The organism is Achromobacter deleyi, from assembly GCF_016127315.1.
GTDB lineage: Bacteria > Pseudomonadota > Gammaproteobacteria > Burkholderiales > Burkholderiaceae_B > Achromobacter > Achromobacter insuavis_A.
On the sequence record NZ_CP065997.1, the window covers coordinates 4,678,317 to 4,735,061 of the forward strand.

Genomic DNA, 56,745 nt, shown 5'->3' on the forward strand with positions numbered 1-56,745 from the left:
GCGACGAGACCTCGGTGGGCGTGGCCTGCGCCCTTGGCCATGGCGCCAGCGATGGCATGCATTGCCTGCTCGAGGTCCATGCGGTGGCCGCGGTCCGTGATGTGCTGGCGCGGCTCGGGCGGGATGACGTCGAGCTGTTCGGCCGCCAGGCCGGCGACGCGCATCTCGACGAGATCGAGCGGCGCCTGCCGACGCTGGCGGCGGCGGGCGCGACCTTCATCCTGACGGGCCGGGCCTCGACCATCCAGCGCCAGCGGCGGGCGTTGAAGGCGCTGGGCGTGGCCTCGGGACGCATCATGGCCAAGGCTTACTGGGCGCCGGGCAAGACGGGGCTGGACTGACGCGGCGGCGTCACCGGACTTGCCTATACTTTGCTTTTTGGCGGTTCGATATGGCGTTGTTGCGTTTCCTGCTGCTGACCTTGGCGCTGTCGTTGGCCGCGCCCGCCGCGGCGCTTGCCGGCACGGCGGACAAGCCCGTGCGCGTCGCCGTGTATCGCGGGCCGGCCTCCTGCGACCACTGCGCGACGGCGGCGCGGCGCGCGATCGAGAAGACCGACGCGCGTTATCAGGTCGACTTTGTCGGCCCCGATGAGCCGATCGACATCTCCGACGCCAGCCTGGCGCGCTACGACGTGTATGTGCAGCCGGGCGGCGGGCAGGACATCCCGGCGGCGCTGGACAGCCTGGGCCAGGCGCGGGTGGACGCGATCCGGCGCTTTGTCGCGCGCGGCGGGCGCTATCTCGGGTTGTGCATGGGCGCCTATCTGGCCGACGCGTCCAACCTGGGCCTGATCGCGCAGGACCTGGATTCGGAAGTTGGACGTCCCGGCTTTCCGGTCAAGACCATCGAGGACGCGGCCGTCGCCGTGCGCTGGGCGGGGACGCCAGACAGTGTCTTCTTCCAGGATGGCCCCTATCTGCGGCCGCAACCCGGCGATGCGCGCTTTCACGCCATCGCCAGCTACGAGAACGGCGACCTGGCCGCGGCCCGTTATTCGTTCGAGCGTGGTCTGGTAGTGCTGAGCGGCCCGCATCCGGAAGCCGCGAAATCCTGGTTCGTGGACGCGGGCATCCCGTTGGACGAGATGCCCGAGCGCGACCTGTTCAAGGACCTGCTGGACCAGCTCGACCTGTAGGGCCGCTGCGTGTCAGGCGCCGTCATCCGAGCGGCGCAGCACGAAGCCGTCGGGGCGCACCAGCACCGTACCGGTGTCCGCCAGGCCCGTCAGGCCACGCCAATCGTCATCGACGAACACGAAGTCGCGGCCCGCGGCCAGCACGCGGGGCGTGGCCGGATCGAGGCTGGCGCCGTTCGAAGCCGCCACCGGGGCCGCCGGACCCGCCAGCAGGACGAAGCTGTCGCCGAACAGGTCGAGCGTGGAGAGCCGTTCGGCGCCGCGCAGGATCCAGGCGTGCGGGAAACGCGTCCCGGTCTGGGCCCGCAGCATATCGACAGCGGCCGGCGGTTCCGCATGCGCCGGTGCGCCGGCTTGCGGATAGCGGTGCCGCAGGATCAGGGCGGCCGGGTCGATCAGGTCGGGGAAGAGGTCTCGATTGCGATCGGTCTGGATGCCGAAGCGGGCGTCGAAATCGGTGCGCAGCAGCGCCTGGCGGCCATTGCGCAACGCCAGCGGACGCCGCTCGGCGTCATAGCTGTCCAGCAGCGTCGGCGCGGCTTCGCCGCGGGCGACGGCGGCGAGTTTCCAGGCCAGGTTGTGGGCGTCGGCAATGCCGGTGGTGGCGTTGAAGCCGCCCCAGGGCGGCATCAGGTGGGCCGCATCGCCGCACAGGAAGGCGCGTCCCGAGCGGTAGGCGTTGGCGACGGATACGCCGGTGTTCCAGGCGCCATGCTGCAGGATCCGGACCTCGAGATCGTCCAGCCCGATCGCCGCGCGCACCAATCCCGGCAGGGCGCCGTCGGCGGGTGGGCCCCGGGCCGGATCGTATTCCAGGTGGAACGACCATCTGTCGGTGTTGTTCATCGCCAGGAACAGGCCGCGCACCGTGTCGTTGGCGATTTCGCATTGGCTGAAGGTGCGGCCTTCGACGACGCGGGCCAGGTCGGCCGCGAAGAAGATGTTGACCAGATGCTGGGGCGCGGGCGTTTCGGTCCGGCCGATGCCCAGTTGCCGGCGGATGGCGCTGCGGCCGCCGTCGGCGCCGATCAGCCAGTTCGCCTCGATCGCCGATTCATGGCCGTCCGGGCCGCGCACGCGGGCGCCGACGCTGGCGCCAGAAGCGTCGAACGCCACCAGTTCATGGCCAAAGCGCACGTCGCCGCCACGCGCTTGCAGGGCCTGGCGCAGCACGGGTTCGATCCAGGTCTGCGGGCAGGCGACGAAGCCGGTGGGCGAGGCGCCGGCCGCGGCCATTTTCGCGCGCATGGCTGGGATGTCGATGATGGCCTGCGCATCCACCAGGGTGGCGCCGCGGCGCGCGCCGCCGAACGCGCCTTGCTTCCAGGCGCCGTCGGCCGCCGCGCGCACGGCGTCCTCCAGGCCGACCTGGCGGAACAGTTCCATGGTGCGGGTGTGGATGCCGCGGGCGCGGGGCAGGGGCGAGACGCCCTGTTGCTTTTCGACGAGGATGAACGGCACGCCCAGCCGTTGCAGGAACAGGCCGGCGCTGAGGCCGACCAGCCCGCCGCCCACGATCAGGACGGCGGTGCGCGAGGGGGAAGCACGCATGGAACACCTTTCTTGGGTAAAATCTATCACTGATAATTTAATCTATCACTGCTAGATAAATCAACCATGGCGAAAATCCGCAGGGAACAGGTGGTGGAGGTGGCGCTAGATCTGCTGGACGAGGTGGGCCTGGATGGCCTCTCGACCCGGCGGCTGGCGCAGCAGCTGGGGGTCGAGTCGGCGACGCTCTACTGGCACTTCCGCGACAAGTCGGTGCTGCTGGGCGAGATGGCGTCGGCCGTGCTGGCGCGGCATCACACGCTGGCGGTGCCTGCCGACGCACTGCAGTGGCCCGCCTGGTTCGCCGACAACATGCGCAGCTTGCGCCGCGCCTTGCTGGCCTATCGGGATGGCGCGCGCCTGCACGCTGGCACGGTGCCGGGGCCGGGCGATCGGGCGGGCATCGAGCGCAAGGTCGCCTACCTGGTCGGCGCCGGCTTCACCCGGGAGCAGGCGGGCATGGCCTTGTTCGCCGCCGGGCAGTACACGCTGGGCTGCGTGCTCGAGGAACAGGCGCGCAGCGTGGTCACGGCGGGCGAGGGCGAGGTGACCGATGCGGGCGCGCCGGCCGGCGCCCTGGATGCCGAGGCGGCCTTCGAATTCGGACTCGGCGTGATCGTCGACGGCCTGCGCGGCCGGTTGGGCGCTGCCGGCTAAGGCGCGGCCGGCTAAGGCGCTGCCGGCTAAGGCACGGCCGGCCCGGTCGCGTTTGTGCGACCCCCGCCGTCAGTGCTACATTCGCCCCGTCGAAAAAGGCAGGCTTGGTTCGGGTAGGCCCAAGCCCTTCCGCTTGCGGAAGTTCTTATCCTTGCTTCTTTGCAATGAGATACCTCGACGTTCCCGGCGCTTTGGCGTCTCGGGTTCGTCCGAGTGTGTTCGTTGTTCGACGGCTCCGGCGAATCCTGTTCGGAGCAATCCCATGATTCATGATGTGTTGATCGCTGGCGCCGGTCCGGTGGGCCTGTGGCTTGCCTGCGAGCTGCGCCTGGCGGGCGTCGGCGTGCTTGTGCTGGAGCAGGCGCAGGACCCGGATTCGCCGTTGAAGCACGCGCCGTTCGGCCTGCGCGGGCTGTCGGTGCCCACGGTGGAAGCGCTGTACCGGCGCGGCCTGCTGGACGCCGTCGCGCAGGCGGCGGGGCCAGGCCCCGCGCCGGGTCGGCAGGGCGGTCATTTCGCTGGCATCGCCTTCGATCCCGCCGACGTCGATCGCGCGCGCTGGCCCTATCGGCTGCCCAACCCGGCCGATGCCACGTTGCCGGTCACCATGGCCTCGCTGGAAACCGTGTTGGCGGCGCGCGCCCGCAGCCTCGGCGCGGGGATCCTGCGCGGCCGGCGGGTCCATGACCTGGTGCAATCGGACGAAGGCGTCAGCGTGCAAGCGGGCGGCGAGACGTTCCGCGGCCGCTGGCTGGTCGGCTGCGACGGCGGCCGCAGCCAGGTGCGCAAGCTCGCGGGCATGGCGTTCGAGGGCACCGAGCCCGAGTTCACCGGTTATTCGATCCAGGTCGACATCGCCGAGGCGGACGGGCTGGGCCCCGGCCGTCACTACACGCCCGCGGGGATGTATTTCCAATCCCGGCCCGGCACCATCGCGATGGCCTGGTTCGATGGCGGCGCCAGCCATCGGACGCGGCCGCTCACGCTCGAGCACGTGCAGGCGGTGCTGCGCCAGGTCTCCGGCACCGGCGTGACGTTGCGGGCGCTGCATCAGGTCGCGACCTGGACGGATCGCGCGCGCCAGGCGCCGTCCTACCGGCAGGGTCGCGTACTGTTGGCCGGAGACGCCGCGCACGTGCATTCGCCGCTGGGCGGCCAGGGCCTCAATCTGGGCCTGGGCGACGCGATGAACCTGGGCTGGAAACTGGCCGCCACGATTCGCGGCGATGCGCCGGCTGGGTTGCTCGACAGCTATACGATCGAACGGCATCCGCTGGGCGCGCAGGGGCTGGCGTGGTCGCGCGCGCAGGTCGCCTTGATGCGGCCGGAGCCGGCGTCGCGCGCGCTCGCGGCGATCATGCGCGACCTGCTCGCCACCCGCGATGGCGCGACCCATTTCGCCGAACGCCTGTGGGGCGTGACGCAACGCTGCGCGCTCGACGGGCATCCGCTGGCCGGCCGCAGCGCGCCGGACTTCTCCTGGCCCGACGGCACGCGGCTCGGCGCGCGCATGCATGACGGCGCGGGATGGCTGCTGGATTTCACGGCAAGCGCAACGTTGCGGGCGACGGCCGCGCGCTGGCGCGGCCGGATTCGCTATGTGGCGGGCGCACCCACGGAATCGCTGGGCTTGCGCGCGGTGCTGGTGCGGCCCGATGGCGTGGTGGCCTGGGCGGCAGAAGATGAGTCCGATTTCGTCGAGCTGGCCGCGTGCGCTGGACGATGGTTCGGCAGGCCCGACGACGCATCATCGCGCGGTGACGACGATACGCAGTGATGCAACGCGGGGCGCGTGGGCCCTGCGCCGCGGCCTGGCGGCCTGGTTGACAACGCTCGGCGAGGCCAGATAATCGAGACCGGTTTTCATTATTCGTTGTAGGTTGTCTTCGCATGCATGCATTCGTGGCCGTGATCGGGCAAGGGTCTTCAATCATCGAGACGCGGTCCGCCGATGCGCCGCGCAAGTCCGGCAAGGCCGCGCGCGCGGGCTGTTTCCCGCGTTTCCTTTTCTGGAGCATGCAATGAAGAAGACCCTATCCCTCGCGATCGCGGCGCTGTCCCTGACCGCCACCGCGCAAGCCCACCAGGTCTGGATCGAACAGCCGGCCGGCAAGCCTCCCGTCATCCGCTTCGGCGAATTCGCCGAGAACCTGCGCGAGGCGTCGCCGGGCTACCTGGACAGCTTCGGCAAGATGTCGGCGACCTTGATCACCGCCAAGGGCGAGGCGCCGTTGACGGTGACCAAGGCGGCCGATGGTTTCACGCTGTCGGGCAAGGTGGACAAGAAGGACGGCCTGGTGGCCGAAAGCCCCATGAGCGCGCTGCGCAAGTTCAAGCAGGGCGGCGGCGAAGCCCTCGAGACCTGGTTCCAGATGAGCGCGCGTTATGTGCCCACCACCGCCGCCGCGGTGGCGCCCAAGCTGGTCATGGATATCGTGCCGACCGGTCAGGCGGGTGAATTCCAGGTGGTGCTCAAGGGCCAGCCGCTGCCCAAGGCCAAGCTGGTCGCGATGGTGGACTCCGGCTGGGAACAGACCGCCTACACCGATGCGCAGGGCAAGGCCCGCTTCGTCCTGCCCTGGAAAACGCAATACGTGCTGCGCGCCATGCATATCGACCGCACGCCGGGCGAGCGCCCGGCCGCCAATGGCCCCGAGCACTACGACGCCATCGGCTACGTGTCGACCTTGACCTTCGTGAAGCCGGATGGCGTCGCGCCGCTGCCGGCCGCGCCGGTGCGCCCGCCCAACAAGCTGCCTGCCGCCGCGCCCTCTGCTCCCGCCGCGCCCTCTGCTCCCGCCGCGACCGCTCCGGCCGCGACCGCGCCGGCCAAGTAAGCCCGCCCGTTCGGCCGCCCGGCGGCGTCGCTCGCCCCGGCGGGCGGCCGAACGGAACGGGGGATGTGACAGCCGGCATCTCGCCGGCTTTTTTTGACAGGACAGGAATGAATATCGGGGAATTGGCCAAACGCACCGGACTGACCCCGTCGCGGATCCGCTTCTACGAAAGCGCCGGCCTGCTCAAGGCGGCGGCGCGTTGGCTCGATGGCCATTGCACGTATGCGCCCGAGGCGCTGCTGGCGGTGGCGCTCATCACCTCGGCGCAGCAGGTCGGCTTCAGCCTTGACGAAATCCGGCCGCTGCTGCCATCGGGGCAGGAGACCTGGGATCACGCCAGGCTGTTGGCGGGGCTGCGGCACAAAGTGGCCGAGATCGAGTCGCTGGAGGCGCGGCTGGCCCACAGCAAGGTGCAACTGATGGCGTTGATGCGGGACGCGGGCACGCGTCCCGATGGCACCGGCCGCGAAGTCAGCGCGCAGCGCGTGCTGGCGCGCGTGATGGGCCGGCGCGCGTAGCATTCGCGCGGCGCTCAAGCGTCCGCGGGCCCGCCGTGGCGCGATAATCCCGCGGTGGCCTGGGCGAAGCGCGCCACCAGGAAATCCAGCAGCCGCCGCACCCGCGGCGCCATGTAGCGGGTGCCGTGGAAGACGGCATGCACGCCGGCCTCGTCCACGCGGTACTCGGGCAGCACGGCAACCAGGCGTCCCGCTTGCAGGTCGTCGATGGCATCCCAGATGGTCTTGCGGGCGATGCCGCGGCCGGCCAGCGCCCAGCGGCGCGCCAAGGCGCCGTCGTTGGTCTCCCAGGCTTGCTCCAATGGCACCGTGTAGCTTTCCGGATGGCCGTCCCGGGCGAAATGGAAGGTGTTCAACGGGCCGGCCGTGGTGACCAGCACGATGAAGGCGTGCCGCGCCAGATCGGCGGGCGTGCGCGGCACGCCGTGTCGCGCCAGATAGTCGGGCGCGGCGCACAGCACGCGCCAGTTGGGCGCCAGTTGGCGGGCGACGAGCGTGCCGTCCTGCGGGCGGCCAAAGCGGATCGCCAGGTCGATGTCGTCCTGCAGCAGGTTCGACAGCGAGTCCGAGAGCGTCAGCGCGATTTTCAGGTCGGGATGCGCGGCGCTGAATTCGTCCAGCCATTGGCTCAGCAGGTTGCGGCCGAAGTCGGCCGAGGCCGATATCCGCAGTTTGCCGCGCACGGCGTTCTGACCGGCCAGCAGGGCAGCCTCGGCATCGTCCACGGCGCGCAGCGCGATCTCGCAATGCGCCAGGTACAGGCGGCCTTCCTCGGTCAGCTGCAGATGGCGGGTGCTGCGATGGAACAGGCGCGTGTGCAACGCGGCCTCCAGCTTGAGCAGCCGCGCGCTGGCGGCGGCTGCCGAGAGGCCCAGCTTGCGGCCGGCCGCGGACAGGCTGCCGAGCGCCGCCGCTTCCGCGAATAAGCGCATGTCGCCCAGTTTGTCGGTTGCCATTTCAAATCCAGATTTGAAAGTAATTCAAATTCGTCGCCAATTATCAAACAAAACCGTAAGACGCACACTGGCGCTTCTTCAATCGGGCTGGGCCCATGCAAGGAGTGCGAAAGATGAGCGGGATTTCCGGGATGGCGGCGGACGGCGGCGGGGCGAGCGCAGCGCCGCGCGCGTTGCCAGTGGCCGCATTGCTGGCGCTGACGATGTGCAGCTTCATCGCCACCGCCAATGAAACCGTGGCCGCCGGCCTGTTGCCGCAGATCGCGAGTGAATTCGGCGTGTCGCAAGGGTGGGCGGGGCAATGGGTGACCGCGTGCGCGTTGGGATCGGGGCTGGCGGCCATGCCCTTGACCATCGCGTTGCGCGGCTGGCGGCGGCGCGCCGCGCTGTTGCTGGCGGTGGCGGGGTTCTGTGGCGGCAACGCGGTCACCGCGCTGTCGCCGTACTTTGGCCTGACGCTGGCGGCGCGGCTGCTGGCGGGCATCGCCACCGGGCTGGCCTGGAGCCTGCTGGCTGGCTATGCGCGGCGCATGGTGGCGACGACCTCGCAGGGGCGCGCGGTGGCCGTGGCGATGATGGGCATTCCGCTGGCGCTGGCGTTCGGCGTGCCGTTGGGCGCGTGGCTGGGCGAGCTGGCGGGGTGGCGCGCGGTGTTCGGCGGGCTGTCCGGGTTGAGCCTGGCGCTGGCCGCGTGGGTAGTGCGCCGGGTGCCCGATTATCCGGGCCAGGCCGCCGGCCATCGCGTGCCGTTGCGGCAGGTCTGGGCGACGCCCGGCGTGCGGCCGGTGCTGGGCGTGATCCTGCTGTGGATCCTGGCGCACTACACCTTGTACACCTACATCGCGCCGTTCATGGCCTCGCTGGGACGAGCCGCGCATGTCGACGCGGCGCTGCTGGTGTTTGGCGTGGCCGCGCTGTGCGGCATCTGGATCACCGGCGCGCTGGTGGATCGCGGCCTGCGGGCCCTGGTGCTGGCCAGCCTGGGCGCGTTTGCGCTGGTGGCGTTGGCATTGGGCTGGGGTGTGGTGCACGTGGCGGCCATCTACGTTCCCATCGCGGTGTGGGGCCTGAGTTTCGGCGGAGCGCCGACACTGCTGCAGACGGCGCTGGCCGATGCCGCGGGCGAAGGCGCCGACGTGGCGCAGTCGATGCTGGTGACGGTGTTCAACCTGGCCTTCGCCGCGGGCGGGGCCCTGGGCGGCGTGCTGCTGGAAACGGCGGGCGCGGCGGCGTTGCCGCGCGGCATCCTGGGGCTGTTGTTGCTCGCCATGGGCATCGCCTGGCAGGCCCGCGGCCATGGATTTCGGGCCGGCCGGCGATTGGCGGGGGCATGAGCCAGGCCGCGCGCGGCGACAGCCGCCGGGTCAGTCCGCGGGCGTCAGCGCGGCGAAGGTCTCGCGCACGCAATCGGCCATGCGCCGTGCCAGCGTGTTGACCGGGTAATGCTCGGACGTGACGGCGTAGCTGTGGAACTCCACGTTTTCCGAGAACGGGATTTCGCATAGCTCGGCGACGCCGAGCGCGCGCGGCACCACCGGGTTGACGATGGACACGCCCAGCCCCTTGCCGACCATGCTGCAGATGGTGGTGGCGTAGGGCGTTTCGATCGACAGCACGCGGGTGTCGTCGGGGAAGTGGCGGTCGATGGCGGCGCGGTTGAAGCTGCCGGCCGGCAGCGAGATGAAGTCCTGGTCGCGGAAGTCGGCGGGCGTCAGCGCGGCCTTGGCCGCCAGCGGATGCGCGCGCGGCACGATGCCGACGCCCTGGGCGGTGTTGATGCGTTCGTAGCGCAGCCCCGGCAGGTCGGTGTGCAGCGAGCAGAAGCCGATGTCGCACACGCCCGTGGTCAGCCACTTGGCGACCACGTCGGAGCCGCCCGTGTTGACCACCACCGGGATGTCCGAGTGCTTCTGGCGGAACAGCAGGATCGCGTCCGGCAGGACGCATTGGGTGATCGAGCCGACCGCGCCGACCCGCAGCAGGCCGGTGCCGCGCCGGCGGATCGAGCTGGCGCTGTCGTTGAGCGACTCCAGGCCGATGAAGGCGCGTTCGACGTCGGCGTAGAAGGCCTCGGCCTCGGGGGTGGGAATGATGCGGGTGCCGACGCGCTGGAACAGCACGAATCCCAGCGCCTTCTCCAGTAACGCGATCCAGCGGCTGACGTTGGGCTGCGAGGTATGCAGCAGGCCGGCCGCGGTGGTCATGGAGCGCGTCATCATGACGGCGCGGAAGGCCTCGACTTGTTTGAAGTTCATGCGTGGGACGGTCTGGAGACGAGCGGATAAATCATATCATTTCTGTATGAGAAGTCGTAAGAATCTGATTTGACGTATGAATCGGCCCAGCGGGAGACTACGGTTTTCCTTGTTTCCTTCCGGACCGATATGGAATCCAAAGTCAGTGCCCGTCTCAAGCAACCCCTGGCCAAGGAGGTGCTCGAGCATCTTTTCCTGCCGCGCCTGAACCGCGAGTTCTTCGCCAATTTCGACATGCTCACGCAGATCAACCTGGCGCATCTGCTGATGCTGCGCGAGCGCGGCATCCTCGATCACGACGCCGCGCGGCGGCTGGCGCGGGCGTTGCTGCAAATGCAGGCCGATGGCCCGCACGCGGTGGAACTGGACCCGGCGCGCGAAGAGGCCTATTTCAACTACGAGGCCCACCTGATCAAGGCGGTGGGGCAGGAGCTGGGCGGCCGCCTGCATACCGCCCGCAGCCGCAACGACATCGGCGCGACCATCGACCGCATGCGGGCGCGCGATTTCACGGCGCGCATCGGCAGCGCGCTGATCGGCGTGTCGCGCGCCGCGCTGGCGCAGGCCGAGCGCTATGCCGATTGCGTGATGCCGGGCTACACCCACATGCAGGCGGCGCAGCCGATCACCTACGGCTATTACCTGTCGGCGCTGGTGGATGCGTGGTCGCGCGACATCGGCCGGCTGGCGCACGTGCTGGAGACGGCGGACGCCTCGCCGCTGGGCGCCTGCGCACTGGCCGGCACCTCGTTCCCGATCGATCGCGACAGCACCAGCGCCATGCTGGGCTTCAGCGGCCCGCTGGCCAATGCGCTGGACAGCGTGGCGTCGCGCGATTTCGCGCTGGAACTGAGCGCGACGCTGTCGATCATGATGGTCACCTGCAGCCGCATGGTGCAGGACTTCTACATCTGGTCGACGCCGGAGTTCGGCTATCTGTCGTTCCCGGACAGCATCGCCAGCACCTCCAGCATCATGCCGCAGAAGAAGAATCCGGCGGTGCTGGAATACCTGCGCGGCAAGACCGGCCACCTGATCGGCCTGACCAGCGCGGCGCTGTCGACGGTGAAGTCGACCCACTTCACCCACTCGGGCGACAGCAGCCGCGAAAGCACCCGAACCTGCTGGGAAGCCTGCGAGGAAGCGCTGAAGGCACTGGAGCTGGTGCAACTGCTGGTGGAGCAGGTCGCGCCGAACCGCGAACGCATGGCGGCGCGCGCGGCGGATGATTTCTCGACCGTGACCGACCTGGCGGACCTGCTGGTGCGCAAGGCCGACGCCTCGTTCCGCGACGCGCACCACATCATCGGCGCGGTGGTGCGGCAGGCGCTGGAGCAGGGCTTGCCGGCGCGCGCGATCCCGCCGGCGATGATCGCGGCGGCGGCCGAGCAACAGCTGGGCCGGCCGGTGGCGCTGGCGGCCGATGACATCGCCGCCTGCCTCGACCCGGTGCGCAACGTGGCCGCGCGGCTGTCGCCGGGCGGCCCGGCGCCGCAATCGGTGCGGGCGCACCTGTGCGAACAGCATGCGGTCCTCGACGCGCGCCAGGCGTCCATCGATGCCGCCCGGCAACGCGTCGCCGACGCCCGCGAGACGCTGCAACGGCGCGCCCACGCGCTGGTTCATCAGGAAAACGGCATGGCCGCCGCCTGAGGCGCCGCCGTATAAATCAAACCAAGGGGAATTCCATCATGTTCAAAGCACTACCCAAACTCGCCGTGGCGCTGGCCGCGGCCCTGAGCATCATTCCGGCGACCCAGGCGGCGTCGGCCTATCCCAACAAGCCGATCACGCTGGTGGTGCCGTTCGCGCCGGGCGGCACCGTCAATCTGATGGGACGCCTGCTGGCCAACCGCATGTCCGAGGCTTTGGGACAGACGGTGATCGTCGAGAACAAGCCGGGCGGCGGCGGCAGCATCGGCGCCAACTTCGTGGCCAAGGCGGCGCCGGACGGCTACACACTGCTGCTGGCGACGATGGGGCAGCAGTCGATCCTGCCCCTGATATCGAAAAACCTGCCCTACAACGCCGACAAGGACTTCGCCCCGGTGGCGCTGTTCTCGACGGTGCCGAACGTGCTGGCGGTGTCCAGGGACGCGCCGGCCAAGACGGTGGGCGAGCTGGTGGCGTACGGCAAGGCCAATCCGGGCAAGCTGAACATGGCCTCGGCGGGCATCGGCTCGGTGAACCACCTGACCGGCGAACTGTTCATGTTCCGTTCGGGCGCCCGCTTCGAGCACGTGCCATACCGGGGCGCGGGGCCGGCCACGTCGGACCTGCTGTCGGGCCAGGTGCAGGTGCTGTTCGCCAACCTGCCGAACGTGCTGGCGTACGTCAAATCGGGGCAGGTGCGGGTGCTGGCGGTGGCCAGCGACAAACGCAGCGAGTCGATCCCCGACATCCCGACGCTGGCCGAGGCCGGCGTCAAGGATGCGGTCGTCGAATCCTGGTACGGCGTGATGGCGCCGAGCGGCACGGACCCGCAGGTCATCCGCAAGCTGCAGGACACGGTGATCGCCATCGCCAACGACAAGGCGCTGGTGGGGCAACTGGCGGAGCAGGGCGCGGTGCCGTTCCCCGGCGGCAGCGAAGACCTGGCCAAGCTGTCGGCCGAGGAAACGCGGCGCTGGAAGCAGATCATCGATAGCGCCAGGATCCAGCTGGATTGAGGCGGGGCGCCTGGGCGCCGCGTGGCACGGCCGGTTGCGCGCAACCGGCCGTTTTGCTGTCTACAGCGCCATCACCATTTCATGCCAGGCCATGCCGCCATGGTCGGAGGGCGACGGCCGCACGTACTGGTAGCCGAGCTTGCGGTACAGCGCGACGTGGCGCTCCTTGCACATCAGGTGGATGGTCTGCTTGCCGAGTCCGCGGGCCTGCTCGACGAAGGCATTCATCAGCCGCGTGGAATATCCCTTGCCCTGGTGGGCGGGATCCACCACCACCGACATGATCACCACGTTGGGGGCGTCCGGATCGTGGCCGACCAGTTCCTTGAAGGCCTCGTCGGCCATCACCACCTCGTGGGCGCAGCCGCTGTTGATGAAGCCGACGATGACGCCGTCCTCCTCCAGCAGCAGGAAGCCCTGCGGATATTGGGCGATGCGGGTGGCGATCTTGGCGTGGGTGGCGGCTTCGTCGCCTTCGTAGGCGGTGCTTTCGATCTCGAAGCAGCGGTCGGTGTCGGCGGGGGTGGGGGCGCGGAAAGTCAGGGAAGGCATGGGCGTGGCAGGAAGGCGGACCGCTCGGGATGACGGCAAAGCGGGTATGGTAGCGGCTCTATAAAATGCATGTACTGCATTGCTTTCAATATGGAGTGCATGACATGCATGAAGCGCTGCGCCGCCTCGATATGAATCTGCTGCTGGTGTTCGACGCGCTGGTGCGGCTGGGCAGCGTGGCCGCCGCCGCCGAGGAACTGGCCATGAGCCCGTCCGCCTGTAGCCACGCGCTGACGCGGCTGCGCGGCGCGCTGTCGGATCCGCTGTTCGTGCGCTACGGCAGCGGCATGCAGCCCACGGCGCGCGCCCAGGCGATGGCGCCCGTCATCGGCCAGGCGTTGCAGGCGCTGGGCGGCAGCCTGGAAGGCGCGCGGCCGTTCGCGCCGGGCGACAGCACCCAGGCCTTTGTGTTCGCGGCCACCGACTACACCGCCTACGCGGTGCTGCCGGCGCTGGCGGCGCGGCTGCGGACCCTGGCGCCGCGGTTGCGTGTGCGGGCCGTGTATTCGACGCGCCAGGATTCCTTCGACGACCTCGCCGCCGGACGCGCGCATTTCGCGCTGGGGTTCGACGAGGGGCAGGCGGCGTTGCCGGAGGGCGTGCAGGCGCGCGACGGGTTCACCGATGACTACGTGGTGGTGGCCCGGCGCGATCATCCCGAGATTCGCGGCAGCCTGTCGCTGGCGCAATACCTGGCGGCCAGCCATCTGGCGGTCAGGCCCTGGCGCGATGCGCGCGGCGTGATCGACGGCGCGCTGGAACGGCAGGGGCTGCGCCGGCAGGTGACGATGGAGCTGCCCAGCCTGCTGGCGGCGCCTTTCATCGTGGCCGGTTCCGACCTGCTGGCGACGTTGCCGCAACGGGTGGCGCGGCGCCTGGGGCCGGCGGCGCACCTGGCGGTCTATCCCGCGCCGTTCGCGGCGCCGGCCTATACGCTGAAGGTGTTGTTCCATGCGCGCCACGCGGGTATTCCCGGGCATGAGTGGATGCTGGAGCAGGTGCTGGCGGCGGCGCGCGAGACGGAGGAATGAAAAAAAGCGCGCATTCCCCGGGAGGGGAATGCGCGAAATTGCTTTGCGGCGCGTGCCGGGAAATCCCGGCGCGACGCCCCGCTGGCTTGCGGTACTTCGGCCCGAGTCCGCGTACGTCTTGCGGAATCTCCTGGCAAGCTTAGATACTGTTAGTCTCGTGGCTATACCGTGCGTCTCAGTTTTTGGCGGGAGACGCCGGATTTACTTTTTGTCATATTCGACATCCAGCCCAAGTCCGCGCCATCCGCGCGGCAACCCGCAAGCATGAACCCGAGTGCTTACCCCGCCGGCCAACCGCCGCGCATGCCACCCATGATCGCCCGTCATCATTTCGACGTGGCGGCGCAGGCGCCTGAACGCCGCCTGCTGGCCTGGCGCGACCAGGTCGGGCACGTGGTCGACGTGCTGCCCAGCCGCGACGCGCTGCGCCAGCCCTTCAACGCATCCATCGACCGCTACCGCGCCGGCCGGCTGATGTTCACCGATTGCCGTTCCGACGCCATGCAGCTGGAACGCTCGCTGGTGCGCATCTCGCGCGACAACATCCGCGATTTCGCCCTGCACGTGTTCCTGGAAGGCGGCGTCGACGCCATGACGGTGCGCAATGGCCCGCGGCCCGCCGCCGATGGCGCAGCGGCGCGGGTGGTGGCGGTGGACCTGGGCCAGCCGATGCGCATGCGGCGCCAGGCCTGCCGCATGCTGACGCTGTTCGTGCCGGCGGAACTGGTGCTGGAAGTATTCCCGGATCCCCAGGCGATCCACGGCCGCATGCTGCGGGACGCGACGCCGCTGGCGCGGCTGGCGATCCGGCAGGCCGCGGCGCTGGGGCAATCGGTGCGCGGCCTGGACCTGGCGCAGGCCGAGGCCGACATTACCGCCTGCGCGCGCCTGTTGCTGGCGGCCTTTGGCAAGGACGCGCGGCTGTCGGGCAATGCGCGCGCCGCCGGCCGGGCGGCGATGTTCGGGCAGGTGCGGCGCCACATCCAGGCCAATCTGCACCAGGTCGGCCTGACGCCGGAGTCGGTGATCCAGGCGTTGCGCCTGCCGCGGCCGACGGTGTACCGCCTGTTCCAGCACGAAGGCGGGCTGGGCGCCTACATCCGCCACCTGCGGCTGCGGCTGGCGGCCGAGGAACTGGTGCGCTATCCGCACCTGGGCGTCATGGAAATCGCCTATGGGCTGGGGTTCGGCAGCGCGTCGGACTTCGCCCGCGCGTTCCGCCGCGCCTACGACATGCCGCCGCAGGAATTCCGCGAGCAATCCTGGCGCTGGCCGGAGCGGGTCACGCTGCGGGCCTGACCGGCGGCGCGCGGCCTCACGCCGCGCACACCTGCCGCACGCACTCGCGCAGCCAGCGGTGCCCGGGGTCGGCGTCCATGCGCGGATGCCACAGCATCGAGACCGTCAGGCCGGGCACTTCCACGGGCAGCGCGAAGCTGTGCATGCCGGCGCGCAGGTTGGTGGTGTGGCGCTCGGGCACGCTGGCGATCAGGTCGGAGGCGCGCGCCAGGGCCAGCGCGTCGGAAAAACCGGCGACGATGACGGTGATCTCGCGCGCCAGGCCGAGCGTGTGCAGCGCGTCGTCGACCGGCCCCTTGTCCAGACCGCGGCGCGAGACCAGCACATGCTGGCCGGCGGCGTAGCGCGCCGCCGTGACCTTGCCTTTGGCCAGCGGATGGCCGGCCCGCACCACCCCGATGAAGCGGTCGCGGAACAGCGCCCGCGTGCGGATCTCGGGGCTGCTGGCGGCGCCGATCACGCCGGTTTCCAGGTCGGCGCTGCCGTCGCGCAGCGGGGTGCTGTCCTTGTCGGGCTTTTGCACGAAGCGCAGCCGCACGCCGGGCGCCTCGCGTTGGGCCAGGGCGATCAGCGACGGACCGAAATATTCGACGAAGCCGTCGCTCACGCGCAGCGTGAAGCCGCGCGAGAGCTTCGACGGGTCGAGCAGTTCGGCGGGGCGCAGCACGGCTTGCGCCTCCTGCACCAGGCGGCTCACCTGTTCGCGCAGTTCCTGGGCGCGTGGCGTCGGCACCAGGCCGCGGCCGGCCCGCACCAGCAACGGATCGCCGGTGGTTTCGCGCAGCCGCGCCAGCGCCCGGCTCATCGCCGAGGGGCTCAGGTGCAGGCGGCGCGCGGCGCGCGCGACGTTGCCTTCGGTCAGCAGGACGTCGAGCGTGAGCAGCAGGTTGAGGTCGGGGCGGGACATGGCGCGACGGTATCACGGCGCCGTCGTGATGTGGCGTCAAACGCACGAATAAAGTGCAAATGCTGCGTCTTCCGCCATGAGCCTGGCGGTCCTACGCTGGCGGTTGGGCTGTTCCGGCGCGTGCCGGAAGGCCGTTTCCAACCGCTACGGATCTTCATGTCGCAATCCCTTCCACAATCCGCCCCGGCCGCCCGCGCCGGTGGCGCCGTCGCCTGGCCGCTCGCGAGTCTGGCCCTGTCCCTGTTGCTGGCGTCGCTGGGCACCAGCAGCGCCAACGTCGGCCTGCCGACCCTGGCGCGGGTGTTCGACGCGCCGTTTTCCCTGGTGCAGTGGATCGTGCTGGCCTATCTGCTGGCGATCACGCTGTGCGTTGTCGGCGCGGGCCGCCTGGGCGACCTGATCGGCCGGCGGCGCCTGCTGCTGGCGGGGATCGCCGTGTTCACGGCGGCCTCGGCGCTGTGCGGACTGGCGTCCTCGCTGTGGCTGCTGCTGGCGGCGCGCGCGCTGCAGGGCGCGGGCGCCGCCGTGATGATGGCGTTGACGATGGCGTTCGTCGGCGACCTGCTGCCGCGGGAGCGCACCGGCAGCGCCATGGGGCTGCTGGGCACGATGTCGGCGGTGGGCACGGCGCTGGGGCCGACCCTGGGCGGCGCGCTGATCGCCGCGCTCGGCTGGCGCTGGATCTTCCTGGCGAACCTGCCGCTGGGCCTCCTGGCGATGGCGCTGGCCGGCCGCTATCTGCCCGCCGACCGGCCGCGGGCGGCGGCCGGCGCGCGGTTCGATGCCGCGGGCACGCTGCTGCTGGCGGCGGCGCTGGCGGCCTATGCGCTGGCGATGACGCTGGGACGCGGCCATTTCAGCGGGCTCAACGCCGGCCTGCTGCTGGCCGCGGTCGCGGGCGGTTGGCTGTTCCTGCGGGTCGAGGCGCGCACGGCGTCGCCGCTGCTGGATCCGGCGCTGCTGCGTCAACCGCGCCTGGGCGCCGGACTGGCGATGAACGCGCTGGTGTCCACGGTGATGATGGCGACGTTGGTCGTCGGCCCGTTCTACCTGACCCAGGCGCTGGGACTGAGCGCGGCGCAGGCCGGGCTGGCGATGTCGGCGGGGCCGGTGGTCAGCGCGCTGTGCGGAGTGCCGGCGGGACGCCTGGTGGACCGCTACGGCGCCGGACGGATCATGCGCGCGGCGCTGGCCGCGCTCGCCGTCGGCACGGCCCTGCTGGCGGCCGCGCCGGCGACGCTGGGCGTGGCGGGCTACATCGGGCCGATCGGGGTGCTGACCGTGGGCTACGCGGTATTCCAGGCCGCCAACAATACCGGCGTCATGGCGGCCATCGGCGCGCACCAGCGCGGCCTGGTGTCGGGCATGCTGAACCTGTCGCGCAACCTGGGGCTGGTGACCGGAGCGTCGGTCATGGGCGCGGTGTTCGCGTCGGGGGCGGGCGCGGCCGACCTGGCGGGCGCCTCCGCGGCGGCGGTGGCGCGCGGCATGGCGCTGACGTTCGGCGTGGCGGCGGCGCTGGGCGCGACGGCGCTGGTCATTGCCTGGCGCGGCCGGGGCTGAGCGCGCCGGCCCGGGCCATTGAATGCCGCGACGCCCTAGTCGCGCGCCTGCTCGGGCAAGGTCAGCAGCCGTTCGATGGCGGCGTCGTCGACGGCTTCAGAGGCCGCGTCATGGGTGTCGGCGTCGCGCAGCGCCTGCGGGAACGCCAGGCCGGTGGCCCCCTCGATCCACGCCAGCGGCTTTTGCTGCATCTTGAACAGCTTGTCGAAATGCAGCACCTCGAAGTCGATGCCGTCGACCAGCTTTTCCTGCGATAGCCGGAAGCCGGTGGCGCGCAGCGCGCCGCGGGCGTCGAACCAGGCCACCACCTTGAAGCAGCTCAGCGCGACCTGCACCGAGGCGTAGACCGGATCGTCGTTCAGGAAGATCGGGCCGCTGTAGACGCAGATGCGGGCGCTCTTGCCGGACTCGCCTTCCACGCCCTGTTCTAGCAGCATCTGTTCGAGCCGGCCCCACTGGCCGTGATAGCCCATGATCGCGCGGTTGAACGCCGGCACCTGCGGCACCGCGTTGGCGTACGAGCAGGTCATGTCGGCGGCGGTCTTGGCGGCGGCCAGGGTCGGGCCCCATTCGGCGTCCTCGCGGCGCGACAGGTGGCCGCGATCGAAGCCGCTCTTGGCATACCAGGCGTCGTCGAGCTGGGCGTCGTAGTCGATGCGGTTGTCGCGCAGCCAGCGGTCCTTGCGGGTGCTGTCGTCCAGTTCGGCGTAGCGCTGCTTGCCGTAGACGTTGATGGCGCTGAGCACGGGCACGCGCCGCACGGCGTGCTGCAGGGCGCTGAAGTGGTGGTACTTCAGCACGAAGTCGGCGGGCGCGTCGCCGCGCCGCGCGAGCTTCTTGCGCAGGGCCGCGTTGGGCGCGGGCAGCGGCAGGCGGATGCCCATGAACTGGTCGTCGTAGCCCAGGCAGGCGGCGTAGTCCTGCGCGTCCTCGCCTTTCTTCTCGAAGGCCAGCGGTTGCGGCGGGGCGCCGTCAGTCAGCGCCTGGATGGCGACGGGCTGGTCGGCGCTGATGCGGATGCGGATCTCGATCGGCGCCGGGGCGGCCGTCGCGGCCGGCGCGGCGGCCCGTGTCAGTTCCTGCGCCGGCAACACCGGCAGCGCGGCCGCGGTGAAGGGGCGGGCGTTGGTGTAGGCGGGGCTGCGCAGGGTCTGGATCAGCGGATGCTGGTCCACCTGGCTGGCGGGCGACAGCAGGTAGGCGACGATGGCGCTGACGCGGATGCCGCGGTTGCTCAGCCACACCAGCCGCGACTCGTCGACGCGGCCGTTCTCGACCGGGATGATCTGGCCGTCGCGGTCCAGGTAGTTGCCCGATGCGTCCTGCCTGGCCACGCCGGCGCTATGCAGGGCGATGACCTGCCATTCGTTGTTGAAGACCGCCGCGCCGCTGCTGCCGGGCGCGGTGTCGCTCTGGTAGATCAGGACGTCGGCCAGGCTGTTGTCGACGATCTCGTTGTTGCGCAGCGCCACCTGTTTCTCGCGGCCGTCGGGGTGCTGCACGATGGTGGCGTAGTCGCCCGCGCCGGCCTTGCCGAGCGAGCCGTCCAGCACCAGGTAGCCCTGGTCGGCCAGCGCGCGCCGGCCGCCGACGTCGAGCGGCCGCACCGCCACCAGCGCCAGGTCCAGCGCGGCGTGGGTGTGCAGGAAGGTCTCCGGATCGAGGGCGTGGGCCACCGGCTCCTGGAGCCGGCCGAGCACGTCGTATTCGTAGCCGAATTCGATCACCGCGCCGTCGGCGAAGGCGGCGAATTCGGCGGCCGTGGCCACCGGGAAGACGTGATGGTTGGTGATCATCAGCTCGGGCGTGACCATGAAGCCGGTGGCGTAGGCCGTGCGCCGCGTGGTCCGGTCCAGGTAGCGGATGCGGCCGACCGAGAGCGCGTGCAGATAGCCCGACAGCAGGTAGTTGCTGGGCAGCAGGTCGTTGGTGCCGATGTAGCGCTCGAATGCCAGGTCGGCGCTTTCGCGGGCGCTGGCCGCGATCATGGCGCGGCGGCGGGCGAAGTGCTCGGCGCCATCGAGCTGGCGGGCGGACTCGGCCGCATTGCGCTGGCGCAGCGCGGCGACCTCGTCGGCGCGCTTGGGGTAGGCGGCCAGGGCCTGGGCTAGCAAATCGACCGGCAACTTCATGGGCACCTCCGCGTGGGGTGCGAAAAGCGTAGCGCGCGGCCGATGACAGGATTGTTGCGGAAGGGGCGGAGCTTCGATGGACCGGCGGCGGTCCGCGACGACGCAGCCGCCGCCGGCCCGCCTCAGCGCGCGGTGCCCGCCTGGTAGATGTCCCAGGCGCGGGCGGCGTCGGCGTTGTCGTGGATCATGGCCATCAGCGCCCGCACCACCGCCGAGGGATCGGCGTGCTGGTATACGTTGCGGCCGTACACCAGCCCCACGGCGCCCTGGTCCAGCAGTTCGCGCGAGCGGCCGAACACCTGGCGCAGGTCCTCGCGGCCGCCGCCGCGCACCAGCACCGGGCAGCGCGCCGCCTGCACCACGCGGTGGAAGTCGGCGGTGTGGGTGGTGGGGTCGGCCTTGACGATGTCGGCGCCCATCTCGCGCGCCAGCCGCACCAGCGTCACGATCTTGTCGGCGTCGCCGTCGACCATGTAGCCGCCGCGCTCGGAATGCGGCGCCATCACCAGCGGCTCGATCATCAGCGGCATGCCGTAGCGCTCGCAGTCGGCGCGCACGCGGGCGATGTTGGCGACGCACTGGCGGAACAGGTCGGGCTCGCCGGGCAGCATGAACAGGTTGACGACCACGCAGGCCGCGTCCATTCGCACCGCGGGCAGCACCGGGTCGTGCTCGTTCTGCAGCACCGCCCACATGACGCGATGGATCATGGCGTTGTAGGGGTTGCCCATGTCCAGCCGCATCACCAGCGCGGGCTTGGCGCGGGCGGGGTGGTGCTGCAGCAGGTCGGCCTGGCCGTAGTTGAGCTGGATGGCGTCGGGGCCGGCGGCCAGCAGCTGCGCCATGACGGCGGGCATGTCCTCCAGGCCATCGAGGAAGCTGGGTTCGTTGCAGACGCCATGGTCGACGGCGATGTCCAGGCAACGGCCGGCGGTGAAAAGGCGGTTCAGGCGGGCTTGCTTGAGGTGGGGCATGCGGGTTCCTGGTTCAGTCCAGCGCTTGCAGGTGGCGCCGGGCCGCCGCGTCGATGGCGGCGATGTGGGAGGGGGAGAGGCGCAGCAGGGCCGCGCGGGCGTTCTGGGTGGCCTGGCGCGCGTCGCGGGCGCCGCACAGCGCCACGCTGACGCCGCCGGGGCGCGTGGTCCAGGCGATCATCAGTTGCGAGAACGGGCAGTCCAGTTGCCGGCGCAGCGGCTCCAGTTCGTCGAAGAACGCCGCCAGCCGGGCGCGGTTGGCGGCGCCGAAGCGCGGGTTGCCGGCGCGCTGGTCGTCGCCGGTGAATTGCCGCGCCGGGTCGATCGGGCCGGCCAGCAGGCCCAGCGCCAGCGACGAATAGCCGAGGATGCCGACGCCGTGATCGCGGCACAGCGGCATCAGGGTCGATTCGATCTCGCGGTCGATCAGGCTGTAGCGCTCCTGGATGGCGTCGACCGGGCCGTGGCGCAGATACTCGGCCAGCGTGGCGGCGTCGACGTTGCTGACGCCGATGGCGCGGATCCTGCCCTGGCGCTTCAGGTCGAGCAGCGCGGCCATGGTCTCGGCCACTGGCGTGGTCTCGTCCTGCCAATGGGTGATGTACAGGTCGATGTAGTCGGTGCGCAGGCGCGCCAGGCTCTGTTCGACCTCGTGGAAGATGGAGTCGCGGCCCAGGTGGCGGTGCACCGCCTGGCCGGCCTCGTCGAAGAAATGCCGGCCCTGGCGGGTGTGCCACACCAGTCCGCACTTGGTGGCGATGATGGCCTGGTCGCGGCGGCCCGCCAGCGCGCGGCCGACCAGCGTTTCGGCATGGCCCAGGCCGTAGGCCGGCGCGGTGTCGATCAGCTGCACGCCCGCGTCGAGCGAGGCGCGGATGGCGTCGATGGCGGCCGCGTCGTCGTTGCCGCCCCACATCCAGCCGCCCATGGCCCAGGTGCCCAGGCCCACGGACTGGCAGCGGATGCCGGAAGTGCCCAGCGTGATGGTGTTCATCGGTGTCCCTTCTTGACGTTCATGAGATGGTCGACGGTCACCGCGCCCAGCAGGATCAGGCCCTTGACCACGTCCTGCCAGTACGGCGACACGTCCAGCAGGATCAGCGAGCTGGTCACCACCGACAGCAGCGCCAGCCCCAGCACCGCGCCCAGCACGGTGCCCGAGCCGCCCTTGAGGCTGGCCCCGCCGATCACCACCGCGGCGATCACGTTCAGCTCCATGCCGACGCCGAAGGTCGGGGTGGCGGCGCCGAAGCGCGCGGTGTAGACCACGCCGGCCAGGCCGGCCAGCGCCGAGCACAGCACGGTGACCCAGAACTTGACGCGGCCGGTGCGGATGCCGGCGTACAGCGCGGCCTTCTCGTTGCTGCCGGTGTAGAACACCTTGCGCAGCAGCGCCGAGCGGCGCAGCGCGAAGTCGCTGGCGATGACGATGGCGCCGAAGATCAGGATCACCGCGGGGATGCCGGCGACGTTGCCCTGGCCGATGAACTTGAACGATGGCGGCAGCGAGAACAGCGATTGCGGCGTGCCCTGGGTGATGGCCAGGCACAGCCCGCGCACGATGACCATGAAGGCCAGCGAGGCGATGAAGTGGCTCAGCCCGATGCGCGTGACGCAGCCGCCGATCATGGCGCCGATGGCGGCGCTGGCCGCGATCGCCGCGAGACCCGCGGTCCACGGGTCCAGTCCCATCAGGAACAGCTTGCCGGTGACCACCATGGCCAGGCACACCACCGAGCCCACCGACAGGTCGATGCCGCCGACGATCACCAGGAAGGTCATGCCGACCACCACGATGCCCTCGATGGAGAACGACAACAGCATCGCGCGCACGTTCTCCCAGGTCAGGAAGTGGGGCGAGGCGAAGCTCATGACCACGCACAGCGCGGCGATGATCAGCAGCAGGCCGGCTTCGCGCAGGCTGGCCAGCCGGTGGCGCAGGCGCGGCGGCGCGTCGGCCGCGGTCGCGCCCGGCGACAGCATCGCGCCGGCCGAAGGCGGGGAGGGGGGAAGGGTCATCATGGCGTCTCCTGTGCGCCCAGGCCGGAGGCCAGCCTCAGCAGCTTTTCTTCAGTCATGTCGGCCGCGGCCAGTTCGCCGGCCAGGGTGCCGTTGCGGATCACCAGCGCGCGGTCGCACAGGCCGATGATCTCGGGCAGTTCGGATGAGATCACCACCACGCCCACGCCCTGGTCGGCCAGCTCGCGCAGCAGATGGTGGATTTCGGACTTGGCGCCCACGTCCACGCCGCGCGTCGGCTCATCCATCAGCAGCACGGCGGGGCGGGTGGCCAGCAGCTTGGCGATGGCGACCTTCTGCTGGTTGCCGCCCGACAGGCAGCTGGCGTCCTGGTCGACGCCGGCGGCCTTGAGCTTGAGCCGCGCGCCCAGCTCGGCGGCCAGCCGCCGCTCGGCCGCGCGCCGCAACAGGCCGAAGCGGCCGCTGACGCGGGCCAGCGCCATCGACGACACGTTGCGCTCGATCGGCATGTCCAGGAACAGGCCGGCGGCCTTGCGGTCTTCGCTCAGGTAGGCGATGCCATGGCGCAGGGCGTCGGCATAGCGCCGCAGCCGCAGGGGCTGGCCGCGCAGGCTGACCGAGCCGCGGCGCGCGCGCCGCAGGCCGCAGACGGTTTCGGCCAGCTCGCTGCGGCCGGCGCCCATCAGCCCCGAAATGCCGAGGATCTCGCCACGCCGCAGCGTGAACGAGATGCCGTGCACGCGCGCGCCATCGTCCAGGTCCGTGACTTGCAGCACGGTCTCGGGCGGCTGGCCGCCGTCGGCGGCGCGCGGCGGGTAGTAGTTGCCCAGGTCGCGCCCGACCATGCGGCGCACCAGCGCGTCGGGCGTGAGCTCGGACAGCGCGCCGCAGTGCACGTCGCGGCCATCGCGCAGCACGGTGACGCGGTCGCAGTGCGAGAAGATCTCGGCCATGCGGTGGCTGATGTAGATGATGCCGATGCCCTGGGCCTTCAGGCCGTGCAGCACGCGGAACAGCGCGGCCGATTCGACCTCGGTCAGCGCCGCCGTCGGCTCGTCCAGGATCAGCACCTTGCAGTCCAGCGTCAGGGCACGCGCGATCTCCACCAGTTGCTGGCTGGAGATGCCCAGCTGGTCCACCCGCAGGCCCGGGTCGATGTCCTGGCCCAGCCGCCCCAGCACTTCGCGGGCGCGCCGGTTCAGGCCGGCGTAGTCCATCCAGGCTCCGCGCTGGGTGTTGATGTGGGGCATGAACAGGTTCTCGGCCACCGTGGCGTCGCCGCACAGCGCGATTTCCTGGTGCACCAGGCCGATGCCCAGCCGCATGGCGTGGGCCGGGCCGTCGATCACCACGCGCCGGCCTTCCAGCAGGATGGCGCCCGCGTCGGGCTGGTGGATGCCGTCGATGATCTTCATCAGCGTCGACTTGCCGGCGCCGTTCTCGCCGCACAGGGCGTGGATTTCGCCCCGTTGCAGCGAGAAGCGCACGCCGGCCAGCGCCTGCGACGCGCCGAAGTGCTTGCTGATGCCCTGCAGTTCCAGCAGGGGCGCGGTCGCCGTCATTCGTTGATGCCCTTGGTGCCGCGCCGCGCCAGGTACTTGTCCCAGTAGAAGTCGTCGGCGTTGGCCTTGCTGACGATCGACAGGCCGTTGTCCAGGAACGGCACCGCCATCGGGTTGGTGCCGTTGCGCCTGGCGTCGTTCATCGGGTCGATCAGTTGCTGGTTGCGCGCCAGGAACAGCAGCATCATGCCCATGTAGCCCTGCACGCCCTGGTTCGGGTTGACCGAGCCGTAGACCTCGCCCGACTTGATCATGTCCAGGATCTTGGCGTTGACGTCGCAGCACAGCACCTTGATGTTCTTCTTGGTCTCGATGCTGGCCTGCGCCGCGCCCAGCGCCGAGTTGGCCTCGGGCATGAACAGCGCGCCCAGGCCGGGGTTGCCCTGCGCCAGGCTCAGCGTGGCCTGGTAGGCCTTGTTCGGGTCCTGGTTGCTGGCCGCGCGGCCCACCAGTTTCATGCCGGGGTGCTGGGTCTTCATGCGGTTGATGAAGGCGGCGATGCGGCGGTCGTGGTTGTCCTGGCCGGGGTTCTCCAGCACCGCGTATTCGCCCTTGCCGCCGAGCGCGGCGGCGATGGCGTCGGCGGCCTGCGCGCCTTCGCGGTCGTTGTCGGAGGTGACGAACGAGACCCGCCTGGAATTGGGCGAATCGGCGGCGAAGGTCACCACCGGGATGCCCATGGCGGCGGCGCGATTGATGGGCTCGATGAACGGATCGGGGTTCATCGGGTGCAGCAGGATGCCGGCCGGCTTGCGCGCCAGCTCCTGCTCGAACGAGGCCAGCTGCTTGTTGACGTCGTATTCCGGCGTGCCGGAATAGCGCGTGCGCACGCCGAGCGACTGGCCCAGCTGCTTCATCATTTCGTACACCGGGAACCAGTACTCCACGCCCGACACCATCACGTTCATCACGTAGACGTCATTGGCGTTGCCGCGCAGCCCGGGGGCTTGCGGCGCGGACTGCGCAAAGGCATTGGCGCTGGCCAGGCCCGCGCCCGCCGCCGCCACGGTCTTCAGGAAATCTCGTCTCATGTTCTTCGCTCCTCGTCCTTGCATTGATCCAACGGCCTCGCGGCCCGGGAACCTGCTGATGATGCGTCTTGGGGCGATTTAGTTGTTATGACATCGTTGCCCTGGTCGCTGCACTATATGGCAGCCGAAATTTTTAGATTACTAGGGGAAACACTGCTATTCTCAAAAAAAATTCCGTAGACAATGTTATGACATGAGAACAGACATCTACCTCGGGATCGACATGGGCTCCACGGGCCTGAAGGCGGTTGCCTTCGCGGCCGGGAGCGGGGCCACGCTGGCGGCCGCGGGCGGCGCGCTGCCTTACCGGCAGTTGCCGCAGGGGGGCTGCGAGCTGGCCGCCGACGCCATCGCGGCGGCGCTGGCGCGGGCCCTGCGCGGCGTGGCCGGCCAGCTCGGCGAGCGGACGCGGGACATCCGCGCCTTGAGCTGCACGGGCCATGGCGCGGGGCTGTACCTGCTGGACCCGCGCGGCCAGCTGCTGGGCGCGCGCGCCGTGGCCTCGACCGACCAGCGCGCTGCGGCCCGGGCCCGCGCGCTGGGCGAACGCGCCGGCGATGCGCTGTATGACGAGGTCGGTTGCCGGCCGTGGTCGGGCCAGTCGTCGCTGATCGCGGCCGAGTTGCTGGGCGCCGATCCCGCGCTGCGCGACCGCGCGCGCCATCTGCTGTTCGCCAAGGACTATCTGACCTTCCTTCTGACCGGCGAGATCGCCACGGACGCCAGCGACGCCAGCACCGCGGGCCTGCTGGCGCTGCGCGAGGGCGGCTGGTCGTCGCTGGCGTTCGAGGCCGCCGGCCTGGCCGACCTGGGCGCGCGGGCGCCAGCGCCGATCGTGGCGGCCGGCAGCGTGGTCGGGGGGTGTCGGCCGCGGCCGCCTCGGCCTTCGGCTTGCCGCCGGACATCCCGGTGGCGATGGGCGCGATCGACCTGTTGGCCTCGCTGCGGGCGGTGGGCGCCGAGCGCCAGGGCCACGCGGTGGCCGTGTTGGGCACCTGGTGTGTCAACGCGGTGGTGGCGCCCGCCCGCGAACCCAAGCCCGAGGTCGGCGCCATCGTCAGCTTCGGCGACCCGGCGCGGCGGCTGTACCTGGAGAACAGCCCGTCGTCGATGGCCAATGTGGCCTGGGCGGCGCGCGCGTTGCAGTTCGCCGACGCGGCCGCCGTGGTCGAATGCGCCATGTCCGTGCCGCTGGGCGCCGAGGGCCTGCGCTTCCTGCCGTTCATCAATGGCGGCAACAGGCCCGCGGGCGCCAGCGCCGGCTTCGTCGGGCTGCAGGCGCAGCACACGCGCGCCCACATGGCGCGGGCCGTGATCGATGGCGTGGCGGCCTGGCATGCCTGGCACCTGAAGCGGCTGGCGGCGCTGGGCCTGGGCGCACCGGGTCGGGTGGCGGCGCTGGGCGGCGGCGCGCGCGACCGGCGCATGGCGCGCTTGCTGGCGGGCTTTCTCGGCCACGCGGTCGAACGCTGCGGCGACGACGAGACCGGCGCCCGCGGCGCGGCCGGCTATGCGGCCCTGTCGCAAGGGCAGGACGCCGCCGATTGCCTGCCGGCGCCGTGCGAGCAGGTGGCGCCGGACGCGCGGGAACAGGCGGCCCATACCGATTTCTACGGACAGTTCCACCGCGTGGTGGACAGCCTGGCGCCGGCCTTCGGCCAACTCTCGGGAGCGGCGCGATGACGCCCGCGACGTCGCCCTACACGCGTCCGGCAGCGTTGGCGGGCCGCCATTTCTCGACCGTGATCGTCGGCGCCGGCGTCAATGGCGCCGGCGTGTTCCGCGACCTGTCGCTGCAAGGCGTGGATTGCCTGATCGTCGACAAGGCCGACATCGCCGCCGGTGCCAGCAGCGCGCCGTCGCGCATGATCCATGGCGGCCTGCGCTATCTGGAGAGCGGCGCGTTCTCGCTGGTGGCCGAGGCCACGCGCGAGCGCAACCTGTTGCTGCGCAACGCCGCGCACCTGGTGCGGCCGCTGGAAACCGTGGTGCCGCTGTCGAGCCGCTTCGGTGGCTTGGCGGGCAGCGTGCTGCGCTTTGCGGGATTTCGCGCCTCGCCCGGCGCCCGCGGCCTGTGCGTGGTGGGGCTGGGCCTGCGGCTGTACGACCGGCTGGGCCGGCGCCAGCGCGTCATGCCGGAGCACCGTATCGCGCGCGTGCCGGCCGCCGATGGCGCGCTGTTCGGCGCCGCCGTGCGCTGGACCGCGACCTACTACGACGCCTGGATCCGCCATCCCGAATGGCTGGTGCTGGAACTGATCCACGACGGCCACCGCGACCAGCCGGCCTCGGCCGCCGCCAACTATTGCAGCGTCACTGCCTGCCAGGGGCGCAGCGTGACGCTGCGCGACGAGCTCACCGGCGAATCGGTGCAGGTCACCGCCGACACCGTGGTCAACGCCACCGGCGCCTGGCTCGACCGCTCGGCCAGCGCGCTGCAAGGGGCCGGTTCGCGCGTCATGGGCACCAAGGGCTCGCACCTGATCCTGGACCATCCCGCGCTGCGCGAGGCCCTGCAGGGCCGCATGGCGTATTTCGAGGCCTCGGACGGCCGCGTCTGCATCGTCTATCCGTTCCTGGACCGGGTGCTGGTCGGCTCCACCGATATTCCGGTCGACGATCCCGACCTGGCCGCCACCGAGCCGGCCGAGGTCGACTACCTGCTGGACGTGCTGCGCGAGGTCTTTCCGCGGCTGGATTTCGGTCCCGCCGACGTGGTCTACACTTACGTCGGCGTGCGGCCGCTGGCGCAGTCAGGCGCCGACAGGCCGGGCCAGATCTCGCGCGACCACGCGGTGGCGATCGACCCGCCCAACGCCATCCGCGAGGTGCCGCTGGTGTGCCTGGTGGGCGGCAAATGGACCACCTTCCGCTCGCTGGCGCAGTCGGCGGCCGACGCGGTGCTGCGGCAACTGGGCCGTCCGCGCGCGCAGTCCACCGAAAGTCTTGCCATCGGCGGCGGCGCGGATATGCCCGCCGACGCGCCGGGCCGGGAACGCCTGGTCGATGGCATCGTGCGGGCCAGCGGATTGGGCCGCGCGCGCGTGGCCGAACTGGTCAACCGCTATGGTTCCCGCGCGCAGGCGCTGGCGCCGCGTTTCGCCGCCGAAGGCGACGCGCCGCTGCGGCACGCGCCGGACCATTCGGCGGCCGAGGTCCGCTTCCTGTGCCGCGAGACGGCCGTGCAGCACCTGGCCGACCTGGTGATCCGCCGCACGCTGCTGGCCATCCGTGGCCGCGTCACCGCCGCGTTGGCGGCCGAGCTTGCCGCCATCGCCGCGGCCGAGCTGGGCTGGAACGCCGCGCGGCGCGAGCAAGAATTGCAGGCCTGCATCGATACGCTGCGGGACCGGCACCGTGTTCAATTTTCCGCTTCGATTCCAAGTCCGATCACGCTATGAACAGCTTCACCCCGACCGAAGACACCGTGCTGGACCGCAGCGCCAGCGCCCCGCTCTGGACCCAGTTCCGCGACGTGGTGCGCGGCAAGATCCTGCAGGGCGAACTGGCGGTCGGCGCCAAGCTGCCGACCGAGGCCGAGTTCGGCGAGCAGTACGGCATCTCGCGCATCGTGGTGCGCGAGGCGCTAGCTGACCTGGTGCGCAATGGCCTGATCTACAAGATCCGCGGGCAGGGCGCCTTCGTCTCGGCGCGCGAACGCGACGAGGACTTCGTCTCGACCGTGCTGGGGTTTTCCGATGAGATGGAGCGCAAGGGCCGCACCGTGCGCACTCAGGTGCTGCAGCAGGAATTGCGCGCGCCAAGCGAACGCGAGATGACTTCGCTCGGCCTGGCCGGCGACGCGCAGGTGGTGGCGCTCAAGCGCCTGCGCAGCGTCGATGGTGAATTGCAGCTGCTGGTGGAAACCGCCGTGCCCGCCGACCTGGCGCCGGGATTGAACCGAACCCGGCTGGAAAACCGTTCGCTCTACGACGTGCTGCGGCGCCAGTACGGCCTGCGCATCGTGCGCGCCGAACGCTGGATCGACGCGGTGCTGCCGGACGCCGAGACCTGCGCCTTGCTCGGCATGACCGAGCCCGAACCGCTGCTGCGCATCGAGTCCATCGCCTACGGCGCCAACGGCCGCCCGCTGGAACACTACCGCGCGCTGCACCGCTGCAAGTCGAGCCGCCTGCACGTGCAGACCACCACCTGAAGCCGGCCGGCCCGCGGGGCGCGGCCTGCCCATGGCGCGGGTGGACAGTCCCTGATGGCCGATCCTGCGGGGAAGGGGCCGCGCTTCAGGCCGCGCCGGTCGCGCGCAGCACCCACCACGCCAGTCCCGCCACCACGGCCACCAGCACGATGCGGCGCAGGCCGCTGCCGCCGCGCGGCACCGCGCCCGGCGCGGATGCGTCGACGCCGGATATCGCCGCCGAGGCGCCGGCGGGCGCCGCGTCGCGCACGTCGGGGATATCCGTTTCCATGATGAATTCGGGCTTGGCCTGGCTGGTCGGCGCGTCCGCGCCCATCAGGCCGCCAATATCCAGGCCGGCCTCGCGCAGCGTGTCCCACAAGCCGTCGTGGGCCAGGCCGTTGCGCAGCGCTTCGATGCGTTCGCGTTCCTCGCGCGGCACCTCGTCCAGGCTGTCGTAGCGGCGGCCATTCACCGTGACCGCGCCATCCTTGATCTCGACATTGAACGGCCCGTCGCCATCGTCGCCGGCGTAACGCCATTGTTCGCTGACGCGGACCCCGTCGCCCAGGCCCGCGCCGCGCAGCGCCTCGATGGCGTCGCGCTGTTCGCTCGACAGGCCGCTGGACATCGTCCAACTGCGGGTGGTGGTCGTGCTGCGCCAGGTCTTGTTCTTTTCCGTCATCGAATGGTTTCCGTGAGTAACGTTTGTTATCCGGCGGCAGGCGGGCCGGCGCGGGCCGCGCGCGCACTCGCGCACTATACAGAGCAGGGGCGGTTTTGCATTCTTCTGACAGTGTCCTTAATGCAAAAGTAAATCCCAAGTCAAGAAAATCGATCTGATCCGGTCTGTGGAGCAGATCAGTTGGTCTGAAAAGCGCATAATGAGGGCCACCTTTCCTTGCGTCCCTTTTCAAGGATCGGTCTGCTTTTCGGTAACGAAGAAGAGCGTGTTGTCACCAGGGCGCCGCCCGGCAGTTCGTGTTTCCAGGAGTGCATGTTCGGCTGTGCGCCAGGACGACTTGGAATTTTCACGGAGATGTCTATGACAGAAGACGCAAAGCCGCGCAGGCGGTTTCTGCAGGCGTTGGCCATCGTGCCGGCCTCGACGCTGGCGGTGGGCGTGGTCGCCACGGGCTGTACCAACGCCGCTGACAGCGGCGCGGCGCGAGCGGCCAAGGCCTACGAGCCCACTTACTTCACCAAGCCCGAATGGAACTTCATCGTGGCCGCGGTCGATCACCTGATCCCCGCGGACCAGTACGGCCCCGGCGCCATCGAGGCCGGCGTGCCGGAGTTCATCGACCGCCAGATGGAAACGCCGTACGGCCACGGCAAGCTCTGGTACATGCAGGGGCCGTTCCATCCCGACGTGGCGCCGGAACTGGGCTACCAGCTCAACCAGAACCCGCGCGAGGTCTACCGCCACGGCATCGCGGCCTGTGACGCCTGGTGCCAGAAGACCCACGGCAAGCTCTACGCCGAACTGGACAAGCCGTTGCAGGAACAGATCCTGAAGGACCTGCAGGCCGGCAAGATCGAATTCGACGCCGTGCCCGCCAAGACGTTCTTCAGCTTCCTGCTCGGCAATACCAAGGAAGGCTTCTTCGCCGACCCGATGTACGGCGGCAACAAGAACATGGTGGGGTGGAAGATGGTGGGCTTTCCGGGCGCGCGCGGCGACTACATGGACTGGGTCGACCAGCCCAACGCCAAGTACCCCTACGGGCCCGTGTCGATCTCCGGGGAAAAGGGGTAAGCCATGGCGATCAAGAAAGACAAAGTGGACGCGGTGCTGGTCGGGTTCGGCTGGACCGGCGCGATCCTGGGCCAGGAGCTGACCGAGGCCGGCCTGCACGTGCTGGCGCTGGAACGCGGCGCCATGCAGGACACCCCCAAGGACGCGGAATATCCCAAGGTGCTGGACGAGCTGGCGTACTCCGTGCGCGGCAAGCTGTTCCAGGACCTGTCCAAGGAGACCGTGACGATACGGCATGGCGTCGACGACGTAGCCGTGCCGTATCGCCAGAATGGCTCCTTCCTGCTCGGCACCGGCGTCGGCGGCGCGGGCTTCCACTGGAACGGCATGCACTACCGCACGCTGCCCGAGGAACTGGAACTGCGCACCCGCTACGAAACGCGCTACGGCAAGAGCTTCATTCCCGAAGGCATGACCATCCAGGACTTCGGCGTCACCTACGACGAGCTGGAACCGTACTTCTCCAAGTTCGAATACGTCTGCGGCACCTCGGGCAAGGCCGGCAACCTCAACGGCCAGATCGTCGAGGGCGGCAACCCGCTGGAAGGCAAGCGCAGCAAGGAATTCCCGCTGCCGCCGCTGGCCACCACCTACGGCGCCCAGCTGTTCGACAAGGCGGCGCGCGAAGTGGGCTTCCATCCGTATCCGGCGCCCGCGGCCAACGCCTCCGGCCCGTACACCAACCCGTACGGCGTGCGCCTGGGCCCCTGTAATTTCTGCGGGTTCTGCGAGAACTACGGCTGCTACATGTATTCGAAGGCCTCGCCGCAGACCACCATCCTGCCGGTGCTGCTGAAAAAGCCCAACTTCGAACTGCGCACCCACTCGCACGTCATCAAGGTCAACCTCGATTCGACCGGCAAGAAGGCCGTCGGCGTGACCTACATCGACGCCCAGGGCCGCGAGATCGAGCAGCCGGCCGACCTGGTGATCCTGTCGGCCTACCAGATGCACAACGTGCGCCTGCTGCTGCTGTCGGGCATCGGCAAGCCCTACGATCCCAAGACCAACGAAGGCGTGGTCGGCAAGAACTACGCCTACCAGATGAACGGCGCGGTCAACGTGCTGCTGCCCAAGGGCACCCAGCTCAACCCGTTCGTTGGCACCGGCGCCGGCGGCGTCGGCATGGATGACCTGAACGGCGACCAGTTCGACCACGGCCCGCTCGGCTTCGTCGGCGGCGCCAGCATCCGCCACGTGCGCTACGGCGGCCGTCCCATCAAGATGACGCCCACCACGCCCGGCACTCCCAGCTGGGGCACCGCCTGGAAGGCCGGCGTGCAGGACGCCTACCAGCGCTACATGACCATCGGCATCTCCGGCTCGGTGATGTCGTACCGCGACGCCTACCTGTCGCTGGACCCGACCTACAAGGACAGCTTCGGCCAGCCGCTGCTGCGCATGACGTTCGATTGGCACGACAACGAATTCGACATGCTGGGCTACATGGGCAAGCGCATGGAGGACGTGGCCAAGGCCATGAAGCCCGAGAAGCACTTCGTCGCCGTGCGCAAGAAGGGCGCGCGCTACGACACCCGGGTCTACCAGAGCACGCACAACACGGGCGGCGCCATCATGGGCGCCAACCCCAAGGAAAGCGTGGTCAACAAGTACCTGCAGAGCTGGGACGTGTCCAACGTGTTCGTGATGGGCGCCTGCGTGTTCCCGCAGAACATGGGCTACAACCCGACCGGCCTGGTGGGCGCCCTGGCGTACTGGGCCGCGCAAGCGATCCGCGACCAGTACCTCAAGAACCCCGGCCCGCTGGTCCAGGCATAAGGAGCCGACAATGATGAAGAAAGCCATTGTCGCCGCGCTCTCGGTCCTGGCCTGTGGCAGCGCCTGGGCCGCCGACGGCGCCCCGGCCGACGCCCAGATGATCAAGCAGGGCGAGTACCTGTCGCGCGCCGGCGACTGTATCGCCTGCCACACCGCCAAGGATGGCAAGCCCTTCGCCGGCGGCCTGGGCATCGAGTCGCCGCTGGGCGCCATCTATTCCACCAACATCACGCCCGACAAGGACACGGGCATCGGCAACTACACGCTGGAGGACTTCGACCGCGCCGTGCGCCATGGCGTGGCCAGGGACGGCCATTCGCTGTACCCGGCGATGCCGTACACCGCCTACGCCAAGGTCACGCCGGATGACGTCAAGGCCCTGTACGCCTACTTCATGCACGGCGTCGAGCCGGTCAAGCAGGCCAACAAGGACACCGACATCACCTGGCCGCTGTCGATGCGCTGGCCGCTGGGCGTGTGGCGCTGGATGTTCGCGCCCGACGTCGTCACCGCGCCGGTCACCGCCCCGGCCAGCGAGGCCGACAAGGTGGCGCTGCTGCGCGGCCAGTACCTGGTCGAAGGCCTGGGCCATTGCAGCACCTGCCATACCCCGCGCGGTTTCGCCTTGCAGGAAAAGGCGCTGACCGACGCCGACGGCTCGGCCTTCCTGTCCGGCGGCGTGGTCGAAGGCTGGCTCGCCAAGAACCTGCGCGGCGACATGACCGACGGCCTGGGCAGCTGGAGCAAGGAAGACATCGCCGCCTTCCTGAAGTCCGGCCGCAACGGCCATTCGGCCGCGTTCGGCGGCATGGCGCAGGTGGTGCAGGACAGCACCCAGCACCTGACCGACGCCGACGTCAACGCCATCGCGGTGTACCTGAAGAGCCTGCCGCCGGTGAACAAGAACGCCACCAAGCCGCTCGCCTACAACGACACCGTGGCGCAGGCCCTGCGCACCGGCAAGGATACGAGCGACGGCGCCATGACGTTCCTGAACAACTGCGCGGCCTGCCACCGCAGCACCGGCAAGGGCTATGCGGAAACGTTCCCGCAGCTGGCCTTGAGCTCGACCGTGAACTCGGCCGACCCCGCGTCGCTGATCCACATCGTGCTCAAGGGCGCGCAGATGCCGGGCACCTCGGCCGCGCCGACGGCTTACGCCATGCCGGGCTTCGACTGGCGCCTGACCGACAAGGAGGTCGCCGACGTGGTGACCTTCGTGCGCTCCAGCTGGGGCAACGAAGGCGCCGCGGTGAGCGCGTCGGATGTGGCCAAGGTGCGCAAGGAAGTGGGCGCGGCCAAGGCGCCGGCGCGGTAATCGCCCGGCCGCGGGCCGGCTGGCCCGCGTCGCCCCATTTGAATTCGCCCGATTCGTCGGGCGAATTTTTTTTGGGGTTCGAGGCGCGGACCCGCGCACGACGGACGGTCCGTGGCGCACTCGCCGCCCATTGGCGTTATCGCGTAGACTTCAAGCCGCACCGTCCGCAATGCCCGGGCCGAGGCTCCTTTCCCGCGTCGCCGGGCACGGCGAACCCGTACATCACCTGGAGAACTTCCCAACATGATGCGTCCTCTGCTCTTGGCGGCATCGCTGGCCGTGGCCGGCAGCGCCACGGCGGCACCTTCCTTCAACTGCGCCAAGGCCGGCACGCCGGTCGAGAAAGCGATTTGCGCCAACTCGGCGCTGGCGGATCAGGATGCGGCGATCGCGCGGCAATACAAGGATGTGCGGGAAAAACTGGATGCCGAGGCGGCCAAGTCGCTGACCGCCGATCAGCGCTATTTCCTGGGCATGCGGGACAGGGTCTATGAGGCGCCTTTCTCGCAGAGCACGCCCGTCAAGGAAATGGCCACCTTCATGCGTTCGCGCCTGGCTTTGCTGAAGGCCATCAATCCGCGTCCGGCCGCCGGCTTCGTCGGCAAGTGGCGCAACATCGAGGGCGAGATCGAGATCACGCAAGGCGCCAACGGCCAGTTGGCCGTGGCGGTCAGTTCGTGGATGCCTTACTACGGCAACTGGGTGTGCGACCTGAGCGGCAACGCGGTGGTCGATGGCGACAGCCTGAAAGTGACCTACAAGGACGGTCCCCCCTGGGTCCTGACGCTGACGCGGCGTGGCGCCGTGCTGGTGGCGCGGGAAACGGCGCCCCCCGGCAGCCCCGACGACGGCTCCGGCCCGCCTTACTGCGGCCACAAGGGCAGCGTGGCCGGCGACTGGTTCGCGGCGCGCTGACGCGCCTCGCCAGGCTCACTGGCGATTGATCAGGTTCTGCGTGTCCTGGATGAACCAGGGCAGGTTCAGGCGTTCTCCCTCGCCGGTCTGGATGTTCAGGCGTTGGTCCGGGGCGCTGGTCGTGCCCTGCGTGGCCGCGGGAGGGCGGCTGCGATAGTCCAGATCCGTGCCGCGGGCCGGCGGGTTGGCGCAGGCGGCGAGCGATGCGCACGTGATCGCGGCGAGGATCGGGCGCAGTGCCAGGCGAAGGGTAGTCATGATGCACGGTTCCTGCTGGTGGCACGGGCCGGCGTGCCGGACGATGAAGGCCTCTCAGGCATACCTTACCCGCAAACCGGGCGCGCGTCGCTAGACCGGCCGCTCGTAGCGGCGCGCCTGCACCTCGATGCCGCCGATGTGGTCGGTTTCGGTGCCGGTGTTGCGCCAGCCCTGCCGCTCGTAGAAGTCGATGGCGCGGGTGTTGCCTTCGAGCGCATACAGATATAGCCGCGATGCGCCGCGGGCGCGGGCCCAGGCCTCGGCGCGCGTCACCATCAGCTTGCCGGCGCCGGTGCCCTGGTAGGGGGGTAGCACGTGCAGGTTGTCCAGCAGCACTTCGCCGGGGTGGTCGTGTTCCTGCTTGACGCAGACGAAGCCGATCGGCTGGCCGTCCTGTTCGGCGATGAACACGGCCTGCGCGTCGGTGTTGGCCTCGCGCATCTGGTCCTGCCAGTGCACCATGCGGTTGTCCGCCAGGCCGGCGTCGAGAAAGCCGTCCGGCAGCAGGCCGCGGTAAGTGACCGCCCAGCTGGCCGCGTGCATGGCGGCGATGGCGTCGGCGTCGCGGGCGGTGGCCTGGCGCAGGGTGACGGCGGGGCTGGGCATGGATTCCTTCGTGTCGATGGGAGGTGGCTCGGCGCTCGGATGGCGCGTCCATTGTGCCGGATGAGTTTGACAGGTTTGGCGGCGTCCAGCATGATCGTGCCATGAACCGTCCGCACCGCTCGTCCGCCCTGATTATTACCACCGCTGGGACCTCGGTGGGTTAGCGCGCGTCGGATCATCGCTACATCAACCCGCCAATGGCGGGTTTTTTGTTGGCCCGCCCCATGGTTTCTTCCCGAGGCTGTCCATGCAATCGAACGCGTCTTCCGTGTCATCTTCCGCCGAACCCATGCTGCATTTCCTCTGCGGCAAGATCGGCGCCGGCAAGTCCACCCTGGCGGCGCGACTGGCGTCGCGGCCGCGCACCTTGCTGATCAGCGAGGACGCCTGGCTGGCGGCGTTGTATCCCGGCGAGATCCGCGAGGTGGCCGACTATGCCCGCTGCGCCGGCCGCCTGCGCCAGGCGATGGCCGGCCACGTGGCCGCGCTGGTCGCGGCCGGATTGTCGGTGGTGCTGGATTTCCCGGCCAACACCCGCGCCAGCCGCGCCTGGCTGCGCGAGGTGGCGCAGGCCGCCGGCTGCCGCCACCAGCTGCATTTCCTCGACCTGCCCGATGATGTCTGCAAGGCGCGGCTGCGCGCGCGCAACGAATCCGGCACGCATCCGTTCACGACCAGCGAGGCGCAGTACGACGCGATCACGGCGTATTTCGTGGCGCCGCGGGACGACGAAGGGTTCGAGATCGTGCGGCACGCATAGGTACAAGCCGAGGGTTGTGGGGGCGGGGCGGCCTGCTATGATTACTGGATAAATAAACAGTCATTCGTTCCGGCCGATGTTGCCCCCGCACCGCTACTACTACCTGCACAACTTCCAGCGCGCCCTGGCGTGGGTCGGCGCGCGCTACGCCGATCTGCTGGATGACCACGAACGCCTTTTCATGGCGGACTTCGCGGCCTTGCCACAGGCCTCGCAGGCGCTGCTGGTGCGCATGCTGATGCGGCGCGGGCCGTGGTTCCGCGCCAGCCGGCTGGTCTACGAGGAAATCCCGGCCACGGCCGAGGCCGCCGCGCCGCTGCTGGCGCTGGGGTGGCTGGATGCCGACAGCCCCATGACGCTGGACGAATTGTTCGCGCTGCATACGCGTCCCGAGCTCGACCGGCTGTTCGCCGCCACGCCGGTCAAGGGCGCGGGACGCAAGGCGGATCTGCTGGAAGCGTTGCGCGCTCGCCATCCGGACGCCCGCGCCTACGCGTGCTGGGTGGCCGGCGGGGCGCACCTGGGCGGCGAGTCCGCGGCGCGCGGCGACGCCCCGGTCGACCCCGCCTGGCGCGTCGCGGTCACCGACCTGTGCGAGCGCTTGCGCCTGATGTTCTTCGGCAACCTGCACCAGGGCTGGTCGGAGTTCGTGCTGGCCGACCTGGGCGTGTTCCAGTACGAAACGGTGCCGTTCGAGCCTTCTTCGCGGGCCTTCCAGACGCGGCAAGACGTGGACCGCTACCTGGCCCTGCATGCCTGCCGCCAGGCGCTCGATGATGGCCTGGACGTCGATGCGCTGTTGCAGGCGGTGGCCGACTGCGCCAGCGGCAACGCCTGGCTGGAAAAGCGCCGCGCCAAGGTGCTGCTGCGCCTGGGGCAGGCCTGCGAGCGGGCCCAGGATTGGGAGGCGGCGCAACGGGTGTACACGCTGTGCGCCTATCCCGGCGCGCGTCATCGCCGCATCCGCGTGTATGAACGCATGGCGCGCTTCGACGAGGCGCTGGCGCTGGCCCTGCAGGCCGAGGCCCGGCCCGAGAGCGAGGAAGAAACCCAGCGCCTGGCGCGCATGCTGCCGCGCCTGCGCCGCAAGCTGGGGCAGGCCGCGCCGCGCGGCGCGGCCGCGCCGGTGTCCCGGTTCGACCTGGAACTCGCGCGGCCCGCGCCGCCGATGGCGGTGGAATTCGCCGCGCGCGATCACCTGCACCGCGACGCCGCGCCGGTCCACTACGTCGAGAACACGCTGATCAATTCATTGTTCGGACTGCTGTGCTGGCCGGCCGTGTTCGCGCCGCTGCCGGGCGCGTTCTTCCATCCGTTCCAGCGCGGGCCGGCCGACCTGGACGCGCCCGATTTCCACGCGCGGCGCGAAGCGCTGTTCGCCGCCTGCCTGGCGCAGCTGGACACGGGCGAGTATCGCGCCACGATCCGCCAGCGCTACGCCGACAGGCAGGGCGTGCAGTCGCCGTTCGTGTTCTGGGGTGCGCTCGACGAACCGCTGCTCGAGCGGGCGCTGGACCACCTGCCGCCTGCGCACCTGAAGCTGTTCTTCCTGCGGCTGCTGCGCGACGTCAAGGCCAACCGCTCGGGGCTGCCGGACCTGATCCGCTTTTGCCCGGAGGCGCCCGGCTACGAGCTCATCGAGATCAAGGGGCCGGGCGACAAGCTGCAGGACAACCAGATCCGCTGGCTGGCGTATTGCGCCGACCATGGCGTGCCGGTGCGCGTCTGCCATGTCAGCTGGCGCGAGCCGGCGTCTTCATCGCTGGCGGATGGCTCGTCGCATGGCGCTTGCCCGGACGCGTCCGCGCCATGACCTACACCGTCGCGGTGCGTGCACTCTGCGAATTCACGGCCCGCGCGGGCGACCTTGACCTGCGCTTCACGCCCGCGCCCAGCGGCCTGGAGGGCATGGCCGGCCACGCCGCCGTGACAGGCCGGCGCGGGCCCGCCTACGAAACCGAAGTGGCGCTGACCGGGCAATACGACAACCTGCTGGTGCGCGGCCGCGCCGACGGCTACGACCCGGTCGCCAACCAGCTCGAAGAGATCAAGACCTACCGCGGCCGGCTCGACAGCGTGCGCGACAACCATCGCGCCGCCCATTGGGCCCAGGCGCGGGTCTACGGCCACCTGTTGTGCCAGGCGCGCGGCCTGGCGCAGATCCGCGTGGCGCTGGTGTACTTCAACGTCGCCACCGAGGAAGAGACCGTGCTGACCGAGAGCCGCGACGCGGCCTGGCTGGCGGCCTTCTTCCACGAACAATGCGACCGCTTCCTGGCGTGGTCGCGCACCGAACTGGCGCACCGCCAGGCGCGCGACGCGGCGCTGGAAAAGCTGGCGTTCCCGTATGGCGAGTTCCGCAGCGGCCAGCGCGAGCTGGCGGTGTCGGTGTACCGCACGGCGCGCGACGGTCGCTGCCTGATGGCGCAGGCGCCCACCGGCATCGGCAAGACGCTGGGCACCTTGTTTCCGCTGCTCAAGGCCGGCCCGGGCACCGGGCTGGACAAGGTGTTCTTCCTGGCGGCCAAGGGGTCGGGGCGCGGGCTGGCGCTGGCCGCGCTGGATACGCTGAACGCGCAGCCCGCCGCGCCCGGCCTGCGGGTGCTGGACCTGCAGGCGCGCGACAAGACCTGCGAGCATCCCGACAAGGCCTGCCACGGCGATTCCTGCCCGCTGGCGCAGGGCTTCTACGACCGCCTGCCGGCCGCGCGCGAGACGGCGCTGGCCCAGCCGCGGCTGGACGCGCCGGCGGTGCGCGCCGCGGCCCGCGCCCACCAGGTATGTCCGTACTACCTGTCGCAGGAATTGATCCGCTGGAGCGACGTGGTGGTGGGCGACTACAACTACTACTACGACGCCACCGCCATGCTGCACGCGCTGACGCAGGCGCACCAATGGAAGGTGGCGGTGCTGGTGGACGAGGCGCACAACCTGGTCGACCGCGCGCGCCGCATGTATACCGGCGAATTGAACCAGCTGGCGCTGGCGGCGGCGCGCCAGGCCGCGCCCAAGGCGCTGAAAAAGCCGCTGGACGGCCTGCAGCGTTCCTGGACCGCGCTCAACAAGAAGCAGGCCGAGCCGTACCAGGCCTACGACGAGGCGCCGGCCGGCGTGCTGGCGGCGGTGCAGAAGGCGGTGGCCGCCATCACTGACTACCTGGGCGAGGCGCCGCTGGCGCAGGAAGATCCGGTGCTGGCGTTCTATTTCGAGGCGCTGCATTTCATGCGGCTGGCCGAGCAGTTCGGGCCGCACGCGCTGTTCGACGTGACGCTGGCCGCAGGCGGGGCGCGCGGCGCCAAGACGCCGCCGTCCACGCTGTGCGTGCGCAACGTGGTGCCAGCGTCGTACCTGGCGGCGCGGCATGCGGCAGCGCACGCGACCGTGCTGTTTTCCGGCACGTTGAGTCCGCAGCAGTTCTATCGCGACACCCTGGGCCTGCCGGCCGAGGCGGCCTGGATCGACGTGGCCGCGCCGTTCCAGGCCGAGCAATTGGCGGTCAAGGTGGTTGGCCATGTCTCGACCCGCTACCGCGACCGAGAACGCTCGCTCGAACCGATCACCGACCTGATCGCCGACCAGTACGCGCGCCGGCCGGGCAACTACCTGGGTTTCCTGAGCAGCTTCGACTATCTGCGGCAGGTGGCCGACCTGATGCGCTCGCGTCATCCGCAGGTCCCGATCTGGCTGCAGACGCCAGGCATGGACGAGGCCGGCCGCGCCGCCTTCCTGGGGCGCTTCACGGAAAGCGGGCAGGGCGTGGGTTTCGCGGTCCTGGGCGGCGCTTTCTCCGAGGGCGTGGACCTGCCCGGCAAACGGCTGATCGGCGCCTTCATCGCCACCCTGGGGCTGCCGCAGGTCAATGCCGTCAACGAGAACATCAAGCGCGCGATGGAGCGGCGCTACGGCGAAGCGCAGGGCTACGACTACACCTACCTCTATCCCGGCATGCAGAAGGTGGTGCAGGCGGCGGGCCGCGTCATCCGCACCGAGCAGGACGTGGGCACGGTGCACCTGATCGATGACCGCTATCGCCGCGCCAAGGTGCGTAACCTGCTGCCGAGCTGGTGGCGGGTGGATTGAACGCGGCGTCCCATGGTGCCGTGCGCCGCGGCATGGCCGGCGGCGGCCAGGCGCCGGCGCGGCGTGCCCTGGCGATGAAGGCGGCTGGCGCTCAGGCCGGACGCAGTTCCGTCAGCGGCTGGTTCGGATCGCGGCTGAGCTGGTAGCCGTACCACAGGCTGCGGGCCATGCGCTTGGCCATTTCGCCCGCGGCGTCGGCCAGCGCGCGGTTCGGCAGGGCCGCCAGCGTCTCGCCCCACAGGACCAGCCAGCGCTCGAACAGCTCGGCGCTCAGGTGCGGCATCGCGGCGTGCTTGGGCATCGGCATGCCGGAGAAGCGCCGGGTGCCCAGCAGCACGGCCGACCAGAAGTCGGACAGCGTCGCCAGGTGTTCGTCCCAGTCGTGCACCTGGGCCGCGAATACCGGGCCCAGCGCGGCGTCCGCGCGGGCCTTGGCGTAGAACGTGTGCACCAGGTCACGGATTTCGGCTTCGGTGCAGATGTCGGGTTCGGGCAGGTCGGGTTCGGACAGGGGGGCGGACACGGGTTCGGACAACAGGGGCTCCTGGCGGCGTGAAACGGCAGCGCGAATAATAGGGCGCGACGGCGCGGGGCCGGATTGATCTGGCGCAAGCCGCCGCGGGTCCGAGCGCGTGGGCGTCCGCGTGCGCGTCGGCGCGGGCGTCCGGACCCGAGGCCGGCGTTCAATGCGCCGGGGTCCGCACCCGCGTCATCGGCGCCGTCTCGGGCCGCGCCAGCAAGGCGTAGACCAGCACGGCCAGCACCAGCGCGAATCCCGCCAGCGCATACAGCACCTGCCCGAAGGCCAGATCGTAGGCGTGGTGCAACAGGTCGCCGGCGCCGGGCAGCAGCGCGCCCGCTTCGTCCAGCTGCCCGAGCGCGGCGCGGTTGGCGGCCTGCAGCAGCGCCTGGGCGCCCGCGCCGGGCAGGGCGGCGGCGGCCTGGGCGTGGATCAGCGTGGCCAGCAGGGCGCTGATGGCGGCGATGGCCACGCCATCGGCGGACACGCGCACGGTATTGAAGATGCCGGTGGCCATGCCGACCCGCTCATGTTCCACCACGCTGACCGCCATGGCGTCCATCAGGCCCCAGGGCAGGCCGATGCCGATGCCGATCAGGCTCATCGGCAGCCACAGCCGGTCGGCGTCGCCGCCCAGGTCGCGGGCCAGCCACGCCAGGCCGATGGCTGCCAGCACCAGGCCGGTGCTGGATAGCGCGGCGGGGCTGAAACGGCGCGTCAGCAGCGCGGCCAGGAACGGCACCACCAGCAGCGGCGTGGCCAGGCCCATCATCAGCTGGCCGGCGCGCAGCGCGCTGTGGCCGTCGATGCCGATGAAGCGGCTGGGCAGGATGGCGATCAGCGCGATGAACAGAAACGCCGGCGATGCCGCCAGCGCCTGCACGCCGACAAAGCGCGGGCGGCGGAACAGCGACAGGTCCAGCATCGGATGCGTGGCGCGGGTTTCGGTGAGGATGAAGGCTGCGCCCAGCAGCGCCGAGGCCAGCAGCGATCCGGCCACGGCGGCGTCGGTCCAGCCGTTTTCCGGGGCGAGCAGCATGCCGTAGGTGAACAGCCCCAGCGCGCCGGTGAAGCTGAGCGCGCCGCGCCAGTCGAAGCGGCCCGCGGCCGCGCCCGGGGTGGCGCGCACGCTGGCCGCGACCAGCGCCAGCCCGACCAGGCCGACCAGGCCGGTGCCGTGGAACACCCAGCGCCAGCCGGCGGTCTGCACCAGCCAGCCGGAGATCAGCGGTCCGAACGACAGGCCGATGCCGAAGGTGGTGCCCAGCAGGCTGAAGGCGCGGGCGCGGGCGGCGCCATGGAACAGCGGCGCCAGCGACGACATGGCCGCGGCGAACGCCGCCGCGCCGCCCACGCCCTGCATCAGGCGCAGGAAGTCGATCCAGCCGGCCGATGGCGCCCAGGCGATGGGAAAGGTGAAGGCGCAGAACCAGGCCAGTCCGCCGAGCCAGACGCGGCGCGGGCCATACAGGTCGGTGAGGCTGCCGGACACCATGATGACGCTGCCGTAGGCCAGGATGTAGCCGTTGAGGATCCAGTTCAGCTGCACCGGCGTGCCGCCCAGCGCCTGGCTGATCGACGGCAGGACCACCGCCGGACCGGTGAAGCACAGGGGAATGAGCACGGCCGTGAGGCAGGCCGCCAGCAGTTGCAGCCAGCGATTGGAGGCGGGTGAGGGATGCGATGGGGTCATGTCGGTAAGGCGGCGCGAAGCCGGGTTGGCAAACGGGAAAAGGGCGAGGGCAGTGCCGGAAGGGCGCGCCATTGAACGCAATGCCGGCAGGATAGGCAGCGGCCGATAAAAGAAAAATAGGCTAGGATTCCGAATATTCCGGACATAGGTGTCCGCATTGAAGGAATTGGCGATGGACAGCCTGAGCGGTATCGGCGTTTTCGTGCTGGTGGCGGACACGCGCAGCTTCGCGGAGGCGGGGCGGGTGCTGGGCGTGTCGCCCTCGGCCGTGGGCAAGAGCGTGGCGCGGATGGAAGCGCACCTGAAGGTGCGGCTGTTCCACCGCAGCACCCGCCACATCACCCTGACCCCGGAGGGCGAGAAATTCCTGGAGCGCTGCCGCCGCATCCTGTGCGAAGTCGAGGCCGCCGAGCTGGAACTGTCGGAGGCCGCCGGCACGCCCAGCGGCCGGCTGCGCGTCAGCCTGCCGCGCTATAGCCGGCTGTTCGAGCCGGCCATCGCCACGTTCATGAAGCAGTATCCGCAGGTGCGGCTGGACCTGGATTTCACCGACCGCATGGTCGACGTGATCGGCGAGGGGTATGACGCCGTGGTGCGTTCCGGCGAGATGCAGGACTCCGGCCTGAAGCGCCGCCGGCTGGGGCCGTTCCGCCGCATCCTGGCGGCCTCGCCCGACTACCTGGCGCGGCATGGCACGCCGCGCCGCGCCAGCGAGCTGCTGCGCCATTGCTGCCTGCATTACCGCTTTCCCAGCACCGGCAAGCTGGAGCAATGGCCTTTGAAGACGGCCGCCGGCGCCGCCGCGCCCGAATTGCCGCTGACGCTGGTCTGCAACAGCGTCGAGACCCGCATCTTCCTGGCGCTTGGCGGGCTTGGGATCGCCTGCCTGCCGGATTTCACCATCAAGGAAGAACTGGCCGCGGGCAAGCTGGTCACGGTGCTGGACGAACGCACCCGGGGCAACGCCACCATGTGGGCGGTGTGGCCCGCCAGCCGCCATCCGTCGCCCAAGCTGCGGGTGTTCGTGGATCACCTGGCGCAGCAGTTGTTTCCCTGAGACGGTGACACGACGCCGGGTCAAGGCTGCCACGCCAGGGCGCGGCTTGATATATGATGTTCATCATATAAACATCCCGTCGATGTTTTCACTCAGGAGGACCGCGCATGACTTCCGCTTCGATTCCCGCCGGCACCGCCGCGCAACGCGAACCCAGCCTGGTCGACCAGACCGGCGCGGGCCTGGATGGCCTGGCGCAGCTGCGCGCCTTGCTGGCCTCGGGCCGCAAGCCGGGCATCCTGGTGTCGCTGGATTTCGATTTCGTCGAGGCCGAGGAAGGGCTGGCGGTGTTCGCCGGCACGCCCGGCCCGCATGCCTACAACCCGATCGGCACGGTGCATGGCGGCTATGCCGCGACCCTGCTGGATTCGGCCTGCGGCTGCGCGGTGCATTCGCGCCTGTCGGCCGAGCAGGCCTACACCACGCTGGAACTCAAGGTGGCCTATCACAAGGCCATCACGCGCCACAGCGGCCGGCTGCGGGCCGAGGGGCGGGTGCTGTCGTTCGGCCAGCGGGTGGCGTACGCCGAGGCCAAGCTGACCGACGCCGAGGGCCGCCTGCTGGCCTCGGCCACGTCCACCTTGCTGGTGTTCGCGCGCCCGGCGGCCTGACCCGGCGCCTGTCTCCAGGGCGCCGCCGCGTCATGGGCCTGTGCGGCGCTGGCGTAGTATCGTCGGCCTGCAAAGCAAAAAGAGGAGACAACACCATGAATGCAGCCACCCCGGCGGCCGGCGGCCGCCTGGACGATATCGTCGCCATGCCCGCCCACGCGCTGTCGGACGCGATCCGCCAGCGGCGCGTGTCGTGCCGTGAAGTGATGACGGCCTATCTGGGGCATATCGACGCGGTCAACCCCAAGCTCAATGCGCTGGTGGCGCGGCGCGAGCCGCGCGAGCTGCTGCGCGAGGCCGACGAACGCGACGCCCAGCTGGCGGCGGGGCAGTGGCTGGGCTGGCTGCACGGCATGCCGCAGGCGCCCAAGGACCTGACCGCGGTGCGCGGCATGGTGACCTCGATGGGCTCGCTGGTGTTCAAGGACCAGGTGACGGGCCACGACTCCATCCTGGTCGAGCGCATGCGCGCGGCCGGGGCCATTTTCATCGGCCGCACCAACGTGCCGGAATTCGGCCTGGGCTCGCACACCTACAACCAGGTCTACGGCACCACGGTCAATCCCTACGACGCCTCCAAGAGCGCCGGCGGCAGCAGCGGCGGGGCGGCGGCAGCGCTGGCCGCGCGCATGCTGCCGGTGGCCGACGGCAGCGACTTCGGCGGCTCGCTGCGCAACCCGGCGGCCTTCTGCAACGTGTACGGCATGCGGCCGTCGGCGGGGCGGGTGCCGTATGGCCCGTCCAACGAGGTGTTCCTCAAGCAACTGTCGTATGAAGGCCCGATGGGCCGCACGCCGCGCGACGTGGCGCGGATGCTGTCGGTGATGGCGGGGCCCGACCCGCGCGTGCCGCTGTCGCTGGGCGACGATCCGGCCGTGTTCGCGCAGCCGCTGGAAGCCGACCTGCGCGGCCGGCGCATCGGCTGGCTCGGCGACTGGAACGGCTATCTGGCGATGGAACCGGGCATCCTGGACCTGTGCGTCCAGGCGCTGGCGGACCTGGGGGCGGCGGGCTGCCAGGTGGACGATTACCGCGTGCCGTTCGACGGCGAGCGGCTCTGGCGCATCTGGCTGGCCCACCGCCACCTGATGGTGGGCGGGCAGTTTCATGCGCTGGTGAACGATCCGCAGACCCGCAAGCTGGTCAAGCCGGCGCTGATCTGGGAGGTCGAGGGGCTGGACGGCATGACGGCGCGGCAGGTCTACCAGGCCACCGAGGAGCGCAGCGCCTGGTACCAGGCCGTGCTCGGCATCTTCCAGGAGGTGGACTACCTGGCGGTGCCGTCGGCGCAGGTGTTTCCGTTCGATGCGCAACTGGACTGGCCCAAGCAGATCGCCGGGCGCGCCATGGATACCTATCACCGCTGGATGGAGACCGTCACGCCGTGGACGCTGGCCGGCTGCCCGGTCATCAGCGTGCCGGTGGGGTTCGGCGCCGCCGGGCTGCCGATGGGCATGCAGCTGATCGGCCCGCCGCGCGGCGATCTGGCGGTGCTGCAGCTGGCGCACGCCCACGAGCAGGTGCGCGACTGGGTCCAGGCCCGTCCGCCACAGGGCTTGTGGGGCTGAATTTGACCGCAGGATTGCGGCCGTTCGCTACGCGTTGTCACACGAAAACACAAGCCCGTGTAACCGGGCTTGGCTTTTTCCCGACGAAGCAGGCATGGAATTGCGGGTTTCCCCTGTTTTTCCGTAGCTGAGCGGGCCCGCGTTTGCAATAATTGTCGATTATTTCCACATCCGGTCATGAATGTGGCGTCCGCGGGCGCCGCAGGGTGCGCCGGACGTGTCGTCCACGCCGTTCCAGGCGGGGGCGTACCGATACAGCACAAAGGTCCTCCGGTATGAAGAATCTGACACTACGCGAGCGCATCATCGCCAGCTTCCTGGTGATCCTGGCCATCATGGGCTTGATGGTGGTGGTCGATTACCAGCGGTTGCTGCAGGTCGAGGCCGAGGCCGAATCGATCAACACGGACGCGGTGCCGGGGATCTACTACAGCACGTCGATCCGTTCGTCGTGGTTCGCCGGTTTCGTGGTGGTGCAGGATGCCTTCAACGGCGAGACCGAGCAGGAACGCCAGGCGGGGCTGGCCGCGCTGCCCAAGAATGACCAGTTGCTGCACGAGAACATCGAGCAGTACCGGCGCACTGTGGTGCGTGGCGACGACCAGCGGATGTTCAACGAGTTCGAGCGGGCGTTGCAGACCTACATGCGCATCCGCGCCGAGATCCTGGATCCGACGATGGTGTCGGATCCGGCCCGGGTGGCGGCCAAGATCAAGTCGGACCTGCGGCCGGCGTTCTACGTCGGCCGCGATGTGCTGGCCAACATGGTGGCGGCCAACAAGCAGCAGGCCGATGACTCGGCGGTCAGCATCCAGCGCGCGGTGGACAAGGCCGAGGTCGGCATGCTGGTGTCGCTGGGCCTGGCGATTGCCGCCGCCATCATCTGCGGCATCCTGTTGATGCGCGCCATCGTCAATCCCATGAGCAGCATCGTCAAGACGCTCGAATCGACCGGCGGCGGCGACCTGACGCGCCGCCTGACGCTGGCGCGCAAGGACGAATTCAACGCCATCGAGAGCGGTTTCAATGGCATGGTCGACGAGCTGACCGGGCTGGTCGGCAAGACTCAGCGTTCGGCGGTGCAGGTGGCGACCTCGGTGACCGAGATCGCGGCCACCTCCAAGCAGCAACAGGCCACCGCGTCGGAAGTGGCGGCCACCACCACCGAGATCGGCGCCACCTCGCGCGAGATCTCGGCGACCTCGCGCGAGCTGGTGCGCACCATGACCGAAGTGTCCAACGCCGCCGAGCAGACCGCGTCGCTGGCCGGCAGCGGCCAGGTCGGCCTGGCGCGCATGGAAGACACCATGCGCAACGTGGTCGGCGCGGCCGGTTCGGTCAACGCCAAGCTGGCCATCCTGAACGAGAAGGCTGGCAATATCACGCAAGTGGTCACCACGATCACGAAGGTGGCCGACCAGACCAACCTGCTGTCGCTGAACGCCGCCATCGAGGCCGAAAAGGCCGGCGAGTACGGCCGCGGCTTCGTGGTGGTGGCGACCGAGATCCGCCGCCTGGCGGACCAGACCGCCGTGGCCACCTACGACATCGAGCAGATGGTGCGCGAGATCCAGTCGTCGGTGTCGGCCGGCGTCATGGGCATGGACAAGTTCTCGGAAGAAGTGCGGCGCGGCATGGCCGACATGCAGCAGGTGGGCGACCAGCTTTCGCAGATCATCCAGCAGGTGCAGACGCTGGCGCCGCGCGTGCTGATGGTCAACGAAGGCATGCAGGCGCAGGCCACGGGCGCCGAGCAGATCAACCAGGCGCTACAGCAGTTGAGCGATGCCGCCCAGCAGACGGTGGAATCGCTGCGCCAGTCGAGCCTGGCGATCGAGGAACTGACGCTGGTGGCCAACGACCTGCGCAGCGGCGTGTCGCGCTTCAAGGTCTGACGTTCCATGCCCGACCAGGCCCCGATCCCATCCGCGGCCGCCGGCGCCACCGCCCGGCGCCGGCTGTACCTGCTGTTCCGCATCGCCGCGGATCGCTATGCGCTGGACGCCGCCGACGTGATCGAGGTGCTGGGCATGCGCACGTTCAAGCAGGTGCCGGGCACGCCGTCCTGGGTCGCGGGCATGTTCGATTGCCGCGGCACGGCCGTGCCGGCCATCGACCTGAGCGCGCTGGCTGGGGCCGGCGCCGCGACGCTGGTGACCAGCACACGGCTGGCGCTGGTGCGCTACCGGCCCGCGGGCGCGCATGACGAACGCCTGCTGGGACTGATCCTGGAGCAGGCCACCGAGACCACGCACTATGATCCGGCGGCATTCCAGCCGGCCGGCCTGGAGACGCCGCAGGCGCGCTACCTGGGGCCGGTGCTGAGCGATGCCCGCGGCATGGTGCAGGCGGTCAAGGTGGCCGATCTGTTGCCCGAAGCGGTGCGGACGCTGCTGTTTCCGGTGGCGGCGACGCCAGAAGAAGGAGCCCGGGCATGATAAGGGTGGCTGACTTCAGCGCGGTGCTCAAGCGCAAGATGGGGCTGGACAGCGGCTCCATCGGCAGCGCCGCGATCGAGCGCGCGGTGCGCCATCGCATGCAGGCGGTGGACAGCGACGACGAGCAGGAATACCTGGCGCGCCTGCAGGCCTCGCCGGCCGAGATGCAGCAGCTGATCGAGGCGGTGATCGTGCCGGAGACCTGGTTCTTCCGCTATCCGGAGTCGCAGGCGGCGATGGCGACGCTGGCGCGCGAGCGCCTGTTCGCGCCGGGCGCCGAGGCGCGCGTGCTGCGGGTGCTGAGCGTGCCCTGTTCCAGTGGCGAGGAACCGTATTCCATCGCCATGGCGCTGCTCGACGCGGGGGTGCCGCCGGCGCGCTTCCAGATCGACGCGGTGGACATCAGCGAACGCATGGTCGAGTTCGCCCGCCGCGCCTGTTATGGCCGCAATTCGTTCCGCGGCGACAACCTGTCGTATCGCGACCGCCACTTCACCGAGACCGCCGATGGCCATCAGCTGGCCGACGCCGTGATGGCGCGGGTGCGTTTCCTGGCGGGCAACCTGTTCGATGCGCATCTGCTGCCGAACGTGCTGCCCTACGATTTCGTGTTCTGCCGCAATCTGCTGATCTATTTCGACGCCGCCACGCAGGAGCGGGCGGTGGCGCTGCTCAAGGGTTTCGCGCGCCGCGACGGCGTGCTGTTCGTGGGGCCGGCCGAGACCAGCCTGATGACCGGGCGGCGCCTGCCGGCGCTGCCGCTGGCGCGCGCCTTCGCCTTCCGCGCCGAGGCGGCGAAGCCGGCGGAGCCCGCGGCGGCGGCCTGGATGCCGCCGGCGCCGCGGCCGCTGGCGGGTCAGGTGCCGGTCCATGCGTCGGCCCATGCATCCGCCCGCGCGTCGACGTCCGTGCCGACGCAAATGCCGGCCCGGATGCAGAGCCAGATGTCGACCCCGCCGCAGGCAGCCGGCGCGCGCGCCGCCGTGCCGTTGCCACCCGCGTCGCGCCCATCGCCCGCCGGCATGCCGGCCGCGTCCGCTGGCGCCGATATCGAGGCCGCCTTGCGCGCCATCGCCGTGCTGGCCGACCAGGGACGGGTGCAGGAAGCCATGGCCCAGTGCCGCGTCCACCTTGCCCAGCATGGCGCCAGCGCCGAAGCGCTGTACCTGCTGGGCCTGCTGCAGGACGCGGGCGGCGACACGCGTCAGGCCCAGGCCGCCTACCGCAAGGCGCTGTACCTGGATCCGACCCACCGCGAGGCGCTGCTGCACCTGGCCGCGCTGGTCGAATCCGAGGGCGACGCGGAAGGCGCCCGCCGCCTGCAGGCGCGCGCCGCGCGCCAGGAGGCCCGCCGTGAGTGATTTCCTGGCCAGCCTGGCGGAAGTGGACGATTGCTGGAACCGCATCGGCAGCCGCGGCGACAAGCGCTGCGAGCGCCTGCCCGAGTACGTGCACTGCCGCAATTGCCCGGTGTATGCCGGCGCCGCCAAGCGCATTCTCGACCGCCTGCCGCCGCAGATCGACACCCCGGTCGACGGCGCGGCGCGCAAGGTCCAGGCGCGGCTGTCGTCGCTGCTGGTGTTCCGCCTGCAGGGCGAATGGCTCGGCCTGCCGACCAAGGCGCTGGACGAAGTGGCCGGCACCCGCGCCATCCTGTCGCTGCCGCACCGGCGCGATCCGGCGGTGCTGGGCGTGACCAACGTGCGCGGCACGCTGACGGTGTGCGTGTCGCTGGGGCGCCTGCTGGGCCTGGACGGCGCGGCGGTCGACAACGGCCGCGAACGGCCGGCCACGGCGCGCATGCTGATTTTCGGCGGCGCGGGACGCGCGGTGGTGCTGCCGGTCGATGAAGTGGAAGGCATCCACAGCGTGGACCTGGACGCGCTCGAGGCGCTGCCGGCCACGGTGGAAGGCGCCAGCCTGAAGTATTCGCGCGGGGTGATCCGCTGCGGCGCCCGCAGTGTCGGGGTGCTGGACGAGACCCTGTTGATGCAAGCCTTGGAACGGAGCCTGGCGTGAACCCGGACCAGATGCGCGACGCCTCGCTGCTGGAGCTGTTCCAGCTGGAAACCCGCAATCAGGTGCAGGTGCTGAACAACGGCCTGCTGGCGCTGGAGCACGATCCGACCTCGGCCGCGCAGCTCGAGGCCTGCATGCGCGCGGCCCACTCGCTCAAGGGTGCGGCCCGCATCGTCGACCTGCATCCGGCGGTGCGCATCGCGCACGCCATGGAAGACTGCCTGGTGGCGGCGCAGGAAGGGCGCCTGCGACTACAGGCCGCCGACATCGACGCGCTGCTGCAGGGCACGGACCTGCTGCAGCGGGTGGCCACGCCCGGCGCCGACCTGGGCGACGCCATCGACGAGCTGGTGGCGCTCCTGTCCAATGCACCCAATGCGCCGCCGGCCGCGCCGGTGGTCGAGCGCGCGCCCAAGCCCTCGGATTTCCTGCCGCCGATCCACCAGCCCGACGATCCGCCGCCGGCGCCGCCGCCCGGACGCCGCAGTTCCGACCAGACGCTGGGCGAGGGCGAGCGGGTGCTGCGGGTTACGGCCGATACGCTCAACAGGCTGCTTGGCCTGTCCAGCGAGACGCTGGTCGAATCGCACTGGATCGCGCCGTTCAGCGCCTCGATGCTGCGCCTGCGGCGCCTGCAATCGGGCGCCGGCCAGGCCCTGGACAGCCTGCGCGCGGCGCTGGCAGGCGTGCAGGTGGACGCGCGTGGCCAGGCGGCGCTGGACGACGCGCAGCGCATCGTCGAGGCCTGCCAGCAGGAGCTGATCCAGCGCGCCGGCGAGGTCGACGAGTTCGGCTGGCGCATGGGCCACCTGGCGCAGCGCCTGTACGACACCGCGCTGGCCTGCCGCATGCGGCCGTTCGGCGACGGCCTGGGCGGCATGGCGCGCATGGTGCGCGACCTGGGCCGCTCGCTCGGTAAGCAGGTGCGGCTGGAGATCGAGGGCGATTCGACCCAGGTCGACCGCGACATCCTCGACAAGCTGGACGCGCCGCTGATGCACCTGTTGCGCAATGCGGTGGATCACGGCATCGAGATGCCGATGGACCGGCTCGACGCCGGCAAGCCCGCCGAAGGCCGCATCCGGCTGTCGGCGCGCCATGCCGCCGGCATGCTGCTGATCGAATTGAGCGATGACGGCGGCGGCATTTCGCTGGACCGGCTGCGGGTCGAGGTGGTGCAGCGCAAGCTGACCAACGCCGAGACCGCGGCCCGCCTGAGCGAGGCCGAACTGCTGGAATTCCTGTTCCTGTCCGGCTTCAGCACGCGCGGCGAGGTCACCGAGATCTCGGGCCGCGGCGTCGGGCTGGACGTGGTGCAGACCATGGTGCGGCAGCTGCGCGGCGCGGTGCGCATCCACCAGCAGACCGGGCAGGGCACGCGCTTCGTGCTGGAGATGCCGCTGTCGCTGTCGGTGGTGCGCAGCCTGCTGGTCGAGGTGCAGGGCGATATCTACGCGTTTCCGCTGGCCTACGTCAGCCACGCGCTGCAGGTGCGGGCGCAGGACATCGAGCAGCTCGAAGGGCACCAGCATTTCCGCTTCATGGATCGCCAGATCGGCCTGGTGTCGGCGCGCCAGCTCCTGCGCGCCGGCGAGCCGGCGCCGGCCGCCGAGACGCTGTCGGTGGTGGTGGTCGGCGACCATGACCGGCTCTACGGCATCGCCGTGGACCGCTACGTGGGCGAGCGCACGCTGGTGGTGCAGCCGCTCGATCCGCGCCTGGGCAAGGTGCAGGACGTGATGGCCGGCTCGCTGATGGACGATGGCACGCCGCTCTTGATCCTGGACGTCGAGGACATGCTGCTGTCGGTGCAGAAGCTGGTCGAGGGCGGCCGACTGGCGCGGGTGGACGGCGGCGGTCCGGTGGCGCAGGCGCGCCGCCGCAAGCGCGTGCTGGTGGTGGACGATTCGCTGACGGTGCGCGAACTGGAACGCAAGCTGCTGCTGAACCGCGGTTTCGAGGTGGCGGTGGCGGTGGACGGCATGGACGGCTGGAACATGCTGCGCAACGAGGCCTTTGATTTGGTGGTGACCGATGTCGACATGCCGCGCATGGACGGCATCGAGCTGGTGTCGCGCATCAAGGCAGACCCCAAGTTGCAAAGCCTGCCGGTGATGGTAGTGTCTTACAAGGATCGCGAGGAAGACCGGCGGCGCGGGCTGGATGCCGGCGCCGACTATTATCTGGCCAAGGGCAGTTTCCACGACGACGCCTTGCTGGACGCCGTGGAAGACCTGATCGGAAAGGCGCGGACGTGAGAATCGGAATCGTCAACGATCTTCAGATGGCGGTGGAAACCCTCAGGCGCGTCATTGCGCTGGAACCGGGGCTGGAAGTGGCGTGGGTCGCTGCCAACGGCCAGGAGGCCGTCGAGCAATGCGCCCTGGACCGGCCCGACGTGGTGCTGATGGACCTCATCATGCCCGTCATGGACGGCGTCGAGGCCACCCGCCGCATCATGGCGGAATCGCCCTGCGCCATCGTGGTGGTCACGGTCGACGTGGCGCGTCATACCGCGCGGGTGTTCGACGCCATGGGCTACGGCGCGCTGGACGCGGCGGACACGCCGGTGGTTGGCAGCGCCGACCTGCGCACCGCGGCGGCGCCGCTGCTGCGCAAGATCCGCAATATCGGCTGGCTGATCGGCCGCTACGGCACCAATCGCACCGCGCTCAGCCCGGTGCCCCGCACCGCGGCCCAGGCCGACCCGTCGCAGGGCCTGCTGGTGATCGGCGCCTCGGCCGGCGGCCCGTCCACGCTGGCGCAGCTGCTGCGCGACATTCCGCTGGATTTTCCCGCCGGCATCGTGCTGGTGCAGCACGTGGACGCTTCGTTCGCGGCCGGCATGGCCGACTGGCTCAATGACCAGATCACGCTGCCGGTGCGGCTGGTGCGCGAAGGCGAACGGCCGCTGCCGGGGCAGGTGCTGCTGGCCGGCACCGACGACCATCTGCACCTGCTGGCCGATGGTACGCTGCGTTACACCGAGAATCCGAAAGAAAGCCTGTACCGGCCCTCTATTGATGTATTTTTTCATAGCGTCGCGCAGCACTGGCGCGGCCTGGCCGTCGGCGTGCTGCTGACGGGCATGGGGCAGGACGGGGCCCGCGGCCTGAAGGCGCTGCGCGAGCGCGGCTGCCTGACCATCGCCCAGGACCAGGCCACCAGCGCCGTCTATGGCATGCCCAAGGCGGCCGCCGCGATGCAGGCCGCCGTTGAAATCCGCCCATTGGACAAGATCGCACCCCGCCTGATCCAGGCTTTCGCCTGAGCGGGCGGACCAAGCAGAAATCAAGGAAAGACACTATGCACCCTCCCTTTGACAGCCCGGCCTCGGCCGACCTGAACTCGCATGCGGCCATGGTGCTGCTGGTCGACGATCAGGTCATGGTCGGCGAGGCCATCCGCCGGGCCCTGGCCACGGAGGGCAATATCGACTTCCACTACTGCTCGGACCCGTACAAGGCGTTGACCGTGGCGATCCAGACGCGGCCCACGGTGATCCTGCAGGACCTGGTGCTGCCGGGCGTGGACGGCCTGAGCCTGGTGCAGGAATACCGCAGCCATCCGGTCACGCGCGACATCCCCATCATCGTGCTCTCGACCAAGGAAGACCCCGCCATCAAGAGCGCGGCCTTCGCCGCCGGCGCCAACGATTACCTGGTGAAGCTGCCCGACTCGATCGAGCTGGTGGCGCGCATCCGCTATCACTCGCGTTCGTACCTGGCGCTGGTGCAGCGCGACGAGGCCTACCAGGCCCTGCGCCAGAGCCAGCAGCAGCTGCTGGAAAGCAATATGGAGCTGCGCCGCCTGACCAACTCCGACGGCCTGACGGGGCTGGGCAACCGCCGCTATTTCGACGAATACCTCAATGCCGAATGGCTGCGCGCGCGCCGCGACGGCCGCGAGATCAGCATGCTGATGATCGACGTGGACCATTTCAAGTCGTACAACGACACCTACGGCCACATCGCCGGCGACGAGGCGCTCAAGCGCGTCGCCAACACCATCTTCGCCAGCTGCGACCGGTCCACCGACCTGGCCGCGCGCTTCGGCGGCGAGGAGTTCGCGCTGGTGCTGCCGGGCACGCCGTCGGGCAGCGCCCGGCTGGCCGCCGAGAAGCTGCGCCGCGCCGTCGAGGCCATGCAGATTCCGCAGAAGGACACCAACGGCGGCCCCTGGCTGACCGTCAGCATCGGCACCGCCACCGCCGTGCCGGTCGCCGACCAGCCGTGCACCGACCTGATCCAGGTGGCCGATCGCGGCCTCTACCAGGCCAAGAACCAGGGCCGCAACCGCGTGGTGCAAGGCCAGATGTAGAACGCCGCGCGGGCGCCGTGGGTTCGAACCCGCGGCGCCCGCGCGGCGAACCGTCCGCCGGCCGGGGGACGGTGTCGCCAGGCCGCTAGGCCGACCGGCCGCGCCGGATCGACGTGGCCGCCAGCATCAGCGTCAGGCTGACGCCCACCGCCACCGCGGCCATGGCCATGCCTTCGCCCACCGATCCCTGCTCGAATTGCCGCCAGACGAACACCGACACCGTCTGCACGCCGGCGGGCGCCAGCAGCAGCGACGTCACCAGCTCGCGCGAGGCGACGGCGAACACCATCAGCATCGCAGCCGCCAGGCCGGGCAGCACCAGCGGCAGCACGATGCGGCGCAGGGCCGCGGCGGCGCTGGCGCCATGCACTCGCGCCGCCGCTTCCAGGTTGGCGCCGATCTGCGCCAGCGCGGCGCTGACGTAGCGCACCGGGTAGGGCAGCAGCAGGCAGGTGTACGACAGCAGCAGGATGCCCCAGGTGCCATACGGCGAGGCCGGCCAGAACGGCTGGTTCCAGGCCAGGATCAGGCCGACCCCCACCACCACGCCGGGCAGCGCCGCGGGCAGCAGCGCCAGCGCGTCGATGACGGCCGCGCCCGGCACGTGGCGCCCGGCCACGCACCAGGCCGCCAGCAAGCCCACCGCGCCCGCCGCCAGCGCGGTGCCGGTGGCCAGCAGCAGGCTGGTCGACAGCGCCTGCCAGGCTTCGCCGCCGGCCTGGAACAGGGCCGCGAAGTTGGCCAGGGTCAGGTTGTCCAGCGACAGGCCGGCCGAGACGTGGCGCGTCAGGGCCGCGGCCAGCATCGACGCCAGCGGCGCCGCCACCGCCACCAGCGCGACCGCCGCGAACAGGCCGAGCACCGGCCAGCGCCAGGCGCCCAGCCGGCCGCGCGCCAGCGGCGCGGGCTTGCCGGTGGTGGTCTCGAAGCCGCGTCCGGCGACCAGCGCGCGCTGCACGGCGTAGGCCGTCAGCGCCAGGGCCACCAGCACCATCGACAGCAAGGCGGCGCCCGGCAGGTCGATGGGCCAGTCGGCCAGGCGCCGTTCGATGGCGGTGGTCATGACGCTGACGCCGGCCTGCGAGCCCAGCGCGGCGGGCACGCCGTATTCCTCGATCGCCAGCGTGAAGGCCAGCAGCAGGCTGGCGGCAATGGCCGGCAAGGCCAGTGGCAAGGTCACGCGCAGGAACGCGCGCCAGGGGCCGGCGCCGAACACGCGCGCCACCTCGGCCAGCCGCGCGCCGGTGGCGGCCATGCTGCGCGAGACGGCGAAGTACACCACCGGGAAGATCGCCAG

At 70.2% G+C, this 56,745-nt stretch carries 49 protein-coding genes and 1 pseudogene (2 of these 50 running past the window's edge); 33 read left to right on the forward strand and 17 right to left on the reverse strand.

Annotation, left to right across the window (positions count from 1 at the left end; genetic code table 11):
- Window positions 1–341, forward strand: the 3' portion of a protein-coding gene (locus I6I07_RS21265) for a siderophore-interacting protein (RefSeq protein ID WP_198483601.1). Its footprint begins 376 nt before the window's first position; only the last 341 of its 717 coding nucleotides appear in the window; its start codon lies beyond the left edge, outside the window; the stop codon is at window positions 339–341.
- Window positions 342–391: 50 nt separating this feature from the next.
- On the forward strand, window positions 392–1,138 hold the full coding sequence (locus I6I07_RS21270) for a BPL-N domain-containing protein (protein WP_198483602.1): 747 nt from the start codon (window positions 392–394) through the stop codon (window positions 1,136–1,138).
- Between the two features lie 12 nt (window positions 1,139–1,150).
- On the opposite strand, the gene I6I07_RS21275 is transcribed toward I6I07_RS21270, so the two are convergent.
- Window positions 1,151–2,689 carry an FAD-dependent monooxygenase gene (locus tag I6I07_RS21275; protein WP_198483603.1) on the reverse strand — a complete coding sequence of 513 codons (1,539 nt, stop codon included), beginning with the start codon at window positions 2,687–2,689 and terminating at the stop codon, window positions 1,151–1,153.
- 66 nt (window positions 2,690–2,755) lie between these two features.
- Between I6I07_RS21275 and I6I07_RS21280 the strand changes: the two genes are divergently transcribed.
- From I6I07_RS21280 to I6I07_RS21295, 4 genes are all read left to right on the forward strand, one after another.
- Window positions 2,756–3,346 (forward strand): TetR/AcrR family transcriptional regulator C-terminal domain-containing protein, encoded by a 591-nt coding sequence (locus I6I07_RS21280; protein WP_198483604.1) that lies wholly within the window; start codon window positions 2,756–2,758, stop codon window positions 3,344–3,346.
- Window positions 3,347–3,608: 262 nt separating this feature from the next.
- On the forward strand, window positions 3,609–5,123 hold the full coding sequence (locus tag I6I07_RS21285; RefSeq protein WP_198483605.1) for an FAD-dependent monooxygenase: 1,515 nt from the start codon (window positions 3,609–3,611) through the stop codon (window positions 5,121–5,123).
- Window positions 5,124–5,367: 244 nt separating this feature from the next.
- Entirely contained in the window at window positions 5,368–6,183 is an 816-nt protein-coding gene (locus I6I07_RS21290) for a cobalt ABC transporter substrate-binding protein (protein WP_198483606.1), read from the forward strand.
- 122 nt (window positions 6,184–6,305) lie between these two features.
- The gene (locus I6I07_RS21295) at window positions 6,306–6,701 is read left to right on the forward strand and encodes a MerR family DNA-binding protein (protein ID WP_232625676.1); all 396 of its coding nucleotides are present in this window, start codon (window positions 6,306–6,308) and stop codon (window positions 6,699–6,701) included.
- A gap of 14 nt (window positions 6,702–6,715) precedes the next feature.
- On the opposite strand, the gene I6I07_RS21300 is transcribed toward I6I07_RS21295, so the two are convergent.
- Window positions 6,716–7,657, reverse strand: coding sequence for a LysR family transcriptional regulator (locus tag I6I07_RS21300; protein ID WP_198483608.1), 942 nt, complete (start codon window positions 7,655–7,657; stop codon window positions 6,716–6,718).
- Between the two features lie 113 nt (window positions 7,658–7,770).
- On the opposite strand from I6I07_RS21300, the gene I6I07_RS21305 reads away from it, so the two are divergent.
- Window positions 7,771–8,991 carry an MFS transporter gene (locus I6I07_RS21305; protein ID WP_232625677.1) on the forward strand — a complete coding sequence of 407 codons (1,221 nt, stop codon included), beginning with the start codon at window positions 7,771–7,773 and terminating at the stop codon, window positions 8,989–8,991.
- A 30-nt stretch (window positions 8,992–9,021) separates the two neighbouring features.
- Here I6I07_RS21305 and I6I07_RS21310 read toward each other — a convergent pair whose 3' ends face one another.
- A complete protein-coding gene (locus I6I07_RS21310) occupies window positions 9,022–9,912 on the reverse strand; it encodes a LysR substrate-binding domain-containing protein (protein ID WP_198483609.1) in 891 nt (296 codons plus the stop codon).
- A 129-nt stretch (window positions 9,913–10,041) separates the two neighbouring features.
- On the opposite strand from I6I07_RS21310, the gene argH reads away from it, so the two are divergent.
- Together argH and I6I07_RS21320 are read left to right on the forward strand one after the other, a co-directional pair.
- Window positions 10,042–11,565, forward strand: a complete 1,524-nt coding sequence (gene argH / locus I6I07_RS21315) for an argininosuccinate lyase (RefSeq protein ID WP_198483610.1) — start codon at window positions 10,042–10,044, stop codon at window positions 11,563–11,565.
- Between the two features lie 38 nt (window positions 11,566–11,603).
- On the forward strand, window positions 11,604–12,581 hold the full coding sequence (locus I6I07_RS21320; protein WP_198483611.1) for a Bug family tripartite tricarboxylate transporter substrate binding protein: 978 nt from the start codon (window positions 11,604–11,606) through the stop codon (window positions 12,579–12,581).
- Window positions 12,582–12,641: 60 nt separating this feature from the next.
- Here I6I07_RS21320 and I6I07_RS21325 read toward each other — a convergent pair whose 3' ends face one another.
- The gene (locus tag I6I07_RS21325) at window positions 12,642–13,133 is read right to left on the reverse strand and encodes a GNAT family N-acetyltransferase (RefSeq protein WP_198483612.1); all 492 of its coding nucleotides are present in this window, start codon (window positions 13,131–13,133) and stop codon (window positions 12,642–12,644) included.
- Between the two features lie 104 nt (window positions 13,134–13,237).
- Here I6I07_RS21325 and I6I07_RS21330 point away from each other — a divergent pair, with 104 nt between their 5' ends.
- Window positions 13,238–14,164, forward strand: coding sequence for a LysR family transcriptional regulator (locus tag I6I07_RS21330; RefSeq protein ID WP_198483613.1), 927 nt, complete (start codon window positions 13,238–13,240; stop codon window positions 14,162–14,164).
- 312 nt (window positions 14,165–14,476) lie between these two features.
- Window positions 14,477–15,463 (forward strand): helix-turn-helix domain-containing protein, encoded by a 987-nt coding sequence (locus tag I6I07_RS21335; protein ID WP_198483614.1) that lies wholly within the window; start codon window positions 14,477–14,479, stop codon window positions 15,461–15,463.
- 16 nt (window positions 15,464–15,479) lie between these two features.
- On the opposite strand, the gene I6I07_RS21340 is transcribed toward I6I07_RS21335, so the two are convergent.
- Window positions 15,480–16,370 (reverse strand): LysR family transcriptional regulator, encoded by an 891-nt coding sequence (locus tag I6I07_RS21340; RefSeq protein ID WP_198483615.1) that lies wholly within the window; start codon window positions 16,368–16,370, stop codon window positions 15,480–15,482.
- Window positions 16,371–16,526: 156 nt separating this feature from the next.
- Here I6I07_RS21340 and I6I07_RS21345 point away from each other — a divergent pair, with 156 nt between their 5' ends.
- Window positions 16,527–17,933, forward strand: a complete 1,407-nt coding sequence (locus I6I07_RS21345; RefSeq protein ID WP_198483616.1) for an MFS transporter — start codon at window positions 16,527–16,529, stop codon at window positions 17,931–17,933.
- A 35-nt stretch (window positions 17,934–17,968) separates the two neighbouring features.
- On the opposite strand, the gene I6I07_RS21350 is transcribed toward I6I07_RS21345, so the two are convergent.
- The 6 genes from I6I07_RS21350 to I6I07_RS21375 form a co-directional block, all read right to left on the reverse strand.
- Window positions 17,969–20,065, reverse strand: a complete 2,097-nt coding sequence (locus tag I6I07_RS21350) for a DNA/RNA non-specific endonuclease (protein WP_198483617.1) — start codon at window positions 20,063–20,065, stop codon at window positions 17,969–17,971.
- Between the two features lie 122 nt (window positions 20,066–20,187).
- Window positions 20,188–21,039 (reverse strand): class I fructose-bisphosphate aldolase, encoded by an 852-nt coding sequence (locus I6I07_RS21355; protein WP_198483618.1) that lies wholly within the window; start codon window positions 21,037–21,039, stop codon window positions 20,188–20,190.
- Between the two features lie 13 nt (window positions 21,040–21,052).
- Window positions 21,053–22,033 carry an aldo/keto reductase gene (locus I6I07_RS21360; protein WP_198483619.1) on the reverse strand — a complete coding sequence of 327 codons (981 nt, stop codon included), beginning with the start codon at window positions 22,031–22,033 and terminating at the stop codon, window positions 21,053–21,055.
- Entirely contained in the window at window positions 22,030–23,022 is a 993-nt protein-coding gene (locus tag I6I07_RS21365; RefSeq protein WP_198487619.1) for an ABC transporter permease, read from the reverse strand. Before I6I07_RS21365 ends, I6I07_RS21360 begins: the two co-directional genes overlap by 4 nt.
- Before the next feature lie 35 nt (window positions 23,023–23,057).
- A complete protein-coding gene (locus I6I07_RS21370) occupies window positions 23,058–24,581 on the reverse strand; it encodes a sugar ABC transporter ATP-binding protein (RefSeq protein ID WP_198483620.1) in 1,524 nt (507 codons plus the stop codon).
- Complete coding sequence (locus I6I07_RS21375) at window positions 24,578–25,612, reverse strand: substrate-binding domain-containing protein (protein WP_198483621.1); 1,035 nt, start codon at window positions 25,610–25,612, stop codon at window positions 24,578–24,580. Before I6I07_RS21375 ends, I6I07_RS21370 begins: the two co-directional genes overlap by 4 nt.
- Window positions 25,613–25,835: 223 nt before the next feature.
- On the opposite strand from I6I07_RS21375, the pseudogene I6I07_RS31870 reads away from it, so the two are divergent.
- The 4 genes and pseudogenes from I6I07_RS31870 to I6I07_RS21390 form a co-directional block, all read left to right on the forward strand.
- Window positions 25,836–26,423, forward strand: a pseudogene (locus tag I6I07_RS31870) (FGGY family carbohydrate kinase); the annotation flags it as partial.
- A gap of 80 nt (window positions 26,424–26,503) precedes the next feature.
- Window positions 26,504–27,295: an FGGY-family carbohydrate kinase gene (locus I6I07_RS31875; protein WP_332840420.1), complete on the forward strand. Its 792-nt coding sequence runs from the start codon at window positions 26,504–26,506 to the stop codon at window positions 27,293–27,295.
- Window positions 27,292–29,013 (forward strand): glycerol-3-phosphate dehydrogenase/oxidase, encoded by a 1,722-nt coding sequence (locus I6I07_RS21385; RefSeq protein WP_198483622.1) that lies wholly within the window; start codon window positions 27,292–27,294, stop codon window positions 29,011–29,013. Before I6I07_RS31875 ends, I6I07_RS21385 begins: the two co-directional genes overlap by 4 nt.
- Window positions 29,010–29,768, forward strand: coding sequence for a GntR family transcriptional regulator (locus I6I07_RS21390; protein ID WP_198483623.1), 759 nt, complete (start codon window positions 29,010–29,012; stop codon window positions 29,766–29,768). The genes I6I07_RS21385 and I6I07_RS21390 overlap by 4 nt, the downstream gene beginning before the upstream one ends.
- 85 nt (window positions 29,769–29,853) lie before the next feature.
- Here I6I07_RS21390 and I6I07_RS21395 read toward each other — a convergent pair whose 3' ends face one another.
- Entirely contained in the window at window positions 29,854–30,432 is a 579-nt protein-coding gene (locus I6I07_RS21395; RefSeq protein ID WP_198483624.1) for a hypothetical protein, read from the reverse strand.
- Window positions 30,433–30,792: 360 nt separating this feature from the next.
- Between I6I07_RS21395 and I6I07_RS21400 the strand changes: the two genes are divergently transcribed.
- From I6I07_RS21400 to I6I07_RS21415, 4 genes are all read left to right on the forward strand, one after another.
- Window positions 30,793–31,506, forward strand: coding sequence for a gluconate 2-dehydrogenase subunit 3 family protein (locus I6I07_RS21400; protein WP_116522694.1), 714 nt, complete (start codon window positions 30,793–30,795; stop codon window positions 31,504–31,506).
- 3 nt (window positions 31,507–31,509) lie between these two features.
- Window positions 31,510–33,285: a GMC family oxidoreductase gene (locus I6I07_RS21405; RefSeq protein ID WP_116522695.1), complete on the forward strand. Its 1,776-nt coding sequence runs from the start codon at window positions 31,510–31,512 to the stop codon at window positions 33,283–33,285.
- 10 nt (window positions 33,286–33,295) lie between these two features.
- Window positions 33,296–34,603, forward strand: coding sequence for a c-type cytochrome (locus I6I07_RS21410; protein WP_198483625.1), 1,308 nt, complete (start codon window positions 33,296–33,298; stop codon window positions 34,601–34,603).
- Window positions 34,604–34,846: 243 nt separating this feature from the next.
- Window positions 34,847–35,518 carry a lysozyme inhibitor LprI family protein gene (locus I6I07_RS21415; RefSeq protein WP_198483626.1) on the forward strand — a complete coding sequence of 224 codons (672 nt, stop codon included), beginning with the start codon at window positions 34,847–34,849 and terminating at the stop codon, window positions 35,516–35,518.
- A gap of 15 nt (window positions 35,519–35,533) precedes the next feature.
- Here I6I07_RS21415 and I6I07_RS21420 read toward each other — a convergent pair whose 3' ends face one another.
- Window positions 35,534–35,776: a hypothetical protein gene (locus tag I6I07_RS21420; RefSeq protein WP_006395505.1), complete on the reverse strand. Its 243-nt coding sequence runs from the start codon at window positions 35,774–35,776 to the stop codon at window positions 35,534–35,536.
- 90 nt (window positions 35,777–35,866) lie between these two features.
- The gene (locus I6I07_RS21425) at window positions 35,867–36,382 is read right to left on the reverse strand and encodes a GNAT family N-acetyltransferase (RefSeq protein WP_198483627.1); all 516 of its coding nucleotides are present in this window, start codon (window positions 36,380–36,382) and stop codon (window positions 35,867–35,869) included.
- 247 nt (window positions 36,383–36,629) lie between these two features.
- Between I6I07_RS21425 and I6I07_RS21430 the strand changes: the two genes are divergently transcribed.
- The 3 genes from I6I07_RS21430 (at window position 36,630) to I6I07_RS21440 (ending at window position 41,222) form a co-directional block, all read left to right on the forward strand.
- The gene (locus I6I07_RS21430) at window positions 36,630–37,142 is read left to right on the forward strand and encodes an AAA family ATPase (protein WP_198483628.1); all 513 of its coding nucleotides are present in this window, start codon (window positions 36,630–36,632) and stop codon (window positions 37,140–37,142) included.
- A gap of 76 nt (window positions 37,143–37,218) precedes the next feature.
- Window positions 37,219–38,955 carry a VRR-NUC domain-containing protein gene (locus I6I07_RS21435; RefSeq protein WP_198483629.1) on the forward strand — a complete coding sequence of 579 codons (1,737 nt, stop codon included), beginning with the start codon at window positions 37,219–37,221 and terminating at the stop codon, window positions 38,953–38,955.
- Window positions 38,952–41,222, forward strand: a complete 2,271-nt coding sequence (locus I6I07_RS21440; RefSeq protein ID WP_198483630.1) for an ATP-dependent DNA helicase — start codon at window positions 38,952–38,954, stop codon at window positions 41,220–41,222. The genes I6I07_RS21435 and I6I07_RS21440 overlap by 4 nt, the downstream gene beginning before the upstream one ends.
- A 91-nt stretch (window positions 41,223–41,313) precedes the next feature.
- Here I6I07_RS21440 and I6I07_RS21445 read toward each other — a convergent pair whose 3' ends face one another.
- Window positions 41,314–41,718, reverse strand: coding sequence for a group III truncated hemoglobin (locus tag I6I07_RS21445; protein ID WP_198487620.1), 405 nt, complete (start codon window positions 41,716–41,718; stop codon window positions 41,314–41,316).
- Window positions 41,719–41,905: 187 nt separating this feature from the next.
- Window positions 41,906–43,435 carry an MFS transporter gene (locus tag I6I07_RS21450; RefSeq protein WP_198483631.1) on the reverse strand — a complete coding sequence of 510 codons (1,530 nt, stop codon included), beginning with the start codon at window positions 43,433–43,435 and terminating at the stop codon, window positions 41,906–41,908.
- A 172-nt stretch (window positions 43,436–43,607) separates the two neighbouring features.
- Here I6I07_RS21450 and I6I07_RS21455 point away from each other — a divergent pair, with 172 nt between their 5' ends.
- From I6I07_RS21455 to I6I07_RS21500, 10 genes are all read left to right on the forward strand, one after another.
- A complete protein-coding gene (locus I6I07_RS21455; RefSeq protein WP_198483632.1) occupies window positions 43,608–44,492 on the forward strand; it encodes a LysR family transcriptional regulator in 885 nt (294 codons plus the stop codon).
- Window positions 44,493–44,599: 107 nt separating this feature from the next.
- A complete protein-coding gene (locus I6I07_RS21460; RefSeq protein ID WP_061070938.1) occupies window positions 44,600–45,103 on the forward strand; it encodes a PaaI family thioesterase in 504 nt (167 codons plus the stop codon).
- A gap of 95 nt (window positions 45,104–45,198) precedes the next feature.
- On the forward strand, window positions 45,199–46,671 hold the full coding sequence (locus I6I07_RS21465; RefSeq protein WP_198483633.1) for an amidase: 1,473 nt from the start codon (window positions 45,199–45,201) through the stop codon (window positions 46,669–46,671).
- 275 nt (window positions 46,672–46,946) lie between these two features.
- Window positions 46,947–48,566, forward strand: coding sequence for a methyl-accepting chemotaxis protein (locus tag I6I07_RS21470; protein WP_006395488.1), 1,620 nt, complete (start codon window positions 46,947–46,949; stop codon window positions 48,564–48,566).
- A gap of 6 nt (window positions 48,567–48,572) precedes the next feature.
- Complete coding sequence (locus tag I6I07_RS21475) at window positions 48,573–49,109, forward strand: chemotaxis protein CheW (protein ID WP_198483634.1); 537 nt, start codon at window positions 48,573–48,575, stop codon at window positions 49,107–49,109.
- Window positions 49,106–50,470, forward strand: a complete 1,365-nt coding sequence (locus I6I07_RS21480; protein WP_198483635.1) for a CheR family methyltransferase — start codon at window positions 49,106–49,108, stop codon at window positions 50,468–50,470. The genes I6I07_RS21475 and I6I07_RS21480 overlap by 4 nt, the downstream gene beginning before the upstream one ends.
- Entirely contained in the window at window positions 50,463–51,128 is a 666-nt protein-coding gene (locus tag I6I07_RS21485) for a chemotaxis protein CheW (RefSeq protein WP_006395483.1), read from the forward strand. The genes I6I07_RS21480 and I6I07_RS21485 overlap by 8 nt, the downstream gene beginning before the upstream one ends.
- Window positions 51,125–53,386 carry a hybrid sensor histidine kinase/response regulator gene (locus I6I07_RS21490; RefSeq protein ID WP_198483636.1) on the forward strand — a complete coding sequence of 754 codons (2,262 nt, stop codon included), beginning with the start codon at window positions 51,125–51,127 and terminating at the stop codon, window positions 53,384–53,386. Before I6I07_RS21485 ends, I6I07_RS21490 begins: the two co-directional genes overlap by 4 nt.
- Window positions 53,383–54,399 carry a chemotaxis response regulator protein-glutamate methylesterase gene (locus I6I07_RS21495; RefSeq protein WP_198483637.1) on the forward strand — a complete coding sequence of 339 codons (1,017 nt, stop codon included), beginning with the start codon at window positions 53,383–53,385 and terminating at the stop codon, window positions 54,397–54,399. Before I6I07_RS21490 ends, I6I07_RS21495 begins: the two co-directional genes overlap by 4 nt.
- A 35-nt stretch (window positions 54,400–54,434) precedes the next feature.
- Window positions 54,435–55,448 carry a response regulator gene (locus tag I6I07_RS21500; RefSeq protein WP_198483638.1) on the forward strand — a complete coding sequence of 338 codons (1,014 nt, stop codon included), beginning with the start codon at window positions 54,435–54,437 and terminating at the stop codon, window positions 55,446–55,448.
- Between the two features lie 85 nt (window positions 55,449–55,533).
- Here I6I07_RS21500 and I6I07_RS21505 read toward each other — a convergent pair whose 3' ends face one another.
- Window positions 55,534–56,745 carry the 3' portion of an ABC transporter permease gene (locus I6I07_RS21505; RefSeq protein ID WP_006395478.1) on the reverse strand. It continues 444 nt past the right edge of the window, so the window shows 1,212 of its 1,656 coding nt (coding positions 445–1,656); its start codon lies off the right edge, out of view; the stop codon is at window positions 55,534–55,536.

Bases quoted from the DNA above. Each gene is read 5' to 3' on its own strand.
- I6I07_RS21270 (WP_198483602.1), top strand. From the start codon at position 392: ATGGCGTTGTTGCGTTTCCTGCTGCTGACCTTGGCGCTGTCGTTGGCC.
- I6I07_RS21275 (WP_198483603.1), bottom strand. From the start codon at position 2,689: ATGCGTGCTTCCCCCTCGCGCACCGCCGTCCTGATCGTGGGCGGCGGG.
- I6I07_RS21280 (WP_198483604.1), top strand. From the start codon at position 2,756: ATGGCGAAAATCCGCAGGGAACAGGTGGTGGAGGTGGCGCTAGATCTG.
- I6I07_RS21285 (WP_198483605.1), top strand. From the start codon at position 3,609: ATGATTCATGATGTGTTGATCGCTGGCGCCGGTCCGGTGGGCCTGTGG.
- I6I07_RS21290 (WP_198483606.1), top strand. From the start codon at position 5,368: ATGAAGAAGACCCTATCCCTCGCGATCGCGGCGCTGTCCCTGACCGCC.
- I6I07_RS21300 (WP_198483608.1), bottom strand. From the start codon at position 7,657: ATGGCAACCGACAAACTGGGCGACATGCGCTTATTCGCGGAAGCGGCG.
- I6I07_RS21305 (WP_232625677.1), top strand. From the start codon at position 7,771: ATGAGCGGGATTTCCGGGATGGCGGCGGACGGCGGCGGGGCGAGCGCA.
- I6I07_RS21310 (WP_198483609.1), bottom strand. From the start codon at position 9,912: ATGAACTTCAAACAAGTCGAGGCCTTCCGCGCCGTCATGATGACGCGC.
- argH (WP_198483610.1), top strand. From the start codon at position 10,042: ATGGAATCCAAAGTCAGTGCCCGTCTCAAGCAACCCCTGGCCAAGGAG.
- I6I07_RS21320 (WP_198483611.1), top strand. From the start codon at position 11,604: ATGTTCAAAGCACTACCCAAACTCGCCGTGGCGCTGGCCGCGGCCCTG.
- I6I07_RS21325 (WP_198483612.1), bottom strand. From the start codon at position 13,133: ATGCCTTCCCTGACTTTCCGCGCCCCCACCCCCGCCGACACCGACCGC.
- I6I07_RS21330 (WP_198483613.1), top strand. From the start codon at position 13,238: ATGCATGAAGCGCTGCGCCGCCTCGATATGAATCTGCTGCTGGTGTTC.
- I6I07_RS21335 (WP_198483614.1), top strand. From the start codon at position 14,477: ATGATCGCCCGTCATCATTTCGACGTGGCGGCGCAGGCGCCTGAACGC.
- I6I07_RS21340 (WP_198483615.1), bottom strand. From the start codon at position 16,370: ATGTCCCGCCCCGACCTCAACCTGCTGCTCACGCTCGACGTCCTGCTG.
- I6I07_RS21345 (WP_198483616.1), top strand. From the start codon at position 16,527: ATGTCGCAATCCCTTCCACAATCCGCCCCGGCCGCCCGCGCCGGTGGC.
- I6I07_RS21350 (WP_198483617.1), bottom strand. From the start codon at position 20,065: ATGAAGTTGCCGGTCGATTTGCTAGCCCAGGCCCTGGCCGCCTACCCC.
- I6I07_RS21355 (WP_198483618.1), bottom strand. From the start codon at position 21,039: ATGCCCCACCTCAAGCAAGCCCGCCTGAACCGCCTTTTCACCGCCGGC.
- I6I07_RS21360 (WP_198483619.1), bottom strand. From the start codon at position 22,033: ATGAACACCATCACGCTGGGCACTTCCGGCATCCGCTGCCAGTCCGTG.
- I6I07_RS21365 (WP_198487619.1), bottom strand. From the start codon at position 23,022: ATGCTGTCGCCGGGCGCGACCGCGGCCGACGCGCCGCCGCGCCTGCGC.
- I6I07_RS21370 (WP_198483620.1), bottom strand. From the start codon at position 24,581: ATGACGGCGACCGCGCCCCTGCTGGAACTGCAGGGCATCAGCAAGCAC.
- I6I07_RS21375 (WP_198483621.1), bottom strand. From the start codon at position 25,612: ATGAGACGAGATTTCCTGAAGACCGTGGCGGCGGCGGGCGCGGGCCTG.
- I6I07_RS21385 (WP_198483622.1), top strand. From the start codon at position 27,292: ATGACGCCCGCGACGTCGCCCTACACGCGTCCGGCAGCGTTGGCGGGC.
- I6I07_RS21390 (WP_198483623.1), top strand. From the start codon at position 29,010: ATGAACAGCTTCACCCCGACCGAAGACACCGTGCTGGACCGCAGCGCC.
- I6I07_RS21395 (WP_198483624.1), bottom strand. From the start codon at position 30,432: ATGACGGAAAAGAACAAGACCTGGCGCAGCACGACCACCACCCGCAGT.
- I6I07_RS21400 (WP_116522694.1), top strand. From the start codon at position 30,793: ATGACAGAAGACGCAAAGCCGCGCAGGCGGTTTCTGCAGGCGTTGGCC.
- I6I07_RS21405 (WP_116522695.1), top strand. From the start codon at position 31,510: ATGGCGATCAAGAAAGACAAAGTGGACGCGGTGCTGGTCGGGTTCGGC.
- I6I07_RS21410 (WP_198483625.1), top strand. From the start codon at position 33,296: ATGATGAAGAAAGCCATTGTCGCCGCGCTCTCGGTCCTGGCCTGTGGC.
- I6I07_RS21415 (WP_198483626.1), top strand. From the start codon at position 34,847: ATGATGCGTCCTCTGCTCTTGGCGGCATCGCTGGCCGTGGCCGGCAGC.
- I6I07_RS21420 (WP_006395505.1), bottom strand. From the start codon at position 35,776: ATGACTACCCTTCGCCTGGCACTGCGCCCGATCCTCGCCGCGATCACG.
- I6I07_RS21425 (WP_198483627.1), bottom strand. From the start codon at position 36,382: ATGCCCAGCCCCGCCGTCACCCTGCGCCAGGCCACCGCCCGCGACGCC.
- I6I07_RS21430 (WP_198483628.1), top strand. From the start codon at position 36,630: ATGCAATCGAACGCGTCTTCCGTGTCATCTTCCGCCGAACCCATGCTG.
- I6I07_RS21435 (WP_198483629.1), top strand. From the start codon at position 37,219: ATGTTGCCCCCGCACCGCTACTACTACCTGCACAACTTCCAGCGCGCC.
- I6I07_RS21440 (WP_198483630.1), top strand. From the start codon at position 38,952: ATGACCTACACCGTCGCGGTGCGTGCACTCTGCGAATTCACGGCCCGC.
- I6I07_RS21450 (WP_198483631.1), bottom strand. From the start codon at position 43,435: ATGACCCCATCGCATCCCTCACCCGCCTCCAATCGCTGGCTGCAACTG.
- I6I07_RS21455 (WP_198483632.1), top strand. From the start codon at position 43,608: ATGGACAGCCTGAGCGGTATCGGCGTTTTCGTGCTGGTGGCGGACACG.
- I6I07_RS21460 (WP_061070938.1), top strand. From the start codon at position 44,600: ATGACTTCCGCTTCGATTCCCGCCGGCACCGCCGCGCAACGCGAACCC.
- I6I07_RS21465 (WP_198483633.1), top strand. From the start codon at position 45,199: ATGAATGCAGCCACCCCGGCGGCCGGCGGCCGCCTGGACGATATCGTC.
- I6I07_RS21470 (WP_006395488.1), top strand. From the start codon at position 46,947: ATGAAGAATCTGACACTACGCGAGCGCATCATCGCCAGCTTCCTGGTG.
- I6I07_RS21475 (WP_198483634.1), top strand. From the start codon at position 48,573: ATGCCCGACCAGGCCCCGATCCCATCCGCGGCCGCCGGCGCCACCGCC.
- I6I07_RS21480 (WP_198483635.1), top strand. From the start codon at position 49,106: ATGATAAGGGTGGCTGACTTCAGCGCGGTGCTCAAGCGCAAGATGGGG.
- I6I07_RS21500 (WP_198483638.1), top strand. From the start codon at position 54,435: ATGCACCCTCCCTTTGACAGCCCGGCCTCGGCCGACCTGAACTCGCAT.